The organism is Pseudomonas delhiensis, from assembly GCF_900187975.1.
In the GTDB taxonomy this organism is placed as follows: domain Bacteria; phylum Pseudomonadota; class Gammaproteobacteria; order Pseudomonadales; family Pseudomonadaceae; genus Pseudomonas; species Pseudomonas delhiensis.
Genome location: NZ_FZPC01000017.1, coordinates 1 through 56,152, shown reverse-complemented (window position 1 = coordinate 56,152; position 56,152 = coordinate 1). Strand labels below are relative to the sequence as shown.

The following is a 56,152-nucleotide window of genomic DNA, read 5'->3' as shown; positions in this document are numbered from 1 at the left end:
GATCATGGGGCGCGCCGGCTCACTGGGTGGTGCCGGTGGCGCCGCTGCCGCGCTCGCCGTCGCTACCGCCGCCACCGCCGTTGTTGGACAGGGCCACGCCAATCGCCACCGCGGCGGCGCCCAGGCCTACCACGGCGGCGGTGGAGAGGTTGCCGTGCAGCGGGGTGGACAGCGCCAGCGGCGAGTCGGCCTGCGGCAGGCTGGCCGGCAGCGCCGCGGGCGTCGGCTGGGCGGCCTGGGGCTGGATGGATTGGGGCTGGATGGATTGGGCGTCGGGGCGGTCGTCGCCCGGCTGTTCGGCGGCCACGGCCGGCAGGCAAAGGCTGGCCAGCAGGGGTAGGAGGCAGTACTTGCGCATGGTGCGGCTCCGGTGGGGGATTGGAGCGGGGCACGATGCGGCGCGCGGGTTCCTCCGCCTATTGGAGGCGGGCGCGTTGTGGGAGGGGTATTTCTTTGTGGGGCAGGGAAATTTCCGGCGCAGGCTGGCGAACTTTCCCCGGCTGCCCGGAAAGCCCCGCCGGGCGGCGGGGCAGGCCGGATCAGAAGTGGTACTTCACCAGCAGGCTGGTGGTGTTCTGGTCGGTGGTGAAGAACTGCGAGTCCTTGATGCCGTACTTGTCGGACCAGTAGTCGTATTCCACGCCCACGTACAGGTGCTTGGCCTCGTAGCCCATGGCCTTGCCCAGGTCGTACTTGATCTGCGGGTTGAAGTGCAGGTTGGCGTGGTAGTCGCTCTGGCCGCGCTCGCTGGCGCTGGCGCTCTTGTTGTTGACCACCCAGTCCATGAAGCCGTCGAAGAGGATGTCGGAGTTGCCCACCGGGATGGTGACGGCCCATGCCGGGGTGACCTGCCAGGCGCCGGAGGGCACGCGGTTGCCGTCGGGCTTGCGGTAGTAGAAGTTCAGCTGGAAGTAGTCGAAGCCGGGCAGGGCCAGGTCGAAGCCCGGGCCGATCAGGTAGGCCTCGGTGTCGCCTTCGCCGAACTCGTAGGTGGTGGCCAGCAGTACGTCCTTGATCGGGCCCAGGGACAGGTCGGCGCCGGTGATCTTGCCGAACGACAGGCGCGGGCTGAATTCGCCGTAGTAGGTGTTCTTGCCGTTCTGGCTGTCTTCCTTGCCGTTGTAGTTGATCTGGTCGACGAAGAACCAGATGTCGCCCCAGGTCCAGGCGCTCGCGCTCTCGAAGGTGAAGGTCTGCTGGATCGGCGGGTTGACCTTGAAGTTCTTGCCCCACAGGTAGGTCAGGCTCTCGTTGTGCCAGATCAGCGGGCCGTCGTTGCTGGCCGGTGCGGGGGTGAGGTCTTCGCCGCCGGCCATGGCCTGGCCGGTAGCCAGCAGCCCGCCGGCGAGCAGCAGGGATGCGAGGGTGCGAGTCATGTGGTGCTCCTAGGTTTTGAAGTGCAGCGATCTCGTTGGAATTCTGAACCTGTCCATTCGGTCAGGCCTGGCCTGCCGAGGCAAGATCGGGGCCAACGCTGGGCGTTGGCCGGGTTTTCCTTGTATGTATGGGGAAAAACCATGCTTTTTCAGGGGCCTGGCCACGCCGGGGCGGGCGCCTGGAATCGAGCAAAAACCTGACTCCTGGGACAGGTAGTGCCTTCGAACAGGGCAGCGCAGGCTGTCGAAGCGCCATTTTGGCGAGCATGGAAAGGGCTTATTGAATACAGGTTTTCTTTGAGTTGAATGGAATCAATTCAAAATGTGTATACAATTTTGCTGTGAAGAATCTACACAACCGCCCTTCGCGGCTCCCTTGCCGGGTAGCCGCGACTTTCCGGGCGCGGATGATGCCAGAGCCGCGCCGCACAAGCACCTCCGCCGGCCCGGCGGCGGCCTTCACCAGGCGGCGATCTGCCCGTCGGTGCGCGGCTCGGTGCCGCCGCAGAGCACGCCGCTGAGCGGGTCGCGCAGGATGATCTGGCCGCGGCCATAGCTGGTCAGGTCGTGGGCCACCTCCACGTGGTGGCCGCGGCGGGTGAGCACCGCCGCCAGCCTGCGCGGCGCGCCGTGCTCGATGCCGATGCGCTTGTCGCCCAGCCACTGCCAGCGCGGGGCGTCCAGCGCGGCCTGGGGGTTGAGGCGGAAGTCCACCAGGTTCATCACCATCTGCACGTGGCCCTGGGGCTGCATGTAGGCGCCCATCACGCCGAACGGCCCCAGCGGCACGCCAGCCTTGCTGAGGAAGCCGGGGATGATGGTGTGGAAGGTCTTCTTGCCCGGGGCCAGGGCGTTGACGTGGCCGGCGTCGAGGCTGAACTCGGCGCCGCGGTTCTGCAGCGCGATGCCGGTGCCGGGCACCACCACGCCGGAGCCGAAGCCGTGGTAGTTGCTCTGGATGAAGGACACCAGGTTGCCCTCGCCGTCGGCCGTGGCCAGGTACACGGTGCCGCCGGCGCGCGGCTTGCCCGGGTGCGGTTCCAGGGCGCGCTCGCCGATCAGCGCGCGGCGGCTGGCGGCGTAGTCGTCGCTGAGCAGGTCGGCCACGCTGAAGCGCATGGCGTCCGGCTGGCCGATGTAGGCGCGGCCGTCGGCGTAGGCCAGCTTCATGGCCTCCAGTTGGCGGTGCCAGGTGTCCGGGCTGTCGCGCTCGCCGAAAGTGAAGCCCTTGAGGATGTTCAGGGCCATCAGCGCCACCAGGCCCTGGCCGGCCGGGGGGATTTCCCAGACGTCGTAGCCGCGGTAGTTCAGCGAGATGGGCTCGACCCATTGCGCGCGGTAGCCGGCCAGGTCGGCCTCGCCCAGGTAGCCGCCGCTGGCGGCGGCATGGGCGGCGATGCGTCGGGCCAGGGCGCCGCGGTAGAAGCTCTCGCACTTCGTCTCGGCCAGCTCGCGCAGGGTTCGCGCCTGGCCGGGGTGGCGGAAGATTTCCCCGGCGCGCGGGGCGCGGCCGTCGACGAGGAACTCGTCGAACCAGGCCGCCAGCTCCGGGTGCGCGTCCCGCACGCCGCGGAACTTGTCCAGGCCGCCCTGCCACAGCCCGGCGATCACCGGCGAGACCGGGAAGCCTTGCTCGGCCAGCTCGATGGCCGGGGCCAGCAGTTCGGCGAAGGGCAGCCGGCCGAAGCGCGCCGACAGCTCGGCCCAGGCCGCCGGGCAGCCGGGCACCGTCACCGGCGTCCAGCCGTACAGCGGCATGCGCGTGTGGCCGGCGCCCTGCACGGTGGCGATATCCAGCGCCCGCGGGGCGAAGCCGGCGGCGTCCAGGCCGTGCAGCCGGTCCTTGACCCACACCAGGGCGAAGGCATCGCCGCCGATGCCGCAGCCGGTGGGCTCCACCACCGTCAGCGCCGCCGCCGTGGCCACCGCGGCGTCCACCGCGTTGCCGCCGCGCCTGAGGGTATCCAGCCCGACCTGCGCCGCCAGCGGCTGCGAGGTGGCCACCATGCCGCGCCGGGCATACACCAGGGAACGCTGCGAGGGGTAGGGGTACTCCTGGGCGGAGAAATTCAGCATGGCGGGCTCCGTTGACGGCTTGAGGCGGCAGGGTAGCCCTGCCAGACTCTGACGACTAGCGATACAAAGCCAAAGCATAGCGATGAACGGACAGCACCCCGACCTGCAACGCGCGATCCCGGCGCTCGACGACCTGCCACGGCCGGTCTACGCCCGCGCCGAGAGCCTGTGGGCCGGTTCCTGGACCGGCCGCCACCACCACGCCTGGGTGCAACTGTCCTACGCCATCAGCGGGGTGCTCGGCGTGCACACCGCCGAGGGCAGCTTCTTCGCCCCGCCGCAGCGCGCCATCTGGATACCCGCCCACCTGGAGCACCAGGTGGTCACCTCCGGCCGTGCGGAGATGCGCAGCCTCTACCTGGGCGCCGAGGCCTGCGCCTGGGCGCCGCCACGCTGCCGGGTGCTGGAGGTGACGCCGCTGGCCCGCGAGCTGGTCAAGGCCTTCTGCGAGCTGCCGGTGGATTATCCACAGGGCGACAGCCCCGAGCAGCGCCTGGTGAGCGTGCTACTGGACCAGCTGCGCACCCTGCCGGAAGTCGCCTTCTCCCTGCCCATGCCCCGGGAACCGCGGCTGCTGCAGCTGTGCCAGGCGCTGATCGACCAGCCCGGCGCCAGCCTCACCCTGGGCGACTGGGCGCAGCGCCTGGGCACCTCGGAGAAGACCCTGTCGCGCCTGTTCCAGCGCGAGACCGGCATGAGCTTCCGCCTCTGGCGCCAGCGCCTGCTCGGTTCCCTCGGCGTGCTGGAGGAAGGCGCCAGCGTCACCGCCGCCGCGCTGGACTGCGGCTACGACTCCACCTCGGCCTACATCGCCGCCTTCAAGGGGCTGTTCGGCTTCACCCCCGGCGAGCTGTTCAAGCAACGCTGAAACCACTCCTTGGTAGGAGCAACTGTCTTGCAGGCTGCGCCGCCTCTTTCCAACCCGTAGGGCGCATAACGCCTACGGCGTTATCCGCCGCCGCCGTCGGGCACCGGCGTTCCGGCCGGCGGCGGATAACCGCGAACGGTTATTCGCCCTACGTTCGCCACGCCATCCTGCTGACCGATCGGCGGATTTCCGCTTACTCACCCCGCCCTTCGGCATCCAACCGCCTGCCCATATTGTACGAAAACCCTGTAAGCCCTTGTGCCACGCGGCTTTGCGCCCTTGGCACGCTGCCTGCTATCGCCCTCCTCACTGCGCCGCACCTCGCGGCGCGCCGGTGCGTGGTTTCGTGGTCCACGCACCCGACGACAACAACGACAAGAGGATTACCCATGGATAGCGCAAGCGCCGTCTCCGCTTCTGCCGCGCCCCGTACGACCTCCCAGCGCATCAAGTCGATCTTCAGCGGTTCGGTGGGCAACCTGGTGGAGTGGTACGACTGGTACGTCTACGCCGCCTTCTCGCTGTACTTCGCCAAGGCCTTCTTCCCCCAGGGCGACATGACCGCCCAGCTGCTGAACACCGCCGCGATCTTCGCCGTGGGCTTCCTGATGCGCCCGATCGGCGGCTGGCTGATGGGTATCTACGCCGACCGCAAGGGCCGCAAGGCCGCGCTGCTGGCCTCGGTGCTGCTGATGTGCTTCGGCTCGCTGATCATCGCCCTGACCCCCAGCTACGAGACCATCGGCGTCGGCGCGCCCATCCTGCTGGTGCTCGCGCGCCTGCTGCAGGGCCTGTCGGTCGGCGGCGAATACGGCACCTCGGCCACCTACCTCAGCGAGATGGCCAACAAGGAACAGCGCGGCTTCTTCTCCAGCTTCCAGTACGTGACCCTGATCTCCGGCCAGCTCATCGCCCTGGCGGTGCTGATCGTGCTGCAGCAGACCCTCACCGTCGAACAGCTGGAAAGCTGGGGCTGGCGCGTGCCCTTCTTCATCGGCGCGCTGTGCGCGGTGACCGCCATGTTCCTGCGCCGCGGCATGGAAGAGACCGAGTCCTTCAGCAAAAAGAAGGAAGAGCCCAAGGAAAGCCTGATGCGCACCCTGCTGCGCCACCCCAAGGAAGTGCTTACCGTGGTCGGCCTGACCATGGGCGGCACCCTGGCCTTCTACACCTACACCACGTACATGCAGAAGTACCTGGTGAACACCGTGGGCATGAGCAAGACCGACTCGACCATGATCTCGGCCGCCACCCTGTTCCTGTTCATGCTGCTGCAGCCCATCGTCGGCGCGCTGTCGGACAAGATCGGCCGGCGCCCCATCCTGATCGCCTTCGGCGTGCTGGGCACCCTGTTCACCTACCCGATCCTCAGCACCCTGCACACCATCGACACCTGGTGGGGCGCGTTCTTCCTGATCATGGCGGCGCTGGTGATCGTCAGCGGCTACACCTCGATCAACGCCGTGGTGAAGGCCGAGCTGTTCCCCACCGAGATCCGCGCCCTGGGCGTGGGCCTGCCCTACGCGCTGACCGTGTCGATCTTCGGCGGCACCGCCGAGTACGTGGCGCTGTGGTTCAAGAGCATTGGCCTCGAGAGCGGCTTCTACTGGTACGTCACCGGCTGCATCGCCTGCTCGCTGCTGGTCTACGTGACCATGAAGGACACCCGGACGCACTCGAAGATCACCACCGACTGATAGGGCGCGTGCCCTGGCCCCGGGCAGGTTCCGGGGCGTTTTATCCACGAGGCCCGGCAGTTGCCGGGCCTTGTCGTTTGCGGCCCGGTTGCGCGGGAGCGGTTATGCTGGTTTTTTTCCAGGCGACGAGGACAAGCCCATGAGCACTGCCAATTCCGCCCTGATCGTCGGCGCCTCCCGCGGCCTCGGCCTGGGCCTGGTGAACCAGTTGCTGGCGCGCGGCTGGGAGGTCACCGCCACCGTGCGCGACGCCGCCAACGCCGGCGTGCTGGACAGCCTGCCGGTGCGCGTCGAGTCCCTGGTGCTGGACGATGCGGCCTCCCAGGACCGCCTCGCCGAAGCACTCGCCGGGCAGCGCTTCGACCTGGTGTACATCAACGCCGGCATCTACGGCCCGCCGCACCAGTCGGCCCTGGATGCCAGCCTGGCCGAGGTCGGCGAGCTGTTCATGGTCAACGCCGTGGCCCCCGTGCGCCTGGCCGAGCGCCTGCTGCCGCGGCTGGATGCGCAGCGCGGCGTGCTGGCCTTCATGACCTCCGAGCTGGGCAGCGTGGCCGGCAACGAATCCGGCGGCATGGCGTTGTACCGGGCGAGCAAGGCGGCGCTGAATTCGCTGACCCGCAGCTTCGTCGCCGGCCTGGGCGAAACCGGCCTGACCGTGCTCGACCTGCACCCCGGCTGGGTACGCACCGACATGGGCGGCGAGGCCGCGCCGCTGGACGTGGAAACCAGCGCCGCCGGGCTGGTCGACCAGGTCGAGGCCTACGCCGGGCGCGGCGGCCAGTACTACCTGGACTACCAGGGGACGACGATCGACTGGTGACGGACGCCGGCGGCGGCGTTAACATGCACCGGCGCCTGACCTGCGGGTCAGGTGCACCTGGATCAGCAGACAGGGTGAACACTGAGCTGGCTTCCCGAACAACCGGGAGCCGGCTCGCCTCGGGCGGCGGCTCCGCAACCCGGAGGATTCACCCATGTCATCCCCCCGCCTGTGGCTGCGCAACCCCCTCGCCATCTTCACCGCCAACGGCCTCGACGCCCGTGGCGGCCTGGTCGTGCAGGACGGTCGCATCCTCGAACTGATCGCCGCCGGCCAGCAGCCCTCGCAGCCCTGCGAGCAGGTGTTCGACGCCAGCCAGCACGTGCTGCTGCCGGGCCTGATCAATACCCACCACCACTTCTACCAGACCCTCACCCGCGCCTGGGCGCCGGTGGTCAACCAGCCGCTGTTCCCCTGGCTGAAGACGCTCTACCCGGTGTGGGCGCGGCTGACCCCCGACCAGTTGGCGCTGGCCACCAAGGTGGCCCTGGCCGAGCTGCTGCTGTCCGGCTGCACCACCGCCGCCGACCACCACTACCTGTTCCCCGACGGCCTGGAGCAGGCCATCGACGTGCAGGCTGGGGTGGTCACCGAGCTGGGCATGCGCGCCATGCTCACCCGCGGCTCCATGAGCCTGGGCGAGGCCGATGGCGGCTTGCCGCCGCAGCAGACGGTGCAGCGCGCCGAAGACATCCTCGACGACAGCGAGCGGCTGATCCGCGACTATCACCAGCGCGGCGACGGCGCCCAGGTGCAGATCGCCCTGGCGCCTTGCTCGCCGTTCTCGGTGACCCCGGAAATCATGCGCGCCAGCGCCGACCTGGCCGAACGCCACGACGTGCGCCTGCATACCCACCTGGCCGAGACCCTCGACGAGGAGGACTTCTGCCTGCAGCGCTTCGGCCAGCGCACCGTGGACTACCTGGACAGCGTCGGCTGGCTCGGCCCGCGCACCTGGCTGGCCCACGGCATCCACTTCAACGACGAGGAAATCGCCCGCCTGGGCCAGGCCGGCACCGGCATCTGCCACTGCCCCAGCTCGAACATGCGCCTGGCCTCGGGCATCTGCCCCACCGTGGCCCTGGAAGCGGCCGGCGCGCCGGTGGGCATCGGCGTGGACGGCTCGGCCTCCAACGACGCCTCCAACATGATCCTCGAAGCCCGCCAGGCCCTGTACATCCAGCGCCTGCGCTACGGCGCCGAAGCCATCACCCCGGAACGCGCCCTGGGCTGGGCCACCAGGGGCTCGGCGAAACTGCTGGGCCGCGGCGACATCGGCGAGCTGGCGCCGGGCAAACAGGCCGACCTTGCGCTGTTCAGGCTCGACGAGCTGCGCTTCTCCGGCAGCCACGACCCGCTCTCGGCCCTGCTGCTGTGCGGCGCGGACAAGGCCGACCGGGTGATGGTCGGCGGCAGCTGGCGGGTGGTGGACGGCGAGGTGGAGGGGCTGGACCTCAAGGGGCTGATCGCCGCGCATACGCAGGCGGCGCGCAAGCTGATCGGCTGAGTGCCGGAGGGCTTTTCGAGCGGGCCCTGCCCGCGAATCGCGCGCAGGGCGCGCTCCTACAGGTGGGGCCTGCGATGGGCATGGGGCAGCGCCGGGTGCTCTTCGTAGGAGCGAGCTTGCTCGCGAACGGGGCTTACTGGTGACTTCGGTGTGTGGCTGGGCTCTGCTCCCTCTCCCCAGCCCTCTCCCTGAAGGGAGAGGGGGCTAGTCCGTGCCGAGAGGGGATCTGGTGTCAGCCGGATACTCGGTACAAGCCGGCTAACTCCTATACATCCGCATCTGCCCAACGGTCCCCTCTCCCTTCAGGGCGGGGCGCGCAGCCGAGGGTTAGGGAGAGGACGCTCTCAAGCACACCACCGACCTAACCGTCAGACCCTCATCCATTCCACCAACCGCCCCAGCATCGCATCGCAAGCCGCCAACTGCTCCACGCTCACGAACTCATCCGGCTTGTGCCCCTGGTCCATGCTCCCCGGCCCGCAGACCACGGTGGGAATGCCGGCCTGGTCGAACAGCCCGCCCTCGGTGCCGTAGGCGACCGTGGAGAACTCGTCGGAGCCGCTCAGCCGCGCCAGCAGCTGCGCCGCCTCGCTGTGCGGGGCGGTGGCCAGCGCCGGGTAGGCCGACAGCTCGCTGAAGCGGATGTCCGCCTCCTGCTTCACCGCGCGCATCTTCGGCAGCAGCTCGGTCTCGGCGTAGTCGCGCAGTTGCTCGGCGACCTGCTGCGGGTCGTCGCTGGGCAGGGCGCGCACCTCGAAGTCGAACTGGCATTCGGCCGGGACTATGTTCAGCGCGCGGCCGCCGTTGATCACGCCGGTCTGCACGGTGGAGTAGGGCGGGTCGAAGCGCGGGTCGTGGCGCTCCGGCGCCGCCAGGCGGGTGCCGATCTCGCCCAGGCGGTTGATCAGCTTCGCCGCGTATTCGATGGCGTTCACCCCCTGCGGGGCGTAGGCCGAGTGGCAGGCCGCGCCGTGCACCTGGCAGCGCATGGCCAGCTTGCCCTTGTGGCCGAGCACCGGCTTGAGCTCGGTGGGCTCGCCGATGATGCAGGCGATGGGCTTGTGCTCGCGGCGCGCAAGGTCCGCCAGCAACGAGCGCACGCCCAGGCAGCCGACCTCCTCGTCGTAGGAGAAGGCCAGGTGCAGCGGCAGGCGCAGGGGCTGGGCGAGGAAGGCCGGCACGGCGGCCAGCACGCAGGCGATGTAGCCCTTCATGTCGGCGGTGCCGCGGCCGTACAGGCGGCCGTCCTTCTCGGTCAGCTCGAAGGGCGGGACGGTCCAGGGCTGGCCGTCCACCGGCACCACGTCGGTGTGCCCGGACAGGCACACGCCGCCGCGCTCGCGCGGGCCGAGGGTGGCGTACAGGTTGGCCTTGCCGCCGGCTTCGTCGAAGAACAGCTCGCTCTCCACGCCCAGGTCGCCCAGGTAGTCCTGGACGTACTTGATGAGCGCCAGGTTGGAATGGCGGCTGACGGTGTCGAAGGCGACCAGCCTGGCGAGGATGTCACGGCTGCTGGGCATGTTCGGCTCCTGCATTCTTTTAAACGTAGGAGCGAGCTTGCTCGCGAACCAACCCTCGCTGCGGGGCGGGTTCGCGAGCAAGCTCGCTCCTACAGGGTATGTTCACTCGTCGCCGGGCACGCCGTAGCTCGGCGCCTTGGTCGGGTCCAGCGCGCGGGTGATGTAGTCCTGCATCTGCGGCTTGTAGGCTACCCAGAGTTGCTCCAGCGCGTCGATGGGCGCCTCGTCGGCCCAGTCCACGCGCAGGTCGACCACCGGCCAGACCAGGTCGCCCACCACCTTCAGCGCCGCCGAGTGCACCGGCCCGGCTTCGCCGCCGGCGGCCATGGCCGCCTGCATCGCCGCCAGCAGGCGCTCGGCCAGGCAGCCGTCGGTCGCCTCGAAGGCCTTGGTCATGGCCTCGATCACCGCGGTGGACGACAGCAGGTTGCCCGCTGCCACGCAGTTCTCGCCGGCCACCGCGTGGTTCACGCCCAGCGCCTCGCTGCCGGTGAACAGCGCCACCTGGCCGTGCTGGTCGATGACCGTGACCTGGCGGTACTGGCCGTAGCCGTTGCTGGACAGCGCCTGGTCCAGCGCCGCGGCGGGCGCCAGGCCCGCTTCCAGGCGGTCGAGGATCTGCGGGCCGAGGGCCGGCAGGGTGACGTTCTGGGTGGCCACCGCGCCGACGCCGGCGCGTACCCAGGGGCAGCGCGCGCCGACGGCGATGCTCGAGGAGCTGATGGCGATGCCCAGCTGGCCGGTCTCGGCGCAGCGGCCGACGATGGAGAAGGTCATGGGCCGCTCCTTATTGGTTCCAGTCGTCCGGGATCACCGCGATCACGTCGATCTCCATCAGCCACTGCGGCTGGCCCAGGGCCGAGACCACCAGGCCGGTGGAGATCGGGAACACGCCCTTGAGCCACTTGCCGACCTCCTGGTAGACCGGCTCGCGGTAGCGCGGGTCGATGAGGTAGGTGGTGGTCTTGACGATGTGCGACAGGTCGCTGCCGGCCTCTTCCAGCAGCTGCTTGACGTTCTTCATCGCCTGCTCGGCCTGGGCGCGGGGGTCGCCTAGGCCCACCAGGTTGCCCTCGAAATCGGTACCGACCTGGCCGCGCACGTACACGGTGTTGCCGGCGCGCACGGCCTGGCAGAGGTCGTTGTCCAGGGACTGGTTCGGGTAGGTGTCCTTGGTGTTGAACATGCGGATGCGGGTGTGGGTAGGCATCACTTACTCCCAGGAAGCGGCTTTTTTGCCTTGCGATTCGATGGAGGCCTCGCGCTGCGAGGCATCCTGGTATTCGACGTACTTGCGTTGCGTGGCGATGTGCCCGGCGACGTGCTTGGCGTCGTGCCACACGCCCCAGATGAACGAGGAACCGCGGCGCGACAGCCACGGCAGGCCGACGAAGTACACGCCCGGCTCGCGGGACACGCCACGCTGGTGTTTGGGCTTGCCCTTCTCGTCGAAGGCGTCCACCTGCAGCCAGTCGAAGTTCACGGCGTAGCCGGTGGCCCAGATGATCGAGGTGATGCCGGCGGCGGCCAGGTCCAGTTCGAGGATCGGGTTGCGGATGCACTCGGCGTCCGGGAAGACCTTGCGGGCTTCCGGCTCTTCCGGCAGGTCCAGGCCATTGCGCTCGATGTAGGCGTCGGCGGCGTCCAGCAGGTCGAGGTAGTTCCGGTCGCCGGCCTCCAGGTTCTTCACCAGGTCGTCCTGGAAGCTCACCTTGCCGCCTTCGAAGGCCTTGGTCAGGCCGACCAGGGTGATGCCCTCGTTGGCCAGGCGGCGGAAGTCGATGGTCTCGCCGCCACGGGCGCCGCTCACGGCGATGGTCACGTGCTCGCGGCCCGGCTGCACTTCCTCGGCGTCCCACAGGCCGAGCACGCCCAGCCACCAGACGAAGTCGCGGTTGCGGTAGCTGCGCGGCGGGCGGTCATGGGCGCCCACCGAGAGGAACACGCGCTTGCCGGCGCGGTTCAGCTCGTCGGCGATCTGCACGCCGGAGGAGCCTGCGCCCACCACCAGCACGGCGCCTTCGGGCAGCTGCTGCGGGTTGAAGTAGTGGGCCGAGTGGATCTGCTGGATGCGTTCGTCCTTCGGCGCGATGGCCGGGATCACCGGGCGCTGGAACGGGCCGGTGGCGGAGACGATGCGCAGGGCCTGGAGGGTGCCCTCGGAGGTCTCCACGGTGAAGCCGGGGCGGCCCTGGTTGCGGGTCACCTTCTTCACTTCCACGCCGGTGCGGATGGGCGCGTCGAACTGCTTGGCGTAGGCGACGAAGTAGTCCGCCACCTGCTCCTTGTGCGGGAACTCGTCCGGGCCGACCGAAAACTCCATGTTCGGGAAGCGGTCGTGCCAGGCCGGGCCGTTGGCCACCAGCGAATCCCAGCGGCCGGTGCGCCAGGCTTCGGCGATGCGGCTCTTCTCCAGCACGATGTGCGGCACGCCCTGGGCGGTCAGGTGCTCGCTCATGGCCACGCCGGCCTGGCCGGCGCCCACCACGAGGGTATCGGTTTCAATGCCATCGAGCGTCTTGCCGGCGGGCTTGCCGAAGGCGGTCTGATTCAGGTCGGCCATGGGTGATTCCTCGGACTCTGATCGTTGTTGTTCTGCGGTCACGGCTGTCCACCGCGTGTTGGCCGCATTCTGTTCAGCGCCGGGGATTTGCGAAATTATGATTTTTGTAGTCGCAGGCTAGGGAAAAACTGTGGGCCCGCGAGCCATGGGCCGCGCGGGGGTGGCGGGGAGGGGGGCGGAGTACAGGTTTGGCAGAGGTGTGTGGGCGAAATTTCCTACCGGCTCTCCGCCACCGCCTCCAGGAACCGCTCCAGCACCAGGTTCGGCCGCCGCCCCTTGCGCGTCACCACCGTCAGCGGGATGTCGTAGTGGAAGCGTTCCGGGCGCAGCGCGCGCATGCGGCCCTGGGCCACCCAGTCGGCGGCGTAGTGGTCGGGCAGGTAGCCGATGTAGCTGCCGGTGAGGATCAGGAAGGCCATGCCCTCGCGGTCCGAGGCGTTGGCGCTGGCGGTCAGTTCCTGGTGGCGCTCCTGGGCCTCGGCGGGGATGCGGTAGCTGGGCGCCACCGCGGCGCAGGCGTGGATTTCCGCCACCGTGATGCCCGCGTCCTCGCGTTCGAACAGCGGGTGCTCGCGGCTGCAGAACAGCAGCGACCGCTCGTCGTACAGCGGCGAGTACTCCAGCCCCGACAGCGGGCTGATGAGCGGCACCACGCCGACGTGCAGGCGGCCGTCGAGCACGCCCAGCTCGATTTCGTTGGGCGTGGTCATGCCGATGTTGATGCGCACCCCCGGCCCGCTCGCCTTGAGCGCGCGCAGGGCGTGGGTGATGCGCATCTGCGGCAGGGTCACCAGGTTGTTGATGATGCCGATGTTCAGCTCGCCGCGCAGGTGCTGGTGCAGCTCGTTGACCTCGGCGCGGAAGCCCTCCAGCGCCGCCAGCAGCGACTGGGTGGCGCGGTACACCTCGCGGCCCTCGTCGGTCAGCGCGAAGCCGGCCCGGCCGCGCTGGCACAGGCGCATGCCCAGGCGCTTCTCCAGGTCGCCCATGTGCAGGCTGATGGCCGAGCGGCTGATGCCCAGGGTGCTTTCCGCGGCGGAAAAGCTGCCGCACTCGACTATGGTCTTGAAGATGCGCAGCAGGCGGATTTCGAAGTCGCTGACCTGGCCCAAGGACGGGCTGCGGGATTTTGCCATTTTAGTTTTACCGAACCGAAACTGAACGTGAGAAGAATAGGCTTTAACTCACGTTTAGTCAGGCCCAATCTTGAGCCATCGCAGCAGGCGTGACGCGGCCTGCGCGCCCAACAAGACAGTCGTCGAGGACGAGCTCCATGAACCAGCAAGTGAACGTAGCGCCGTCGGCCGCCGCCGACCTGAACCTGAAGGCCCACTGGATGCCCTTCAGCGCCAACCGCAACTTCCACAAGGACCCGCGCATCATCGTCGCCGCCGAAGGCAGCTACCTGGTGGACGACAAGGGCCGTCGCGTCTACGACAGCCTGTCCGGCCTGTGGACCTGCGGCGCCGGTCACTCGCGCAAGGAAATCGCCGACGCGGTGGCCAGGCAGCTGACCACCCTCGACTACTCCCCGGGCTTCCAGTACGGCCACCCGCTGTCCTTCCAGCTGGCCGAGAAGATCGCCAACCTCACCCCCGGCAACCTCAACCACGTGTTCTTCACAGGCTCGGGTTCCGAGTGCGCCGACACCTCGATCAAGATGGCCCGCGCCTACTGGCGCATCAAGGGCCAGGCACAGAAGACCAAGCTGATCGGCCGCGCCCGTGGCTACCACGGCGTGAACGTCGCCGGCACCGCCCTGGGCGGCATCGGCGGCAACCGCAAGATGTTCGGCCCGCTGATGGACGTCGACCACCTGCCGCACACCCTGCAGCCGGGCATGGCCTTCACCAGGGGCGCGGCCGAGACCGGCGGCGTCGAGCTGGCCAACGAACTGCTGAAGCTGATCGAACTGCACGACGCTTCCAACATCGCCGCCGTGATCGTCGAGCCGATGTCCGGTTCCGCCGGCGTGATCGTGCCGCCGAAGGGTTACCTGCAGCGCCTGCGCGAAATCTGCGACGCCAACAACATCCTGCTGATCTTCGACGAAGTCATCACCGCCTTCGGCCGCATGGGCAAGGCCACCGGCGCCGAATACTTCGGCGTGACCCCGGACATCATGAACGTCGCCAAGCAGGTCACCAACGGCGCCGTGCCCATGGGCGCGGTCATCGCCAGCAGCGAGATCTACGACACCTTCATGGGCCAGAACCTGCCGGAATACGCGGTGGAATTCGGCCACGGCTACACCTACTCCGCCCACCCGGTCGCCTGCGCCGCCGGCATCGCCGCGCTGGACCTGCTGCAGAAGGAAAACCTGATCCAGCAGTCCGCCGAGCTGGCGCCGCACTTCGAGAAGGCCCTGCACGGCATCAAGGGCGCGAAGAACGTCATCGACATCCGCAACTGCGGCCTGGCCGGCGCCATCCAGATCGCCGCCCGCGACGGCGACGCCATCGTGCGCCCGTTCGAGACCAGCATGAAGCTGTGGAAGGAAGGCTTCTACGTGCGCTTCGGCGGCGACACCCTGCAGTTCGGCCCGACCTTCAACGCCAAGCCCGAAGACCTCGACCGCCTGTTCGACGCGGTCGGCGAAGCCCTGAACGGGGTGGCCTAAGTGAGCGAGCGTCCCAAGGCCGTCCCGACGGTGCAGATCGACAACGACAAGGTCCTGGTCACCGAGTGGCGCTTCGCCCCCGGGGCCGAGACCGGCTGGCACCGCCACGGCATGGAGTACGTGGTGGTCCCGGTGACCGGCGGCGAGCTGCTGCTGGAAACCCCCGAGGGCGAGCGGCGCGCGCCGCTGGTCCTGGGCCAGAGCTACACCCGCCAGATCGGCACCGAGCACAACGTGATCAACCCCTGCGACCACGAAGTGGCCTTCATCGAGATCGAGCTCAAGCAGCGTTGAGCACGCGGGCCCGCGCGTAGGCAGCGCCGGGAGACTCGCCTTAGAGTGCAGTCCCCGGCGGGCTCCGCGGCCCACCCAACACACCGAACAAGCCCCCTCTCCCTTCAGGGAGAGGGCTGGGGAGAGGGGCTCTTCGAGGCCCGATATCCCACACTTTCAGCGAGAAGAGACAAGACGATGACCACCATCAAGCACCTGATCGGCGGCGAGCTGATCGCCGACACCGGCCGCACCGCCGACGTCTACAACCCGTCCACCGGTGAAGCCATCCACAAGGTCCCGCTGGCCAGCCGCGAGACCGTGCAGCAGGCCATCGACGCCGCCAAGGCCGCCTTCCCGGCCTGGCGCAACACCCCGCCGGCCAAGCGCGCCCAGGTGCTGTTCCGCTTCAAGCAACTGCTCGAAGCCAACGAAGAGCGCATCGTCAAACTGATCAGCGAAGAACACGGCAAGACCCTCGAAGACGCCGCCGGCGAGCTGAAGCGCGGCATCGAGAACGTCGAGTACGCCACCGCCGCCCCGGAAATCCTCAAGGGCGAGTACAGCCGCAACGTCGGCCCGAACATCGACGCCTGGAGCGACTTCCAGCCCATCGGCGTGGTCGCCGGCATCACCCCGTTCAACTTCCCGGCCATGGTGCCGCTGTGGATGTACCCGCTGGCCATCGCCTGCGGCAACACCTTCATCCTCAAGCCGTCCGAGCGCGACCCCAGCTCCACCCTGCTGATCGCCGAACTGTTCCAGGAAGCCGGCCTGCCCAAAGGCGTGCTGAACGTGGTGCACGGCGACAAGGGCGCGGTGGACGCGCTGATCGAGGCCCCGGAAGTCAAGGCCCTGAGCTTCGTCGGCTCGACCCCGATCGCCGAGTACATCTACAGCGAAGGCACCAAGCGCGGCAAGCGCGTGCAGGCCCTGGGCGGCGCCAAGAACCACGCCGTGCTGATGCCCGACGCCGACCTGGACAACGCCGTCAGCGCGCTGATGGGCGCCGCCTACGGCTCCTGCGGCGAGCGCTGCATGGCCATCTCGGTGGCCGTGTGCGTGGGCGACCAGATCGCCGACGCCCTGGTGCAGAAGATCGTCCCGCAGGTCAAGGGCCTGAAGATCGGCGCCGGCACCTCCTGCGGCCTGGACATGGGCCCGCTGGTCACCGGCGCGGCACGCGACAAGGTCACCGGTTACATCGACAGCGGCGTAGAGCAGGGCGCCGAGCTGGTCGTCGACGGCCGCGGCTACAAGGTCGCCGGCCATGAGAACGGCTTCTTCCTCGGCGGCACCCTGTTCGACCGCGTGACCCCGGAAATGACCATCTACAAGGAAGAAATCTTCGGCCCGGTCCTGTGCATCGTCCGCGTGAACAGCCTGGAAGAAGCCATGCAGCTGATCAACGACCACGAATACGGCAACGGCACCTGCATCTTCACCCGCGACGGCGAAGCCGCCCGCCTGTTCTGCGACGAGATCGAAGTGGGCATGGTCGGCGTCAACGTCCCGCTGCCGGTCCCGGTGGCCTACCACAGCTTCGGCGGCTGGAAGCGCTCGCTGTTCGGCGACCTCCACGCCTACGGCCCGGACGGCGTGCGCTTCTACACCAAGCGCAAGGCCATCACCCAGCGCTGGCCGCAGCGCAAGAGCCACGAGGCGGCGCAGTTCGCTTTCCCCAGCAATAGCTGAGGTGGCGTGAGGTAAGGGAAAGGCCGGTCGAGAGACCGGCCTTTTTCGTTTTGCCAGGCATGAAGCGATACCCATCAATCGGTGAATAGCCACGCCCTTGGGCTGGGACATGGCGATATTTCCGATGTACGTGTAGGAGCGAGCTTGCTCGCGAACAGCTCTAAGCCAGCGCACATAATCCTCACGCTCATGCGGATTTAATTGAACATCCGTCGTTAGGGTCTAGAATCCTCGCAATCGTGAGGATTTAGTTGTTTTTTGTGCTGGTCGGCACGAAATCCTCACAGTCATGAGGATTATTCATGAAAGTCGATATCGACTCACCTGCCACCCTCGGCCTGCTGGTACGCGCCAGCCGCAAGGCCATGAACCTGCGCCAGGACGATGCCGCCGGCAGCATCGGTGTGAGCGAGAACTTCCTCGGCAAGGTCGAGCGCGGTGCCGAACGCGTGCAGTGGGGCAAACTGTTCCAGGTCCTGCAGGAGTTTGGCCTGCAAGTCTCCATCGAGGTGCCGGAGGAGTACGCGGAGCCGACCCGGCAACAGCTGCAACGGCTTATCCACAAGGCTGAAGACGGCAAGGAGGGCTGATGGTTCGGCAACTGGATGCCTGGATCAACCAGACCCGCGTCGGCAGCCTGGAGGAGAACAACGGCGCCTGGGCGTTCGCCTATTCCCGCGAGTGGCTGGATGCGCCCGAGGCCTATCCGTTGTGTCCGGGGCTGCCGCTTCGCAGCGAGCCCCATGTGGATGGCGCAAGCCAGCGTCCGGTGCAGTGGTACTTCGACAATCTGCTGCCGGAGGAGGGCCAGCGACGCCTGTTGGCGGGAGCGGCGCGCTTGGCGGAGGCGGATGCTTTCGGCCTGCTGGGGCACTTCGGCGCCGAGTCGGCGGGTTCGCTCACCTTGCTGCCACCGGGGCAACTGCCGGCGCCCGGCGAACTACGCGCATTGCCCGATACGGAGCTATCCCGGCGCATCCAGCAGATGCCCCAGGTGCCGCTGGCCGAGCGCGCGGCCAAGCGCATGTCGCTGGCTGGGGCGCAGCACAAGGTGGCTGTCGTATTCGATGGCAGCGACTTGTTCGAACCCATCGGCAGCACTCCCTCGACGCACATCCTCAAGCCCGACCACCCGGACCCGGCATGGGCTCATTCGGTGATCAACGAGTGGTTCGTGATGACCTTGGCCGCGCGTGTCGGGCTGGAGGTGCCCACCGTGCATCGGCGCTATGTGCCGCAGCCGGTGTACCTGGTGCAGCGTTTCGACCGCCGCCAGGTCGGGGGCGGCTGGGAGCGCCTGCATTGCATCGATGCCTGCCAGTTGCTCGGCCTGGACCGTGCCTTCAAGTACAACCAGGGCAGCATCGAGCGCCTGCGCGAGATCGCCAGCGATAGCCGGCCTTCGGTGAGGGCGCGCCTGAGCCTGTTCCGCTGGCTGGTGTTCAATGTGCTGGTGGGCAACGAGGATGCGCACCTGAAGAACTTGAGCCTGCTGGTCACGCGCCGGGGTTTCAACCTTGCTCCTTTCTACGATCTGCTCTGCACGGCTGTATACGGGACTCGGGCATTCGAGCAGGAGCGTTGGCCGCAGCAGGCCGCTATGGCCTGGCCGATTCTGGGTACCGAGCGTCTACAGGAGATCGATGGGGCGCTGCTGGTGGCAGCCGGTGAGGCCATGGGCATCAAGCCGGCTACGGCGCGCGAGCATGTGGCAAGGCTCACCAGGGCAGTGCGGGAGCAGGCACAGGCGCTGCTTGCGGAGGTCGAGCAGGAGAATCTGGCGTTATCGGCCGTTCGGCCGGAATTGCGTGCCACGCTGGCTGGCGAGGTTCGACTGCTGCGGGCGTTGGTGGCCATCGTTATGGGTGAGATGGCTACGCGGCTGGGTGGTTGAAGGCGGTTCGCGAGCAAGCTCGCTCCTACGAAGAGCGGAAAGCAGCAGGGATCAGCGGAACTCGGTATCGATCTGCGTCAGGATGCCTTCGCGGAAGCGCAGTACCCGCGTGGCGCCGTTCTGTGGAGGGTAGGTCCAGACTTCGAGGGTCGGGCCGCCGGGGATGAACTTGCCGTCCGGACCGCGGCGGGGCGGGGTGGGTGGGATCACCTCGCGCTGGGCCGGCGCGCCGCATTTCTCCAGCACCGCGTCCATCTTGTCGCCTTCGCTGATCAGCTGCGTGCCGCAGCGCAGCGTCGAGGCCTGGGCGCTGGCGCACAGGGCCAGGCCGAGCAGCAGGGCGGCAAAGAGGTTGCGGGGTAGGGCGGTCATGGTTTTCCTCCTGGATGACCGGCCCAGCATACCGGTTCGCTCTATCCCGTGCCTTTGACGCGGCTCACTTGCGCACGTTGCGCGCGTACAGGTCCTTGCCGCCGCTGTTGCTGCCGCCCCGGGCCTGCAGTTCGAAGCGCTTGGGGTGGCCCTTGATCAGGTCGCTGAGTTTCTTGAAGCCGTACAGCCGCGGGTCGAAGGCCGGGCGCAGCTTGCTGATGTTCTGGCCGAGGGCACCCAGCTGCACCCAGTCTTCCTCGTCGTCGGCGATGTCGTCGAGCACCTTGGCGATGAAGTCCAGCGGCACCCGCTGGGGCTTGGGCTTGGCGGCTGGCGCCTTGGGCTCCTGGGGCTGGCCGGTTTCCGCCGGTTCCGCCGGGGTCACCGGGTCGGCGCGGAGGATCTCGGTGTAGATGAATTTGTCACAGGCGCGTACGAAGGGGTCCGGTGTCTTGCTTTCGCCGAAGCCGTAGACCATCAGGCCTTCCTCGCGCAGGCGGGCGGCCAGGCGGGTGAAGTCGCTGTCGCTGGAGACCAGGCAGAAGCCGTCGAAGCGGCGGGTGTAGAGCAGGTCCATGGCGTCGATGATCAGCGCGCTGTCGGTGGCGTTCTTGCCCTTGGTGTAGGCGAACTGCTGGATCGGCTGGATGGAGTGGTCGAGCAGCACCTGCTTCCACTTGCCCAGCTGCGGCTGGGTCCAGTCGCCGTAGATGCGCTTGACGCTGGCCACGCCGTACTTGGCGATCTCCTCGAACAGGCCCTCGACGATGGCGGCGGGGGCGTTGTCGGCGTCGATCAGTACGGCCAGGTGCGTCTGCTGGCGGTTGGGGGTGGTCTTGGTCGCCATGGGTACTCCGGTCTGAAGGCTTGCAACGACCTTAGACCGGTAGCGCGCCGGGCACCAGCGCTAGCCGTTGAGACGGCGGCTGTCGAGGGCGTCGCGGGCCTCGTAGGCGGTGTAGGTGGCCTGAGCGGCGAGCAGGCCGGCCAGGCCGAAGGCGCACGTCAGGCCGAAGCGGGCAAAGCCGGCCGGCACCGCCCTGGCGCCGCTGATGGCGTCGGCGAGCACTTCGCCGGCCACGGTGGTCGGCGCCATGCCGTGGCCGCCGAAGCCGATGGCGTGCCAGATGCCGGCTTCGTCCTGGCCGATCTGCGCCATCTGGTGGCGGCCGTAGCTCATCAGGCCGCCCCAGGAGTACTCGACCTTCACGTCTTCCAGCTGTGGATAAACCAGCGTCAGGTCGCGCCTGAGCAGGGCGGCGATGGCGGCCGGGCCGCGGTCGAGGATGGAGATGCGCCCGCCCCAGAGGATGCGGGTGTCGGCCAGCGGGCGGTAGTAGTCGAAGGCGAAGCGGGTGTCGTAGACCGCGGCCTGGCTGGCGATGGCGTCCTTCAGGCGCTCGCCCAGGGGCTCTGTGGCGATGACGTAGGTGGCGATGGGCAGCACCGCGCGCTCGATGGGGCGGTACACGCCGCGGGCGTAGCCGCCACCGCAGAACACCACCTGTTCGGCGTGCACTTCGCCGCTGGCGGTGCGCACCACGAAGCGCCCGTCGCGCTTCTCGATGCCCAGGACCGGCGAGTCTTCGTGGATGCGCACGCCCATTCCCGCCGCGGTGCGGGCCACGCCGCGCACGTATTTCAACGGGTGGAAGTGGAAGGCGTTGCGTTCCAGCAGGCCGCCGAAGTAGCGCTCGGTCTTGAGCTGTTCCCTGAGCGCGCCGGCGGAGATCGGCTCCCAGTCCACGCCGTAGGCTTCCTTCATCAGGCGCCGGGGCTTTTCCAGGCGGGCCGGGTCGTTGAACCAGTTGGCGAGGATCACGCCTTCGTCCACCAGGTCGCAGTCGATGCCGTAGCGGCGCGCGCGCTGGCGGATCAGGTCGACCGCTTCGAGGGTCAGGTGGTAGAGCCGGCGGGCTTCCTCGGCGCCGAGGGTGGCGAGCAGGTCGGCGTTGCCCAGGCTGTAGCCGCCGAAGACGAAGCCGCCGTTGCGCCCCGAGGCGCCGTGGCCGACGTAGTGCGATTCCAGCAGCGCCACGTCGGCGATGCCGCGTTCGGCCAGGCCCAGGGCGGTGTTGAGCCCGGCCAGGCCGCCGCCGAGGATGCACACGCGGGTGTCTAGGCGGCCCGTTTGCGCGGGGAAGGCCGGTTTCTCGGAGGTGGCTTCGTAGTAGGTCTGGGTGAAGCTGGGCATGGCGGACTCGTCCCTTGAGCTGTTGAACGAGTGTTTAGCCTTTGGGCCGGGGAGGGCAATTGAAAAATCTTCGGGTTGGGATTCCTTGGGGGACTGGTGCTTGGGGGTAGAGCGCCCTCTCCCCAGCCCTCGGCTGCGCGCCCCGCCCTGAAGGGAGAGGGGGCTAGTCCGTGCCGGGAGAAGTGATGGTTTCAGCCGGAAACCGACGGAGTTGCCGGCTGACTCCAGAGCATCCAAGCGCTCCGAACGGTCCCCTCTCCCTTCAGGGAGAGGGTTAGGGAGAGGGAGCGGGGTCGAACTATCGCTCCGAGGCCTATCCGAGAGAGCTCAATACTCGATCACCACATCCCCCTTCGGCACGCTGCAGCACGACAGGATGTAGCCCTCGGCCACGTCCTCGTCGGTGATGCCGCCGTTGTGTTCCATGTCCACCTCGCCGGAGCGCTTCATCACCTTGCAGGTGCCGCAGATGCCCATGCCGCAGGCCTTGGGGATGTGCAGGCCGAGCTTGGCGGCGGCGGCGTGGACGGTTTCGCCGGGGGCCACGCGGATGCTCTTGCCGGTTTCGCAGAACTCCACGTTGTGCAGGTCGGCGGCGGGAATTTCCGGGGCCTCGGCGGCTTCGGCGGCCAGTTCCTTCACGTCGGCGCGGACTTCCGGCGGGGTCGGGCCGAAGGCTTCCTCGTGGTAGCGGGACATGTCGTAGCCTTCGGCTTCGAGCAGGCGCTTGATCGCGTGCATGTAGGGCGTGGGGCCGCAGCAGAACACCTCGCGTTCGAGGAAGTCCGGCGCTATCAGCTGCAGCATGGCCTTGTTCAGGAAGCCGCGGTAGCCGGCCCAGGCCTCGCCCATCTCGTACTTCTCGCAGATCAGGTGGACCTTGAAGTTGGCGATGCGCGAGGCCATGTGGTCCAGCTCGCGGTGGTAGATGATGTCTTTCGGCGTGCGCGCGCTGTGCACGAAGACCATGTCCACCGCGCCGTTGGTGTCGAAGAACCAGCGCGCCATGGACATCACCGGGGTGATGCCGACGCCGCCGGAGAGGAACAGCGCCTTGTCGGTGGGGAAGTCGATGGCGTTGAAGTTGCCCACCGGGCCGTGCACCGGGACGACGTCGCCTTCCTTGAGGTTGTCGTGCAGCCAGTTGGAGACCTTGCCGCCGGGTACCCGCTTGATGGTGATGGAGAAGCTGTAGGGCACCGAGGGCGAGCTGGAGATGGTGTAGGAGCGCATGATCGGCTGGCCGTCGATCTCCAGCTCCAGGGTGACGAACTGCCCGGGCTTGAAGAAGAACAGGATCGGCTGGTCGGCCATGAAGCAGAAGGTGCGTACGTCCCAGGTCTCCTGGATGGCCTTGACGCAGCGCACCAGGTGGCGGCCGTTGGTCCAGGTCTGGGTGTTCACCGGATTGAGGAAGTTGCTGGTCGACATGATGTCTCTCCGCGCACGCAGGCCGTTTCCCGGCCGAATGGGGCAGCGCCGGGCGGGGGACGCTCGCCCCGGCCTTTCCGGCATGCCTGATGGGGCCGATTGTGCGCACGCGCCGTGCCCCCCATTTACCTGCCAGCGACATTTGCATGCTTATCGCGACCTGCCGCCTGGGGCGCGGGCTACCGCGTCGGAAACGGATGCGGTCGTGTCGCCCATGGATAAGGCACCCGCAGGGCCCGGACGCACACTGCCTTCCAGCCGAGACGAAGGTAATCCAGTAGAGCGTCTGACCTTCACGCCCGCCGCCGCGGGCCCCGTCCATCGGCAGGGCGGGATTGCGGAGCCACCGCAGTGCCGAAGGCCGTGAAAGCCACCTTGCGTAGCGTAGAACCGTTATCAGCCACCCAATTTCGCCACCGCCGCCTCCCGGCGGGGCATGAGGACCAACCGATGGACGTCACCACCACCCTGAGTCTGGGCGATCCGCTGGAACAGGCCCGCAAGGCCACCGCCGAAATGCTGCGTACCCGTGACCATTCCTTCTCCCTGCCGCAGCCGTTCTACAACGACGAGCGCCTGTTCAGGCTCGACATGCAGGAGATCTTCCAGAAGGAATGGCTGATCGCCGGCATGACCTGCGAGATCCCCGCCAAGGGCAACTTCCTCACCGTGCAGGTCGGCGACAACCCGGTCATCGTGCTGCGCGGCGCCGAAGGCAAGATCCACGCCTTCCACAACGTCTGCCGCCACCGCGGCTCGCGCCTGTGCGTGAGCGACAAGGGCAAGGTGGCCAAGCTAGTCTGCCCCTACCACCAGTGGACCTACGAGCTGGACGGCCGCCTGCTGTTCGCCGGCACCGAGATGGGCGCCGACTTCGACATGAAGGACTACAGCCTCAAGCCCGTGAACGTGAAGACCGCCGGCGGCTACATCTTCATCTCCCTGGCCGAGAACCCGCCGGCCATCGACGACTTCCTGCGTACGCTCGAGCACTACATGGAGCCGTACGACATGGAGAACACCAAGGTCGCCGTGCAGACCACCATCAGGGAAGCGGCCAACTGGAAGCTGGTGATCGAGAACAACCGCGAGTGCTACCACTGCAACGGCTCGCACCCGGAGCTGCTGAAGACCCTGCTGGAGTGGGACGACGTCACCGACCCGCGCGCCAGCCAGGCGTTCAAGGACCAGGTGGCGGCCTGCACCAAGGCCTGGGACGAGGAGAAGATCCCCTACGCCCACGCCAGCTTCGGCCTGCGCAACCGCATCGTGCGCATGCCGCTGCTCGACGGCACCGTGTCCATGACCATGGACGGCAAACCGGGCAGCAGGAAGTTGATGGGCCGCATCAGGAACCCCGATCTGGGCTCGATGCGCATCCTCCACCTGCCGCACTCCTGGAACCACTGCATGGGCGACCACCTGATCGTCTTCACCGTGTGGCCGATCAGCGCGCAGGAAACCGTCGTCACCACCAAGTGGCTGGTGCACAAGGACGCGGTGGAAGGCGTGGACTACGACGTGCAGCGCCTGCGCGAGGTGTGGGACGCCACCAACGACCAGGACCGCCGCCTGGCCGAGGAGAACCAGCGCGGGATCAACTCCACCGCCTACCAGCCGGGCCCGTATTCGAAGACCTACGAGTTCGGCGTGATCAACTTCCTCGACTGGTACAGCGAGCGCATGCTCAACAACCTCGGCGAAGAGTCCGCCCACGCGCGGCTGGTCGCCCACGAGTAAACCCAGGTCCACCCGGCGCCCCCTTCACTGGGGGCGCCTGCATTTCGGAGGGGAGAGCGTGGATAGCCTGCTGTTCTATGGCAGTTCGGTGGTCGTCGGCGTGCTGATGGTGTGGAACCTGGTGGCTTGTTGGCGGAATCGTTACGGCGGATAACGCCGTAGGCGTTATGCGCCCTACACCCGGCCCAACCCTGGCGTAGGGCGAATAACCGTTCGCGGTTATCCGCCGCTTCACCCAACTCATGCCTGGCTTCGCGGTCGAGCCCGGAGTGCCCGGAAACAGGTGTTCCGTGATCGAGCCCGAAGCGCGCCCGGGATCATCCCGCTCATTCCCCCAGGCTCTCTAAACCGCCGCCCTCATACCCATATACCCGTCCGCGACGCCTTCGGCGTCGCGCATGTCGCCGCCTTGACGCTTTCGGTACGACCCTGGTCGTTTTCGAGTCGGGCCGCCCCGCGACCCGGGGATATGCTGCCCCCAAAGCGCCGGCACAAGTCCCGGCGCGCCAAGCCTGACAAGCCTTGCCTGATATAGAGAGACGCCAGATGAGCCCAGCCGAACTTCACGCCGACAGCATCGTCATCGATGGCCTGATCATCGCCAAGTGGAACCGCGAACTCTTCGAGGACATGCGCAAGGGCGGGCTGACCGCCGCCAACTGCACCGTGTCCGTGTGGGAAGGCTTCCAGGCCACGGTGAACAACATAGTCGCCAGCAACAAGCTGATCCGCGAAAACAGCGACCTGGTCATCCCGGTCCGCAGCACCGCCGACATCCGCCGCGCCAAGGAGCTGGGCAAGACCGGCATCCTCTACGGCTTCCAGAACGCCCACGCGTTCGAGGACCAGATCGGCTACGTCGAGGTGTTCAAGCAGCTGGGCGTGGGCATCGTGCAGATGTGCTACAACACCCAGAACCTGGTCGGCACCGGCTGCTACGAGCGTGACGGCGGGCTCTCCGGCTTCGGCCGCGAGATCGTCGCCGAGATGAACCGCGTCGGCGTCATGTGCGACCTGTCCCACGTCGGCTCCAAGACTTCCGAGGAAGTCATCCTCGAATCCAGGAAGCCGGTCTGCTACTCCCACTGCCTGCCTTCCGGGCTGAAAGAGCACCCGCGCAACAAGTCCGACGAAGAGCTGAAGTTCATCGCCGACCACGGCGGCTTCGTCGGCGTGACCATGTTCGCGCCCTTCCTCGCCAAGGGCATCGACTCGACCATCGACGACTACGCCGAGGCCATCGAGTACGTGATGAACATCGTCGGCGAGGACGCCATCGGCATCGGCACCGACTTCACCCAGGGCCACGGCCAGGACTTCTTCGAGTGGCTGACCCACGACAAGGGTTACGCCCGCCGCCTGACCAACTTCGGCAAGATCGTCAACCCGCTGGGCATCCGCACCGTGGGCGAGTTCCCCAACCTCACCGAGACGCTGCTGGGGCGCGGCATGCCCGAGCACGTGGTGCGCAAGGTCATGGGCGAGAACTGGGTGCGCGTCCTGGCGGACGTCTGGGGCGAGTGAGCCCGGGCCGCCGACTTCCTTCGTAGGGTGGGTGGAGCGCAGCGATACCCACCATGCCGGCGCCCCGCCGGCCAAGATCATCAACCGGATTCCGAGAACCGAGCCATGGCCAAACACGCCCCCGAACTGCCCATCGAAGTCGACAGCGAAACCGGTGTCTGGACCACCGACGCCCTGCCGATGCTCTACGTGCCGCGGCACTTCTTCGTCAACAACCACATGGGCATCGAGGAGGAGCTGGGCGCCGAGCGCTATGCCGAAATCCTCTACAAGGCCGGCTACAAGTCCGCCTGGCACTGGTGCGAGAAGGAAGCCGAATGCCATGGCATCGAAGGCGTGGCGGTGTTCGAGCACTACATGAAGCGCCTGTCCCAGCGTGGCTGGGGCCTGTTCCAGATCGAGCAGATCGACCTCGACAAGGGCACCGCCCAGGTGCGCCTGAAGCACTCCGCCTTCGTGTACGTGTACGGCAAGGTCAACCGCAAGGTCGACTACATGTTCACCGGCTGGTTCGCCGGCGCCATGGACCAGATTCTCGCCGCCCGCGGCAGCAGCATCCGCACCGTGGCCGAGCAGGTCTACAGCGGCTCGGAAGAAGGCCACGACGACGGCCTGTTCATCGTCAAGCCGCTCTGACCTGGCGCTCCCCGTAGGAGCGAGCTTGCTCGCGAACAAGCGGCCCGCATGGCCGCCAGACAACAAGAACCTCTGATTCCGTGAGGATGCCGCAATGGCTTTCGAGGCAATGTTCCAGCCGATCCAGATCGGCAAGCTGACCATCCGCAACCGCGTGCTCTCCACCGCCCACGCCGAGGTCTACGCCACCGACGGCGGCATGACCACCGAGCGCTACGTGAAGTACTACGAGGAGAAGGCCAAGGGCGGCATCGGCCTGGCCATCTGCGGCGGTTCCTCGGTGGTGGCCATCGACAGCCCGCAGGAATGGTGGAGCTCGGTGAACCTGTCCACCGACCGCATCATCCCGCACTTCCAGAACCTGGCCGACGCCATGCACAAGCATGGGGCCAAGATCATGATCCAGATTACCCACATGGGCCGCCGCTCGCGCTGGGACGGCTTCAACTGGCCGACCCTGATGTCGCCCTCGGGCATCCGCGAACCGGTGCACCGCGCCACCTGCAAGACCATCGAGCCGGAAGAGATCTGGCGGGTGATCGGCAACTACGCGCAGGCTGCCCGTCGCGCCAAGGAAGGTGGCCTGGACGGCGTCGAGCTGTCCGCCGTGCACCAGCACATGATCGACCAGTTCTGGAGCCCGCGGGTCAACAAGCGCACCGACGAATGGGGCGGCACCTTCGAGGGCCGCATGAAGTTCGGCCTGGAAGTGCTCAAGGCGGTGCGCAAGGAAGTCGGCGACGACTTCTGCGTGGGCATGCGCATCTGCGGCGACGAGTTCCACCCCGACGGCCTGTCCCACGAGGACATGAAGCAGATCGCCAAGTACTACAGCGACACCGGCATGCTCGACTTCATCGGCGTGGTCGGCTCCGGCTGCGACACCCACAACACCCTGGCCAACGTCATCCCCAACATGACCTACCCGCCGGAGCCCTTCCTGCACCTGGCGGCGGGCATCAAGGAAGTGGTCGACGTGCCGGTGCTGCACGCGCAGAACATCAAGGACCCGAACCAGGCCACGCGCATCCTCGAAGGCGGCTACGTGGACATGGTCGGCATGACCCGCGCGCACATCGCCGATCCGCACCTGATCGCCAAGATCAAGATGGGCCAGGTGGACCAGATCAAGCAGTGCGTCGGCGCCAACTACTGCATCGACCGCCAGTACCAGGGCCTGGACGTGCTGTGCATCCAGAACGCCGCCACCAGCCGCGAATACATGGGCGTGCCGCACATCATCGAGAAGACCACCGGCGTGAAGCGCAAGGTGGTGGTGGTCGGCGGCGGCCCGGCCGGCATGGAGGCCGCGCGGGTGGCGGCCGAGCGCGGCCACGACGTGACCCTGTTCGAGAAGAAGGACCAGCTCGGCGGGCAGATCACCACCGCCGCCAAGGCGCCGCAGCGCGACCAGATCGCCGGCATCACCCGCTGGTACCAACTGGAGCTGGCGCGCCTGGGCATCGACCTGCGCCTGGGCACCGGTGCCGATGCCGACACCATCATGGACCTGCGCCCGGACATCGTGGTGCTGGCCAACGGCGGCCACCCGTTCCTCGAGCAGAACGAGCACTGGGGCGCCGCCGAGGGCCTGGTGGTGAGCAGCTGGGACATCCTCGACGGCAAGGTCGCCCCCGGCAAGAACGTGCTGGTCTACGACACCATCTGCGAGTTCAGCGGCATGTCGGTGGCCGACTTCCTCGCCGACAAGGGCGCGCTGGTGGAGATCGTCACCGACGACATCAAGCCCGGCGTGGCCATCGGCGGCACCACCTTCCCCACCTACTACCGCAGCATGTACCCCAAGGAAGTGATCATGACCGGCGACCTGATGCTGGAGAAGGTCTACCGCGAGGGCGACAAGCTGGTGGCCGTGCTGGAGAACGAATACACCGGCGCGAAAGAGGAGCGGGTGGTCGACCAGGTGGTCGTGGAGAACGGCGTGCGGCCGGACGAGAGCCTGTACTACGCGCTCAAGCAGGGCTCGCGCAACAAGGGCCAGATCGACGTCGAGGCGCTGTTCGCGATCAAGCCGCAACCGTGCCTTTCCGAGCCTGGCGACGGCTACCTGCTGTTCCGCATCGGCGACTGCGTGGCCCAGCGCAACACCCACGCGGCGATCTACGACGCGCTGCGGCTGTGCAAGGACTTCTAAGAGCAGCGCCAAGCTGCAAGCTGTAGGCCGCAAGCAAGAGCCGGAGCGGGATTTGGCTCTTGCTTGCAGCTTGAGGCTTGTCGCTTGCAGCTGCGGCCAAGGTGGTTATCCATGTTGAGCACACTGCTTCCTGTTCTCCTTTTCTCCGCCGTGGCACTGGCCGCATTCGGCGCCGTGAAGCGCTTCGCCATGTGGCGTCGCGGGCGGCCCGCGCCGGTCGACTGGCTCGGCGGCCTGCTGGCCATGCCGCGCCGCTACCTGGTGGATTTGCACCATGTGGTCGAGCGCGACAAGTACATGTCCAAGACCCACGTGGCCACCGCCGGCGGCTTCGTCCTGGCGGCGCTGTTGGCGATCGTCGTGCATGGCTTTGGTTTGCACAGCCGCATCCTCGGCTTCGCCCTGCTGGCGGCCACGGCGTTGATGTTCGGTGGCGCGCTGTTCGTCGCCAAGCGCCGTCTCGACCCGCCTTCGCGGCTGTCGAAAGGCCCGTGGATGCGCTTGCCGAAGAGCCTGCTGATGTTCTCGGCGAGCTTCTTCATCGCCACCCTGCCCGTGGCCGGCATCCTTCCGGAAGGTTTCGGCGGCTGGTTCCTGGCGGCCATCCTCGCCATCGGCGTGGCCTGGGGCGTGTCCGAGCTGTTCTTCGGCATGACCTGGGGCGGGCCGATGAAGCACGCCTTCGCCGGCGCCCTGCACCTGGCCTGGCACCGCCGCGCCGAGCGCTTCGGCGGCGGCCGCTCCACCGGCCTCAAGGCCCTGGACCTGAGCGACCCCATGGCCCCGCTGGGCGTGGAAAAGCCCACCGACTTCACCTGGAACCAGCTGCTGGGCTTCGACGCCTGCGTGCAGTGCGGCAAGTGCGAGGCCATGTGCCCGGCCTTCGCCGCCGGCCAGCCGCTGAACCCGAAGAAGCTGATCCAGGACATGGTCATCGGCCTGGCCGGCGGCAACGACGCCAGGTTCGCCGGTTCCCCCTATCCCGGCAAACCCCTGGGCGAACACAGCGGCGGCCCGCACCAGCCCATCGTCTCGCTGGAAGGCAAGGCCCTGGTCGACGCCGAGACGCTGTGGTCCTGCACCACCTGCCGCGCCTGCGTCGAGGAATGCCCGATGATGATCGAGCACGTCGACGCCATCGTCGACATGCGCCGCCACCTCACCCTGGAGAAGGGCGCCACCCCGAACAAGGGCGCCGAGGTGCTGGAGAACCTGATCGCCACCGACAACCCCGGCGGCTTCGCCCCCGGCGGCCGGCTGAACTGGGCGGCCGACCTGAACCTGCCGCTGATGAGCGAGCAGAAGCAGGCCGAGGTGCTGTTCTGGGTCGGCGACGGCGCCTTCGACATGCGCAACCAGCGCACCCTGCGTGCCTTCGTGAAGATCCTCAAGGCCGCCAGGGTGGACTTCGCCGTGCTCGGCCTGGAAGAACGCGACAGCGGCGACGTGGCCCGCCGCCTGGGCGACGAGGCGACCTTCCAGAGCCTGGCCAAACGCAACATCGCCACCCTGGCGCAGTACCGCTTCAAGCGCATCGTCAGCTGCGACCCGCACAGCTTCCACGTGCTGAAGAACGAATACGGCGCCCTGGGCGGCAGCTACGAAGTGCTGCACCACACCACCTTCATCGACGAACTGGTGAAGAGCGGCGCGCTGCAACTCGGCCAGAGCAAGGCCGACAGCGTCACCTACCACGACCCCTGCTACCTGGGCCGCTACAACGGCGAGTACGAAGCACCACGCAATGTGCTCAAGGCCATCGGCATCGAGGTGAAGGAGATGCAACGCTCCGGCTTCCGCTCGCGTTGCTGCGGCGGCGGCGGCGGCGCGCCCATCACCGACATCCCCGGCAAGCAGCGGATCCCGGACATGCGCATGGTCGACATCAAGGAGACCGGCGCCGAACTGGTGGCCGTGGGCTGCCCGCAGTGCACCGCGATGCTCGAAGGCGTGGTCGCCCCGCGCCCGGAGATCAAGGACATCGCCGAGCTGGTGGCGGAGGTGCTGGTCGAGAGCGCGGAGGCTCCGGCAAAAAAGCCGGCGGCGGTTAAGCGGGAAGAAGTGGTGGAGGTGCATTGATGAGAGCGGTGTTCCTCACTGTGGGGCCTGTGCTGGCTGTGAGCCCGCAGGCCCTCTCCCTAACCCTCTCCCTGAAGGGAGAGGGGACCGTCCGTGCCACGGCGAACTATGGCTCTAGCTGGTTTGCCCGCTGCACTGGACTGACCACATGCACCGTTTCTTACAGGGCAGCACGAATAGCTCCCTCTCCCTTCAGGGAGAGGGCGGGGGGAGAGGGTAGCCCGAGCCTCAATGCCAAAAGGTTCGCGAGCAAGCTCGCTCCTACGAAAAACCCAGGCTCGCTGGAGGCCCAAGCATGAGCGACATCATCCGCCGCGACCCGCGCGCCGAGTGGATCGCCCGCAACCGCCTGCACCCGCTGCACCAGGCCATGCAGGCCGCCCAGGGCGGCGAGGTGCGCTGGACGGGCCCCAATGGCCTGGTCCGCAAGAACCCCCATGCCGTCGGCTTCATCGGCCCCAGCGGCATCAGGCGCATCGACCGCTCCGGCGGCCAGCAGGGCACCGCCGGCAAGCGCTCCAGCGCGCCGGAAGTGGTGCAGCTGCCGCTGCAGCTCATCGAGCAGCCGGCCTTCTACATCGCCGTGGTGCCGGACATGGTCGGCGGCCGCCTCTCCAGCCACGACCGCGACCTGCTGGGCCTGGCCCGCAAGCTCGCCGGCGACGCCGGCGCGGTGCTGGCCGTCGTCTTCGGCGAGCACAAGGAAAGCGCCTTCGACACCGCCGGCGTCGACCGCCTGCTGCAGGTCGAAGGCGACGAATACGAAGGCTACGCCCCGGAGCAGCGGGTGCTGGCGCTGCGCGCCGTGGACGGCCAGTTCGTCCCGCGCCACTGGCTGCTGCCCGACAGCCGCAGCGGCGGCGGCGAGCTGGGCCGGCGCCTGGCCGCCAGCCTCGGCGAGCGCCCGGCCACCCGTGTCTGGCAGGCCGAGGGCGAGCACTGCATCGGCCGCGCTGGCGCCGGCCAGCAGGACCTGCAGCGGCCGCTGGCGCGGCTGATCCTGGCCGCCGCCGAGTGCGCCGAGCCGGTCAGCGAGACGCGCCACGAGGCCCGCCCGGTCGGCCTGGACGGCGGCGTGGCGCGCAACCTGCCGCGCATCGAGGACCTCGGCCCGGTGGCGGTGGACCCGGCGCAGATTCCCATGGCCGAGGCCGAGTTCATCCTTTCCGGCGGCAACGGCGTGCAGGACTGGGACCTGTTCCACCGCGCCGCCGCCGCCCTGGGCGCCACCGAGGGCGCCTCGCGGGTGGCGGTGGACGACGGCCACATGCCGCGCAACCGCCAGGTCGGCGCCACCGGCACCTGGGTCACCGCGCGGGTCTACCTGGCGGTGGGCATCTCCGGCGCCATCCAGCACCTGCAAGGCATTGGCGCCTGCGACAAGGTGGTGGCGGTGAACATGGATGCCGGCTGCGACATGATCAAGCGCGCCGACCTCTCGGTGATCGGCGATTCCACGGCGATCCTCCAGGCGCTGATCCGCCTGGCCGAGGAGTACCGGCAGGGAGGGGCGCGGGATGCGGCTTGAGAGCGGCTGCAAGCTGCAGGCGGCAGGCTTCAGGCAAGAGCGCAGCATGGTGCTGGTCCTTATCCATAGGTACGAACGATGACCGATCTGAACGTAGTCGCCCTGGTCTCCATCGGCGCCCACCCGGCCTCCGGGCGCGCCCGCCGTGCCGAGCAGGATGCCCGTGCCGTCGAACTGGGCCTGCGCCTGGCCGGCAAGCGCCTGCAGGTGCTGCACGCCGGCAACCCGCAGGAAGAGGCGCTGCGCAGCTACCTGGGCATGGGCCTGGACGAGCTGGCGGTGCTGGAACAACCAGCCGGCGCCGATGCGTTGCCGGCGCTGGTCGACTACCTCGGCGGCGCCGGCGCGCAACTGGTGCTCACCGGCAGCCAGGCCGAGACCGGCGAAGGCTCCGGCATGCTGCCGTTCCTCCTCGCCGAACGCCTGGGCTGGCCGCTGGTGGTGGGCCTGGCCGAGGTGGAAAAGGTCGAGGGTGGCAGCGCCCAGGTGCTGCAGGCCCTGCCGCGCGGCCAGCGGCGCCGGCTGAAGGTGCGCCTGCCCTTCGTCGCCAGCGTCGACAACGCCGCCCCGGTGGCGCGCCAGAGCGCCTTCGGCCCGGCGCGGCGCGGCTTCGTCGAGGCCCGCGAGGTGGAAGTGCTGGCCGACGACCTGCTCGCCGCCAGCAGCCTGCAACCGGCACGCCCGCGGCCCAAGCGGCTCAAGGTGATCAAGGCCAAGACCGGCGCCGAACGCATGAAGGCCGCCACCGCCAAGGCCTCCGGCGGCACCGGCCAGGTGCTCAAGGACCTGTCCCCGGAAGCCGGTGCCGAAGCCATCTTCAAGCTGCTGCGCGAGGAAGGCGTGATTCGCTGAAGTGACTGTAGGAGCGCGCCCTGCGCGCGAATCGCGGGCAGGGCCCGCTCCTACAGTGGTGCGATGCCAAGTCGCTGAAAGCTCACGAAATTCAACGTCTAAGCTATTGAATTGACAGCATACTTTCCGTCAGGAAAGCGTGTATTTCCCTGGCCGCACAGGCGACTTTTCTTTATCCTCCGCGACCTTTACCACGGCCTCGGAGACTCCCATGCTCGACAGCACTATCGAACAGCTCGAACAACTGGTGGCTGAGCTGCTGCAGCAGAACAAGCAACTGGCCGACGACAACGCCCAACTGCGCGACAGCCTCGGCAAGGCCGGCGAAGACAACGACGCCCTGCAACTGCAGCTGATGGAGCAGGAAGAGAAGCACAACGCCACCGCCGTGCGCCTGCAGGCCCTGGTCCGCCGCGTCAGCGACAGCCGCGCCAGCGCATGAGCAACGACGGCGTGCGCGTCCTGCGCATCCTCGGCCGCGACTACAGCGTCAAGGCGCCGGCCGGCGAGGAGCGCGCCCTGCAGGAGGCCGCCGCCCTGTTGCAGGCGGAGCTCGCCGCCGCCAAGCAGAAATTCCCCTACGTCACCAGCAACGAACTGTTGCTGCTCAGTGCCCTGAACCTCTGCGCCCGCCAGTTGGCGCCACGCGCTGAAGACAACGACGAAGAAGACAGCCGCACGGTAGAGCGCCTGGCCGCGCTCAACCGGCGCATTCGTGTGCACCTGCAGGCGCAGGACTGATTCCCCGCCCCCTGCTCCGTCACCCCAACGTAGGGCGCATAACGCCCCAGGCGTTATCCGCCGTTTGACCTCGGCCCCATGCCACTCGCCGCCGAGCACGGAGCAGCCCTCAAAGCCACACCAAGCTCAATCACGAAGTTGCCGACAAGAAAGGTGTAGCGGCGGATAACCGCGAACGGTTATTCGCCCTACGCTCGGCGGCATCCCGCAGGGCGGATATGCACGCATAAAAAAAAAAGGGACACCACAGTCCGTGGCGTCCCTATGAATGGAGAGAGGGCTGAATATCCTCTCGACCGGTGAGACGTGGCGCTGCGGGAAGTCCCGTCGCGCCGGGCATAAAAGAAGGGACGGGGGATAACCCATCCCTGAAGGGTGAGAGGCGGGTACTGCCCCTCGACCGGTGAGTCGTGCCCGGCTCGCGCCGGGCGGTGCATCAGGCGCGCAGCGGGATCAGGCGCGGGGCGATCATGTTCTCCGGGCGCAGGATGTCGGCCAGGGTGGCCTCGTCCAGCAGCTTCTCCTCGCGCACCAGTTCCAGGACGCCGCGGCCGGTTTCCAGCGCGACCTTGGCGATGCGGGTGGCGTTCTCGTAGCCGATGTACGGGTTCAGCGCGGTCACCAGGCCGATGCTGTGCTCCACCAACTGGTGGCAGCGCTCGACGTTGGCGGTGATGCCGGTGATGCAGTGCTCGCGCAGCATGTCCATGGCGCGTTGCAGCAGGCGGATCGAGTCGAAGATCTTGTAGGCGATCAGCGGCTCCATCACGTTCAGCTGCAGCTGGCCGCCTTCGGCGGCGATGGTCAGCGCCAGGTCGTTGCCCATGATCTCGAAGGCGCACATGTTCACCGCCTCCGGGATCACCGGGTTGACCTTGCCCGGCATGATCGAGCTGCCCGGCTGGCGCGGCGGCAGGTTGATCTCGTTGATGCCGGTGCGCGGGCCGCTGGAGAGCAGGCGCAGGTCGTTGCAGATCTTCGACAGCTTGACCGCGGTGCGCTTGAGCATGCCGGAGAACAGCACGAAGGCGCCCATGTCCGAGGTGGCCTCGATCAGGTCGGCGGCCGGGACCACCGGCTGGCCGCTGATGGCCGCCAGGCGCTGTACGGCCAGGTGCTGGTAGCCGGGGTCGGCGTTGATGCCGGTGCCGATGGCGGTGCCGCCGAGGTTCACTTCGGTCAGCAGTTCCGGGGCCAGGCGGCGCAGGCGGTCGAGGTCTTCGCCCAGGGTGGTGGCGAAGGCGTGGAACTCCTGGCCGAGGGTCATGGGCACCGCGTCCTGCAACTGGGTGCGGCCCATCTTCAGGACGTTGGCGAACTCCTCGCCCTTGGCGGCGAAGGCCTGGATCAGGCTGTCGAGGCTGGCCAGCAGGGTGTCGTGGCCGAGCAGCAGGCCCAGGCGGATGGCGGTCGGGTAGGCGTCGTTGGTCGACTGCGCCATGTTCACGTCGTTGTTCGGGTGCAGGTACTTGTACTCGCCCTTGGCGTGGCCCATCGCTTCCAGGGCGATGTTGGCGATCACCTCGTTGGCGTTCATGTTGGTGGAGGTACCGGCGCCACCCTGGATCATGTCCACCACGAACTGGTCGTGGAAGTCACCGCGGATCAGGCGGGCGCAGGCTTCGCTGATGGCGGCGTGCTTGTCGGCGGGCAGGTGGCCCAGCTTGTGGTTCGCATCGGCCGCGGCCTGCTTGACCATCGCCAGGGCGACGACCAGCTTCGGGTAGTGCGACAGCGGCACACCGGAGAGGCGGAAGTTGTTCACAGCGCGCAGGGTCTGGATGCCGTAGTAGGCGTCAGAAGGTACTTCGAGGGTGCCGAGGAGGTCTTTCTCGATGCGGAACGATGCAACAGGGGACATGATGAGATTTTTCTCAGGAGAACACGGCCAGCGCCGCGATGCCCACTAGACTAGGGATTTCGCCGATCATCGGCCAATGCTGTTGGAAGCTGTCTCATGCACAAACGGCATAATGTATTCTGTGACGACCTGATGACGGCGAGCGTGTGGCCATGCTATGCGCGCCCGTTCATCCACTGACCGATCGATCAAGGCCATCCCGCCGCGCCGGGAGGAGACGACGTGAACCTGGAAACCAAATGGCTGGAGGACTTCAGCACCCTGGCCACCACCCGCAGCTTCTCCCAGGCCGCGGAAAAGCGCTTCGTCACCCAGCCGGCCTTCAGCCGGCGCATCCGCAGCCTGGAGGACGCCCTCGGGCTGACCCTGGTGAACCGCCAGCGCACACCCATCGAGCTGACCGAGGCCGGCCAGCTGTTCCTGGTCACCGCGCGGGCGGTGGTCGAGCAGCTCGGCCAGGTGGTGCGCCACCTGCACCACCTGGAGGGCGGGCAGGGCGAGGTGCTGCAGTTCGCCGCCGCCCACTCCCTGGCCCTGGGCTTCTTCCCGGCGTGGATCGCCCGGCTGCGCGCCGAGGGCCTGAACATCGCCAGCCGCCTGGTGGCGACCAACGTCGGCGAGGCCGTGCACCTGCTGCGCGAGGGCGGCTGCGACCTGATGCTGGCCTTCTACGACCCGGACGCGGCGCTGCAGATGGACCCGGAAGTGTTCCCCTCGCTGCACCTGGGGCGCACCGAGATGCTCCCGGTGTGCGCGGTGAACTCCGCCGGCCTGCCGCTGTACGACCTCGACAGCGGCCAGAGCGTGCCACTGCTGGCCTACAGCGCCGGCGCCTTCCTCGGCCGCGGCGTCAACCTGCTGCTGCGCCAGCGCAACCTGCGCTACACCACGGTCTACGAGACCGCCATGGCCGACAGCCTGAAGAGCATGGCGCTGCAGGGCATGGGCGTGGCCTGGGTGCCGCGCCTGAGCATGGAGGCGGAGCTGGCCCGCGGCGAGCTGGCGGTGTGCGGCGGGCCGCACTGGGTGGTGCCGCAGGAAATCCGCCTGTACCGCTGCGCCCTGGTGCGCAAGGCGCAGATCCGCCTGCTCTGGCGCAAGCTGGAAGGCGGCCTGGGGCTGGGCGAGAGCGCCTGAGGCGGGGGCAGCCGGGGCCATGACGCTTAAAGGGAGAGGGGACCGTTGGGCAGAACGGGATGTTCTGAAGTTAGCCGGCAGCCCCGGCGTTTCCGGCTGAAACCATTTCTTCTCTCGGCACGGACAAGCCCCCTCTCCCTTCAGGGCGGGGCGCGCAGCCGAGGGCTGGGGAGAGGGAGCGGAGCCCCCTCAACACACCAGAGCCGCCGGGAAACACCGTTCGCGAGCAAGCTCGCTCAGTAGCTCGGCAGACCTACATCTCCACCACGATCCGCCCCTCGATCTGCCCGGCGCGCATCTTGTCGAAGATGCCGTTGATGTCCTCCAGCTTGCCGGCGCTCACCGTGGCCTTCACCAGGCCCTCGCCGGCGAAGTCCAGCGCCTCCTGCAGGTCCGCGCGGGTGCCGACGATGGAGCCGGTGATGTGAAGGCCCTTGAGCACCACGTCGAAGATCGGCGTGGGGAAGTCGCCCGGCGGCAGGCCGACCAGGGACACGGTGCCGCCGCGGCGGGCCATGCCGATGCCCTGGCCGAAGGCGCTGTTGGACACCGCCGTCACCAGCACGCCGTGGGCGCCGCCGATGTCGCGCTGGACCACCTCCACCGGGTTTTCCTGCTTCGCGTTGATGGTCAGGCTGGCGCCGAGCTTGCGCGCCAGCGCAAGCTTAGCGTCGTCCACGTCCACCGCCGCCACGTGCAGGCCCATGGCCCTGGCGTACTGCACCGCGACGTGGCCCAGGCCGCCGATGCCGGAGATGGCCACCCACTGGCCGGGGCGCGCGCGGGTTTCCTTCAGGCCCTTGTACACGGTGACGCCCGCGCAGAGGATCGGGGCGATCTCGGTGAAGCCGACGCCCTTGGGCAGGATGCCGACGAAGTTCGGGTCCGCCAGCACGTATTCGGCGTAGCCGCCGTTCACCGAGTAGCCGGTGTTCTGCTGGTGCGTGCAGAGGGTTTCCCAGCCGGTCAGGCAGTGCTCGCAGCAGCCGCAGGCGGTGTACAGCCAGGGCACGCCGACGCGGTCGCCTTCCTTCACCCGGGTCACCCCGGCGCCCACCGCGGCGACGTAGCCGACGCCCTCGTGGCCGGGAATGAACGGCAGGCTCGGCTTCACCGGCCAGTCGCCCTCGGCGGCGTGCAGGTCGGTGTGGCAGACGCCGGAGGCCTCGATCTTCACCAGGATCTGGCCGGGGCCGGGCAGCGGCACCTTCACTTCCTCCAGGCGCAGCGGCGCGCCGAAGGCGTGCACCACTGCGGCTTTCATGGTCTGGGGCAGGGTCGAGGACATGACGAAGCTCTCCTTGTGCAAACGAACGGGGGGCGGGCGAAAGCCTGTCTGCGCCGCGGGTTGTATCAGTCTGAACCCCTGAGCCTAGGCGATATTGAGCTGGAGCAAGGGCCGCTCGCCTCGTCCCTTGGTAGCACCCGCCCAACGGCCCGCGCACGGACTCCACGAACGGCGCGGCCTTGCGGTATACTGCGCCGCCTCCGAACCGGCCCCGCTCGTCGGTTCGTCCATGTACAAGCCACGCCCGGGACCGGAATGCGTGGCTTGTTGGTTTTTGACGCGCAGCACGCGCACCACCAAGAGGCACGACGATGAGCGTACTGGTTGGCGTGATCATGGGCTCCAAATCCGACTGGAGCACCCTCAGTCACACCGCGGACATGCTGGACAAGCTGGGCATCCCCCATGAAGTGAAGGTGGTTTCCGCCCACCGCACCCCGGACCTGCTGTTCCAGTACGCCGAAGAGGCCGAAGGCCGCGGCATCGAGGTGATCATCGCCGGTGCCGGCGGCGCCGCCCACCTGCCGGGCATGTGCGCGGCCAAGACGCACCTGCCGGTGCTCGGCGTGCCGGTGCAGTCGTCCATGCTCTCGGGCGTCGACTCGCTGCTGTCCATCGTGCAGATGCCCGGCGGCGTGCCGGTCGCCACCCTGGCCATCGGCAAGGCCGGCGCCATCAACGCCGCGCTGCTGGCGGCGAGCATCCTCGGCGGCAAGCACCCGCAGTACCACGACGCGCTCAAGCGCTTCCGCACCGAGCAGACCACCTCGGTGCTGGACAACCCCGACCCCCGCGAGGCCTGAGCAGAACCATGAAGATCGGTGTCATCGGTGGCGGCCAGCTGGGCCGCATGCTGTCCCTGGCGGGCACCCCGCTGGGCATGGATTTCGCCTTCCTCGACCCGGCGCCGGACGCCTGCGCCCAGGCCCTGGGCGAGCACATCCGCGCGGACTACAGCGACCAGGACCACCTGCGCCAGCTGGCCGACGAAGTGGACCTGGTGACCTTCGAGTTCGAGAGCGTGCCGGCCGAGACCGTGGCCTTCCTCTCGCAGTTCGTGCCGGTCTACCCCTCGGCCTCCGCGCTGCGCATCGCCCGTGACCGCTGGTTCGAGAAGTCGATGTTCAAGGAACTGGGCATCCCCACCCCGGCCTTCGCCGACATCCAGTCCCAGGCCGACCTCGACGCCGCCGCGGCCAGCATCGGCCTGCCGGCGGTGCTCAAGACACGCACCCTGGGCTACGACGGCAAGGGCCAGAAGGTCCTGCGCAAGGCCGAGGACGTCGCCGGCGCCTTCGCCGAGCTGGGCAGCGTGCCCTGCATCCTCGAAGGCTTCGTGCCCTTCACCGGCGAGGTGTCGCTGGTGGCGGTGCGCGCCCGCGACGGCGAGACGCGCTTCTACCCGCTGGTGCACAACACCCACGAGAACGGCATCCTGCGCCTGTCCGTGGCCAGCAGCGCTCACCCGCTGCAGGCCCTGGCCGAGGACTACGTCGGCCGCGTGCTGGACAAGCTGGACTACGTCGGCGTGCTGGCCTTCGAGTTCTTCGAGGTGGACGGTGGCCTGAAGGCCAACGAGATCGCCCCGCGCGTGCACAACTCCGGGCACTGGACCATCGAAGGTTCCGAGTGCAGCCAGTTCGAGAACCACCTGCGGGCCGTCGCCGGCCTGCCGCTGGGCTCCACCGCCAAGGTGGGCGAGAGCGCCATGCTCAACTTCATCGGCGAAGTGCCGCCGGTGGACCAGGTGCTGGCCATCGCCGACTGCCACCTGCACCACTACGGCAAGGCCTTCAAGGCCGGGCGCAAGGTCGGCCACGCCACCCTGCGCAGCAAGGACCTGGCCACCCTGAAGGCGCGCATCGGCGAAGTCGAAGCCCTTATCGGCAAGGGCTGACAACCCCGGTCGCCCGTCCCTCATGGCGGGCGGCCGCGCGGAACGCCAGGCTTTCCTACACTGTCAGACAAAGGGCGCGCCGGTTGGCGCGTCCATCCACAGGAGGGAAAACCATGGGTTTAATCGGAACCATCGTCATCGGCCTGATCGTCGGCCTCATCGCCCGTTTCCTGAAACCAGGGGACGACAGCATGGGCTGGATCATGACCATCCTGATCGGCATCGGCGGCTCGCTGCTGGCCACCTACGGCGGCCAGGCCGTGGGCATCTACCAGGCCGGGCAGGCCGCCGGCTTCATCGGCGCGGTGGTCGGCGCGGTGATCCTGCTGGTGATCTACGGCATCGTGAAGAAGAACTGACCAACCCCGTCGTACGCCGGGTAGCGCCTCGCGCTGGTCATTTGCCCGGCGATCCCCAAGAATGTGCGCCGATTCCCGCTCGCCCGGCCAGGGCGGGCGGCGAAGGTCTTCGCCGTCTTCCCGTTGCGTGGGCGCCCGCTGCCGGCGCCCGAGAGCCCATCCATGCGCCGTACCCTGCTCGCCTGCAGCCTCGCGCTGCTCACCGGCCTGGCCCATGCCGCCGACATCCCGGAAACCGACTGGCTGCAACTGATGCCGCCCAGCGACCGCAAGGCGCTGGAGGAAATGCCCGAGATCGACCACAACAGCCCGGAGGCCGCCGGCACCTTCACCCAGAAGCAAGGTGGCCTGAAGCAGAAGGGCAAGCTGCCGCCGGTGATGTTCTCGACCAGGACGGTCGCCGCGCTGGACGGCAAGCAGATCCGCCTGGGCGGCTACCCGGTGCCGCTGGAGAACGACGCCAGGGGCCGCGTCACCGAGTTCTTCCTGGTGCCCTACCCGGGCGCCTGCATCCACGTGCCGCCGCCGCCGCCGAACCAGATCGTGCTGGTGCGCTACCCCAAGGGCATGAAGATCGACGACATCTACAGCCCGCTGTGGGTGACCGGCAAGCTGAAGGTGGAGAAGGTCAGCAACGAGATGGCCGACGCCGCCTACGCCATGGACGAGGCCAAGGTGCGGGCGGTGCAGGATAGCGACCTGTAGCGTGCCTTGCTCTTCGTAGGAGAGAGCTTGCTCGCGAACCCGGTTCCTGGTGGCTTCGGTGCTTGGCCTGAAGAGCGCCCTCTCCCTAACCCTCGGCTGCGCGCCCCGCCCTGAAGGGAGAGGGGACCGTTGGGCAGGGCTGGGTGTTTTGGAGTCAGCCGGCAGCACTTGAAGGTTTCCGGTTGAAACCATGCCTTCTCTCGGCACGGACAAGCCCCCTCTCCCTTCAGGGAGAGGGCTGGGGAGAGGGAACGGAGTCAACCCAACACACCAGAGCCGCCGGGAAACACCGTTCGCGAGCAAGCTCGCTCCTACGAAAAGACGAGCCGGCGGATAACGCCTGGGGCGTTATGCGCCCTACGGGGTCTCCAGCGCCTCGCTCCAGATTTCCACCGCCATCGTCTCGCTACGCCCCGGCGCCACGCTCAGCACGTCGTCCCAGACCCGCGCCGTCTCGATGCACAGCATGCGCTGCCAGGCGTCGTCGGCGAACTGCGAGAGGCGCTGGGCCTTGTCGATCCAGGGGTTCCACAGCACCGCCGAGCGCGAGTGGCTGGCCTGGATGTGGATGCCGCGGTTCCACTGTGGGTCGCGGATCACCAGGGGGCGGTCGACGTCCAGGTAGATGCGGTCGGTCTCGCCCTGGATGCGCACCACGCCGTCCTGGCGGCGCTCCTCCCAGTTCTCCAGCGTCTCGATGTAGCGGCAGCCCTGCAGGCCGTCGACGCTGACCTGGCGCGCGTCGCTGACGGCGAAGTAGGTGTGCAGCGCCTGGCTCAGGGCCAGCGGCTTGTCGCCGAGGTTGCGGGTGGTCAGTTCCAGGGCCAGGCGCTCGCCGAAGCGCATCACCAGGCTCAGTTCGGCGCCATGGGCCCAGCCCGGCAGGCCCTGGCGGGCGTCGAGCTTCCAGTGCACGGCCAGCGCGCCCTGTTCGTCGGCGATGTCGTCCAGTTGCCAGTCGATGCCGCGCACCAGGCCGTGGGCCGGCGGCTTGTCGCCCTCGTACTCGGTGCGCACCTGCACCGGGTTGCGCGCCAGGTCGCCGAACCAGGGCCAGCACACCGGCACGCCGCCGCGCAGGGACTGGCCGCGCTTGTACCCGGCCTGCTCGCTGAGCCACACCAGCGGCGGCTGTTCGTGGGGCTGGTAGCTGAGCAGCTGGGCGCCCTGCTGGGCGATCAGCGCCTCGCCGAACTCGGTGTGGATGCGCCAGCAGGGCAGCTCGTCGATGGTCGTCTGTTCGACGCGGGGGGTGATGTAGGGGCTGCTCATGGGGGGCCTCCGGCACTGCAAGGGGAAAGGATTCAGTATCACCGATCCCCTGGCGGCCGGGCAGTTCCCCGAAACGGCTTTTTTCAGCCCTGGCGCAGGCTTTCCAGGCTGCGCCGCTGGCGCCCCTGCGCGTCGAAGTTGGCCGCATCCAGCCAGGCCTCGAAGGCCGCCTGGCGCAGCGGCCATTCGCTGTCGAGGATGGAGAACCAGGCGCTGTCGCGGTTGCGGTCCTTGACCACCATGTGCTGGCGGAAGGTGCCCTCGTAGGTGAAGCCCAGGCGTTCGGCGGCGCGCATGGAACGCGCGTTGCGCGAGTTGCACTTCCACTCCAGGCGCCGGTAGCCCAGCTCGAAGGCGCGCCGGGCCAGCAGGTAGACCGCCTCGGTGGAGGCCGGGCTGCGTTGCATGACGCGGCCGAAGGCGATGTGGCCGATCTCGATCACCCCGTCCTTCGGGGTGATGCGCAGGAAGCTCAGCAGGCCGGTGACGCGGCCGCTGCTGCGCTCGCGCACGGCATAGAACTGCGGATCGGCGCTGGCGGCGTTGCCGGCGATCCAGGCATCGAAGGCGGCGCGCTCGGGGAAGGGGCCGTAGGGCAGGTAGTCCCACAGCACGGGGTCGGATTCCGGGCCCTGCAGGGCTTGCCACAGGTCGTCGCCGTGGCGCGCGGCGTCCAGCGGCTCCAGGGCCAGGTAGCGGCCTTCCAGGGTTTCCCGGGCCGGGGCGGGCACCGGCTGCCAGTGCAGGGCGGGTTGGGTGTCGGTCATGGCGGTGCTCCGGTCAGAGGATCTTGCGGTACTGGACGAAGCCGGAGCGGTCGGCGATCCGGTCGTACAGGTGCATGGCGTCGGTGTTGGTCTCGTGGGTCAGCCAGTGCACCCGCGAGGCGCCGGCGGCGCGCGCCATGGCGTAGACGTGCTCGATCAGCTCGCGGCCGACGCCGCCGCCGCGCAGGCCTTCGTGGACGTAGAGGTCCTGCAGGTAGACGTAGTCGCCCTGGGTCCAGCAGGAGCGGTGGAAGATGTAGTGGACCATGCCGACGGCCTCGCCGTCGCGCCAGGCCAGCGCCGCGTGCATGGGCTCGGCGGGGTCGAGGAAGCGCTGCCAGGTGACGGCGCTGGTGGCGTCGTCGATCACGGTCTTGTAGAAGCGCTGGTAACCCTGCCAGAGCGGCAGCCAGGCGGCATGGTCGTCGGCGCTGACGAGGCGGATTTCGAGCGGTGCGGTCATGGGGTGGCCTTTGTCCTTGGGGTCTGGTTCCAGACTAGAGCGGGAATTGGTTCCGCTAAAGAGCCATTCATGCTCCAATTCAAGGAGCCATTTCCGGAGCCCGCCATGAACGCCCCGCTGCCTTTCGACCCGTCCGGCATCCGCCTGGACCCTGCCAGGGGGCTGGGCCAGCAGCTGTTCCAGGCGCTGCGCGAACGCATCCTCGACGGCCGCCTCGGCGCGCGCTCGCGGCTGCCGGCCAGCCGCGACCTGGCCGCCGCCCTGGGGGTGTCGCGCAACACCGTGGTGCGCGCCTACGAGCAGCTCTACGCCGAGGGCTACATCGAGGGCCGCACCGGCGACGGCACCTACGTCGCCGAACGCGTGCAGCCGCGCAGCGCGCCCGCCCCGCAACCGGGCAAGGTGCCCGAGGTGGCGGCGCTGGAGCGCCTGCAGCGGCACCACCTGCCCAGGCCGCCGAGCGGTGCGCCCAGGGCCTTCCGCGTCGGCGTGCCGGCCTTCGACCTGTTCCCTTTCGAGACCTGGGCGCGCCTGCAGGCGCGCTTCTGGCGCGACCCGCCGGCGGACTGCCTGGGCTACGGCGACGCCGCCGGCGAATGGCGCCTGCGCGAGCTGATCGCCGCCTACCTGCGTAGCGCGCGTGGCCTGCACTGCGAGGCGGGGCAGGTGATAGTCACCAGCGGCGCGCAGCAGGCCATCGCCCTGTGCGCCCAGGTGCTGCTCGCCGCGGGCGACCACGTGGCCATCGAGAACCCCGGCTACCGCGCCGCCGGCCATGCCTTCGCCACCGCCGGCGCGCACCTGCACGGGGTGGCGGTGGACGCCGAGGGCCTGCGCACCGAGCAGCTGCGCGAGCTGCCGGACTGCCGGCTGGTCTACCTCACCCCCTCGCACCAGTACCCCACCGGCGTCACCCTGTCGCTGGCGCGGCGCCTGGCCCTGCTGGAATGGGCCGAGCGCAGCGGCGGCTGGATAGTCGAGGACGACTACGACGGCGAGTACCGCTACGCCGGCACCCCGCTGATGCCGCTGGCGGCGCTCGACCGCCAGCAGCGCGTGCTCTACGTCGGCACCTTCTGCAAGATCGCCTTCCCCGCCCTGCGCCTGGGCTACCTGGTGGTGCCGCCGGCCCTGGCCGAGGCCTTCGCCCGCCGCCGAGCCCTCGACGTGCGGCATTCGGAGGTCGGCACCCAGCGGGTGATGGCCGACTTCATCGCCGAAGGCCACTTCCAGCGCCACGTGCGGCGCATGCGCCGGGCCGCCCGGGCCCGGCGCGACGCCCTGCTGCGCGGCTGGCCCGAGGTGCCCGGCTGCGCGCCCATGCCGCCGGTGGAGGCGGGGCTGCACCTGTGCGTGCGGGTGGAAAGCCGCGAGCGCGAGCGCTGGCTGGTGGAGCGCGCGCTGCAGGCCGGGGTGGAGGTCAACGCGCTGAGCGACTACTGGCTGCCCGAATCGACGGAGCCCGAAGACGAGCGCGCCGGCCTGGTCATGGGCTTCGCCGCCGTGCCCGAGGCGCGTATCGCCGAGGCCCTGAAGGCCTTGCGCAAGGCCTGGCGCTGAGGCGCGATCGGCTATCCCCGGTTGGCGCTGCGGGACGCGGCGCCTAGAATGCCGGCCTTCGGAAACCACCTTCGAGGAACGGACATGAGCCTCGCCATCCCGGCCACGCCCGAGCGCAAGTTCGGCGCGCCCCTCGCCGCCGCCGGCCTGCTGCTGCTCGGCGCGCTTTTTCTCGCCCAGGCAGTGAGCGGCCGCCAGGCCCTGCTGTTCCTGGTCGGCGGCGCCCTGGGCCTGACTCTCTACCATGCCGCCTTCGGCTTCACCTCGGCCTGGCGCGTGTTCATCCGCGAGCAGCGCGGCGCTGGCCTGCGCGCGCAGATGGTGATGCTGGCGCTGGCGGTGCTGCTGTTCTTCCCGGCGCTGTCGGCCGGCACGCTGTTCGGCGCGCCGGTGAAGGGGCTGGTGTCGCCGGCCGGCACCTCGGTGGTGTTCGGCGCCTTCATCTTCGGCATCGGCATGCAGCTGGGCGGCGGCTGTGCCTCCGGCACCCTGTTCACCGTCGGCGGCGGCAACGCGCGCATGCTGGCGACCCTGCTGTTCTTCATCGTCGGCTCGGTGCTGGCCACCCAGCACATCGGCTGGTGGTTCGCCCTGCCGTCGCTGCCGCCGACCTCCATCGTCCAGTCCCTCGGGCTGTTCCCGGCGCTGGCCGTGAGCCTGGCGCTGTTCGCCGGCATCGCCGCCCTCAGCGTGGTGCTGGAGCGCCGCCGCCATGGCGTACTGGAGATGATCGGCAGTGATGGCCAGCACGGCGTCGGCCGCCTCTGGCGCGGCCCCTGGCCGCTGGTCTGGGGCGCGGTGGCGCTGGCGCTGCTGAACTTCGCCACCCTGGCCCTGGCCGGGCGCCCCTGGGGCGTCACCTCGGCCTTCGCCCTGTGGGGCGCCAAGGCCTTCGAGGGCCTGGGCATCGCGGTGCACGACTGGGCCTTCTGGCAGGCCGAGGCCAACGCCAGGGCGCTGGCCGCACCGGTGTGGCAGGACGTCACCAGCGTCATGGACTTCGGCATCATCCTCGGCGCGCTGCTGGCCGCCGGCCTGGCCGGGCGCTTCGCCCCCAGCCTGAAGATCCCGGCGCGCTCGCTGCTGGCCGCGGTGATCGGCGGCCTGCTGCTGGGCTACGGCGCGCGCCTGGCCTATGGCTGCAACATCGGCGCCTACTTCAGCGGTATCGCCTCGGGCAGCCTGCACGGCTGGCTGTGGCTGGTCGCGGCCTTCTTCGGCAACGCCCTGGGCGTGCGCCTGCGCCCGCTGTTCTTCCCCGCCGAGCGCGAGGCCCCGCGCCTGACCGGCTGCTGAGTCAGGGGGCCGGGCGCGGCGGCGTCTCGCGCTCGGCCCAGTAGGTCTGCTTGTGCCCGCGGCCCTGGTACTCCAGGGCCAGGGCCTCGGCCTCGTCGCGGCTCAGGCCGCGGCGCACGAGGAAGCGGTTGCCGTTGTCGTCCAGCCGCCACAGGCACCAGTCGCGCGCTTCAGGCATCGAAGGTCGAGGTCTTGCGCAGGCGCAGCGCGAGCAGGATCAGCAGCACGCCGAAGAACAGCGCATAGGCGCCGATCACCCAGACCACCGCCACCGCGCCGGCGCCGGGGTTGGCGATCATCAGCACGCCGAACAGCACCGACAGCGCCCCCGACAGGCCCAGCCACCATTCGTTGGCCAGGCTCCTGCGCAGGCGGAAGGCGGCGACGATCTGCAGCACGCCGGTGGCCAGCGCCCAGCCGGCGATCAGCATCAGCAGGCCCAGCGCCGTCAGCGCCGGCCAGAAGAAGGCCACCAGCCCGGCCAGCACGCCCAGGGCGCCGACCAGCCATAGCGGCCAGATCGGCCGTTGCGACTCGCGCATGCTGGCCGCGGCGATCAGGGTGAAGACGCCATCGACGAAGGCGTAGGCGCCCCAGACGATGACCAGCACGGTGAGGGCGATGCCCGGCCAGGCGATGGCGAGGACGCCGAACAGCACGGCGGCGATGCCGCGCAGGGCGATCCATTTCCAGTGCCGGCCCAGGGCTTGCCACAGGGGATGATCGTTCATGGGGTTCTCCAGCGGGGTTCGCCAGAAACCATAGTCCCACGAGCAGGCCCGTGCTCGAGCCGGGGCAATGCGAGCCGAAATCTTCCGGCAACTATGTAGGTGCGGACTCCGCTGTCCCACCTGTAGGAGCGCGCCCTGCGCGCGATTCGCGGGCAGGGCCCGCTCCTACGAGGGAAGGCCAGGCGCGGGGTTGGGCAAAAGAAAGCCCGGCGCGGGGCCGGGCGAAAGGGCCTGCCGGGGCAGGCGGGCGGCGTCGGGCGGGACGCCACCGGGGAGCTTTGGATCAGCCGGCCGCCAGCTCGCCGCCGGCTTCCGGCCGCGGGCCGTGCAGCCGCTCGTAGTCGGCGCGCATGGCCTTGTGCAGGCCGAGCATGAACAGGATCAGCACCGCCGAGAAGGGCAGGCCGGCCAGCACCACCACCGTCTGCATGGCGGTGAAGTTGCCGGCGAACAGCAGGCCGATGGTCACCAGGGTGACGATCACCGACCAGAGGATGCGCAGCCAGTTCGGCGCGTCCTCGTCCAGGTCGCCGCCCTCGCGGGACAGGTTGGCCAGCATCACCGAGCCGGAGTCCGCCGGGGTGAGGAAGAGCACGAAGCCGACGAAGATCGACACGCCGATCACCACCTTGGCGAAGGGGTAGTGCTCCAGCAGCAGGTAGATCGACATCGACGGCTGCTCCAGGGCGGCCTTGCCGAGGTCGGCGGCGCCGTGGTTCATCACCAGGTCCAGGGCGCTGTTGCCGAACACCGAGAGCCAGGCCAGGGTGAAGCCCAGGGGGATCAGCAGCACGCCGCAGACCAGCTCGCGCACGGTGCGCCCGCGGGAGATGCGCGCCACGAACATGCCCACGAAGGGCGCCCAGGAAATCCACCAGGCCCAGTAGAATAGCGTCCACAGGCCCAGCCATTCCTCGCTCCTGGCGGCGCTGCCGCCGGTGTAGACGTAGAGGTCGAAGGTCTTGAGGATCAGGCCGTTGAGGTAGTCGCCGAGGTTCTGCACGAAGCCGTTGAGCAGTTCCAGGGTGGAGCCGCAGACCAGCACGAACACCAGCAGCGAGCTGAACAGCACGATGTTCAGGTTGGACAGCCGGCGGATGCCCTTCTCGATGCCCGAGACCGCCGCCAGGGTGGCCACCAGGCTCATCACCAGCAGCACGATCAGCAGCGTGGTCTTCGAATGTTCCATGCCGGCCAGGTATTCCAGGCCGGAGGACACCTGCAGCGCGCCGATGCCCAGGTTGGTGACCAGGCCCAGCAGGGTGACGAAGATGCCGAAGATATCCACCGCGTGGCCGGCGCCGCCCTTCACCCAGCGCTCGCCGAGGATCGGCAGCAGCGCCGAGCGCAACGCCAGCGGCTGGCGGTGGCGGTAGGCGAAGTAGCCCACGGCCAGGCCGACCAGGGCGTAGATCGCCCAGCCGTGCAGGCCCCAGTGCAGGAAGGTCAGCTGCAGCGCCTGGCGCGCCGCCTGCGGGCTGCCGGCGACGCCTTCGGGCGGGTGGTAGAGGTGGTCGATGGGCTCGGAGGCGGCGAAGTACAGCAGCGAGATGCCGATCCCCGAGGAGAACAGCATGCCGGCCCAGGCGCCGTAGCTGAAGTCGGGCTTCTCATGGTCGGCGCCGAGCTTCAGCGTGCCATAGCGCGAGAAAGCGACCCAGGCGACGAAGAACAGGTAGGCCCCGATGGCCAGCATGTAGTACCAGCCGAAGCTGTGCGACAGCCAGGCCTGGGTACGGGCCAGGGCGGCGCCGGCGCTGTCCGGGAAGAAGATCAGGATGGCGGTCAGAACCAGGATCAGGGCGGTGGAGCCGAAGAACACGATCGGGTTCAGACGGGCCTGCTCGTTTGTTTTTCTTGGCGAAGCAGAACTCATTTTTCAGGGGGACCCCATGGCAGTGAACGCATGGCGGCCGGCACTAGTGCGCGAGGCACGGCGACGGGCCGCGAACCACAGACACAGCATTGCCGCCGCGACACTTCCGGCCGGGATTCTGCGATCCTTGGCCATTGGAGAGCGGCGCGGTGATGAACGGCTCGGGCCCGCTTGCACGCAAGGGCTCGGGAGGGTTCACGGAGCGCAGCTTATTCTTAGTTGATTGAACGTTCAATAAAAACAAAATAGACTGGCCCACATTGACGCCGGACGGCACAGCCACGTCCCGCGTGAGGAGAGAAACCAATGCCCAAGGTCGGTATGCAGCCGATTCGCCGTTCGCAACTGATCCACGCCACCCTCGAGGCCGTGGACCAGGTCGGCATGAGCGACGCCAGCATCGCCCTGATCGCCCGCCTGGCGGGGGTCTCCAACGGCATCATCAGCCACTACTTCCAGGACAAGAACGGCCTCCTGGAGGCGACGATGCGGCATCTGATGTCGGCTTTGAGCAAGGCCGTGCGCGAGCGCCGCGCTAGCCTGCGAACCGACGATCCGCGCGCCCACCTGCGGGCGATCGTCGCCGGCAACTTCGACAACAGCCAGGTCAACGGCCCGGCCATGAAGACCTGGCTGGCGTTCTGGGCCAGCAGCATGCACCAGCCGTCCCTGCGCCGGCTGCAGCGGATCAACGACCACAGGCTGTATTCCAACCTGTGCTGGCAGTTCCGCCGCGAGCTGCCGCAGGGCCAGGCGCGCAGCGCCGCCCGTGGCCTGGCCGCGCTGATCGATGGCCTGTGGCTGCGCGGCGCGCTTTCGGGCGACGCCTTCGACACCGAGCAGGCGCTGGCTATCGCCTACGACTATCTCGACCAACAACTGGCCAAGCGCACCGGATAGCGGGCGCGGCCTTACGTGCTGAAACCATAAGAGAGGACAACCGACCCATGGCTCGATTCGACGTTCAGAAGCTCTACATTGGCGGCCGCTACGTGGAGGCCACCAGTGGCGCCACCTTCGAGACCGTCAACCCGGCCAACGGGGAGGTCCTCGCCCTGGTGCAGCGGGCTTCGAAGGAAGACGTCGAGCGCGCCGTCGCCAGCGCCGTCGAAGGCCAGAAGGTCTGGGCGGCGATGACCGCCATGCAGCGCTCGCGCATCCTGCGCCGCGCCGTGGACATCCTCCGCCAGCGCAACGACGAGCTGGCCGAACTGGAAACCCTGGACACCGGCAAGTCGCTGGCCGAGACGCGTTACGTCGATATCGTCACCGGCGCCGACGTGCTCGAGTACTACGCCGGCCTGGTGCCGGCCATCGAGGGCGAGCAGATCCCGCTGCGCGAGACCAGCTTCGTCTACACCCGCCGCGAGCCGCTGGGCGTGGTCGCCGGCATCGGCGCCTGGAACTACCCGATCCAGATCGCCCTGTGGAAATCCGCCCCGGCCCTGGCCGCGGGCAACGCGATGATCTTCAAGCCCAGCGAAGTCACCCCGCTGAGCGTGCTCAAGCTCGCCGAGATCTACACCGAGGCCGGCCTGCCCGATGGCGTGTTCAACGTCCTCACCGGCAGCGGCCGCGAGGTCGGCCAGTGGCTGACCGAGCACCCGCTGATCGAGAAGGTCTCCTTCACCGGCGGCACCTCCACCGGCAAGAAGGTCATGGCCAGCGCCTCCAGCTCCTCGCTCAAGGAAGTCACCATGGAGCTGGGCGGCAAGTCGCCGCTGATCATCTTCGACGACGCCAACCTCGACCGCGCCGCCGACATCGCCGTCATGGCCAACTTCTTCAGCTCCGGCCAGGTCTGCACCAACGGCACCCGCGTGTTCGTCCCGCGCGGCCTGCAGGCGCGCTTCGAGGAGAAGCTGCTGGAGCGCGTCAAGCGCATCCGCCTGGGCAGCCCGCAGGATGCGAACACCAACTTCGGCCCGCTGGTGAGCTTCGCGCACATGGAGAGCGTGCTCGGCTACATCCAGGCCGGCAAGGACCAGAAGGCCCGCCTGCTGTGCGGCGGCGAGCGCGTCACCGAGGGCGAGTTCGGCAAGGGCGCCTACGTCGCGCCCACCGTGTTCACCGACTGCCGTGACGACATGACCATCGTCCGCGAGGAAATCTTCGGCCCGGTGATGAGCATCCTCGTCTACGACAGCGAGGAAGAAGTCATCCGCCGCGCCAACGACACCGAGTACGGCCTGGCCGCCGGCGTCGTCACCCAGGACCTGGCCCGCGCCCACCGGGTGATCCACCGCCTGGAGGCGGGCATCTGCTGGATCAACACCTGGGGCGAGTCGCCGGCGGAAATGCCGGTGGGCGGCTACAAGCAATCCGGCGTCGGTCGCGAGAACGGCCTGACCACCCTGGCTCATTACACTCGCATCAAGTCCGTGCAGGTGGAGCTGGGCGGCTACGCCTCGGTGTTCTGACCACCGCGATCGAGCCCTGAGCGGCCGGTCGCCGGAGCGACCGGCCATTCCGACCTTCAGACACCGGCGCGCCCAGCGTCGCGGGCGGTGTCGTGCCCAGAAAAAGAGGTAGGCCTGCATGACCCAGGAATATGACTACATCATCATCGGCGCCGGTTCCGCCGGTAACGTCCTCGCCACCCGCCTGACCGAGGACCCGGACGTCAGCGTGCTGCTGCTCGAGGCCGGCGGCCCGGACTACCGCGCCGACTTCCGCACCCAGATGCCCGCCGCGCTGGCCTACCCGCTGCAGGGCCGCCGCTACAACTGGGCCTACCTCACCGACCCCGAGCCGCACATGAACAACCGCCGCATGGAATGCGGGCGCGGCAAGGGCCTGGGCGGCTCCTCGCTGATCAACGGCATGTGCTACATCCGCGGCAACGCCATGGACTTCGACGGCTGGGCGAAAGAGAAGGGCCTGGAGGACTGGGCCTACCTCGACTGCCTGCCGTACTTCCGCAAGGCCGAGACCCGCGACATCGGCCCCAACGACTACCACGGCGGCGACGGCCCGGTCAGCGTGACCACGCCCAAGGCCGGCAACAACCCGCTGTTCCACGCCATGGTCGAGGCCGGCGTGCAGGCCGGCTACCCGCGTACCGAGGACCTCAACGGCTACCAGCAGGAAGGCTTCGGCCCCATGGACCGCACCGTGACGCCCCAGGGCCGTCGCGCCAGCACCGCGCGCGGCTACCTGGACCAGGCCCGCGAGCGCACCAACCTGAGCATCGTCACCCACGCCCTGACCGACCGTATCCTGTTCAGCGGCAAGCGCGCCATCGGCGCCAGCTACCTGCACGGCAACGACAATGCGCCGAAGGAAGCGCGCGCCCGCCGCGAAGTGCTGGTGTGCTCCGGGGCCATCGCCTCGCCGCAGCTGCTGCAGCGTTCCGGCGTCGGCCCGGCCGCGGTGCTGCGCGACCTGGGCATCGAGGTGGTGCACGACCTGCCGGGCGTCGGCCAGAACCTCCAGGACCACCTGGAGATGTACCTGCAGTACGCCTGCAAGCAGCCGGTGTCGCTGTACCCGGCGCTGCAGTGGTGGAACCAGCCGCAGATCGGCGCGCAGTGGATGTTCCTCGGCACCGGCCTGGGCGCCAGCAACCAGTTCGAGGCCGGCGGCTTCATCCGCACCCGCGACGAGTTCGAGTGGCCGAACATCCAGTACCATTTCCTGCCGGTGGCCATCAATTACAACGGCAGCAACGCGGTGAATGAACACGGCTTCCAGGCCCACGTCGGCTCCATGCGCTCGCCCAGCCGCGGGCGTATCCAGCTGACCTCGCGCGACCCGCGCAAGCACCCGAGCATCCTCTTCAACTACATGTCCACCGAGCAGGACTGGCAGGAGTTCCGCGACGCCATCCGCATCACCCGCGAGATCATGGCGCAGCCGGCGCTGGACGCCTACCGCGGCCGCGAACTGAGCCCGGGGCTGGACAAGAAGAGCGACGCCGAGCTGGATGCCTTCGTCCGCGAGCACGCCGAAACCGCCTTCCACCCCTCCTGCTCGTGCAAGATGGGCGAGGACGACATGGCGGTGGTCGACGGCCAGGGCCGCGTGCACGGCATGGAAGGGCTGCGCGTGGTGGATGCGTCGATCATGCCGCTGATCATCACCGGCAACCTCAACGCCACCACCATCATGATCGCCGAGAAGATCGCCGACCGTATCCGCGGCCGCCAGCCGCTGCCGCGCAGCACCGCGGACTACTACAAGGCCAACGGCGCGCCGGTAAGGGGCAAGCCGATGCGGGCGTGAGCTCCAAGCAGGAATAGGGAAGGGCGCCACGAGTTGGCGCTTTTTTCTTCATATGGGTGGGAGCGATAAGGAAGTAACCGGCTGAATCCGGCCTCTGGTCTGGCACGGACTGGCCCCCTCTCCCTTCAGGGAGAGGGCTGGGGAGAGGGAAAAGCGATATCAGGGAGCGCAGGACTCGTCACCACTCCGAGCTGCTTCCAGCCAAAGAGGACTGTCCCTCACCCCCGCCGCGGCGGCACCGGCCTAGTCCGCCCGCTGCCATCGATGGCCACGAACACGAACACCGCCTCGGTGACCTTGCGCCACTCGCTGGACAGCGGATCGTCGCTCCACACCTCCACCAGCATGCGGATCGAGCTGCGCCCGACCTCCAGCGTCTGGGTATAGAAGGACAGCTGCGCGCCCACCGCCACCGGCACCAGGAAGGCCATGCGGTCGATCGCCACCGTGGCCACGCGGCCGGCGGCGATGCGGCTGGCCATGGCGGTGCCGGCCAGGTCCATCTGCGACACCAGCCAGCCGCCGAAGATATCGCCGAAACCGTTGGTCTCGCGCGGCAGCGCGGTTATCTGCAGTGCCAGGTCGCCCTGCGGGATGGGGTCTTCTTGTTCAAGCTCGATCATAGGTAAGGGCCTCTTGCCCCCGACGGTCTCGATTCAAGGTACGAAAGGAAAAGCTCTCCCAAGAGCCCTGCTCGTGTTGCTTCCTGCAGAAACTTGGGACAACTTTCTGATCGGCCCCGCGCATATGGCTTGGGCATTATATAGAGGCCGGCCTGCGGCAGCGACCGCAGAATTCCCCATAACAATGTTGCGCTGACGAGTATCCATTTGCCATGGTTCGCCGTTCGCGATCCCGTGTCAGCGCCGCCAACCTGCCGAGAAACCCTGCATGCCTTCTGCGAATACCCCAGCCGCCCGTCCGCTCACCCGCAGCGACTACAAGACCCTCTCCCTCTCCGCCCTGGGTGGCGCCCTGGAGTTCTACGACTTCATCATCTTCGTGTTCTTCGCCACCGTGGTGGGCAAGCTGTTCTTCCCCGCCGACATGCCCGAATGGTTGCGCCAGCTGCAGACCTTCGGCCTGTTCGCCGCCGGCTACCTGGCGCGGCCGCTGGGCGGCATCGTCATGGCGCACTTCGGCGACCTGCTCGGGCGCAAGAAAATGTTCACCCTGAGCATCTTCATGATGTCGGTGCCCACGTTGCTCATGGGCGTGCTGCCCACCTACGAGCAGATCGGCATCTGGGCGCCGCTGGCGCTGTTGCTGCTGCGCGTGGTGCAGGGCGCGGCCATCGGCGGCGAGGTCCCCGGGGCCTGGGTGTTCGTTTCCGAACACGTGCCTTCGCGCAACGTCGGCTTCGCCTGCGGCACCCTCACCGCGGGGCTGACCGCGGGCATCCTCATCGGCTCGCTGATGGCCACGGTGATCAACAGCTTCTACAGCGCCGAGGAAGTGCTGGCCTACGCCTGGCGCATCCCCTTCCTGCTCGGCGGCATCTTCGGCCTGTTCTCCGTCTACCTGCGCCGCTGGCTGCACGAGACCCCGGTGTTCGCCGAACTGCAGCAGCGCAAGCAACTGGCCGACGAGGTGCCCCTGGGCGTGGTGGTGCGTGAGCACCGTCCGGCGGTGGCCATCTCCATGCTGCTCACCTGGCTGCTGTCGGCGGCCATCGTCGTGGTCATCCTCATGACGCCCTCGGTACTGCAGAGCGTCTACGGCGTGCCGGCGGCCACCGCGCTCAAGGCCAACAGCCTGGCGATCATCTTCCTCACCGGCGGCTGCATCCTCGCCGGGCGCATCGTCGACCGCGTCGGCGGGGGCCGTACCTTCATCGGCGGCAGCCTGCTGCTGGGCGTGACCTCGTGGATCTTCTACAGCAGCCTGAAGACCCATCCGGACTGGCTCTTCCCTCTATATGCACTGACCGGCCTGTGCGTCGGCATCGTCGGCGCCGTGCCCTACGTCATGGTCAAGGCGTTCCCGGCGGTGGTGCGCTTCAGCGGCCTGTCCTTCTCCTACAACCTGTCCTACGCGATCTTCGGTGGCCTGACGCCGATGGTGGTGGCGCTGCTGATGAAGGAAGACCCCATGGGCCCCGCCTACTATGTGGCTGCGCTGTGCCTGGTGGGCTTCCTCACCGGCTGCTTCCTGCTGCGCCAGGAACGCCTGGCCAGTGGGGCTTCGCTGGTCGCCAATTGATCGATCGGACAGGTTTTTCAGAAAAGTTTCAAAAAGTCGTTGACGGGCCTTTTTAAGTCCCTATAATGCGCACCACTCCCAGCGACGAAGCGATGAAAGAGCTTGAAAATCAAGCACTTAAGCGGGTTCGAAGGTGGGGGTGGTGGTCAGGCGGGTGATTCACTTGCCGCCTTTCGGTTCGATAGCTGCTCCGGCAGCGGGCCGAAAAGGACGATCGCCGGGGTGCTTGACAGCGAATTTGAACGCTGTAGAATGCGCCTCCCGCTGACGAGAAGCTTCGGCCGATCGAAAGCGCAAGCGGTTGAGTAGGAACGAAAAATTCTGAAAATAACGCTTGACGGAATAAGAGG

At 68.1% G+C, this 56,152-nt stretch carries 50 protein-coding genes and 1 pseudogene; 29 read left to right on the top strand and 22 right to left on the bottom strand.

The window, feature by feature from the left end; all coding sequences use genetic code 11:
- Nucleotides 1-19: 19 nt before the first annotated feature.
- From CHC02_RS16330 to CHC02_RS16320, 3 genes are all read right to left on the bottom strand, one after another.
- Complete coding sequence (locus CHC02_RS16330; protein ID WP_089392514.1) at nt 20-358, bottom strand: hypothetical protein; 339 nt, start codon at nt 356-358, stop codon at nt 20-22.
- Between the two features lie 181 nt (nt 359-539).
- Nucleotides 540-1,376 (bottom strand): outer membrane protein OmpK, encoded by an 837-nt coding sequence (locus CHC02_RS16325; RefSeq protein WP_043270226.1) that lies wholly within the window; start codon nt 1,374-1,376, stop codon nt 540-542.
- A gap of 459 nt (nt 1,377-1,835) precedes the next feature.
- On the bottom strand, nt 1,836-3,452 hold the full coding sequence (locus CHC02_RS16320; protein ID WP_089392513.1) for a gamma-glutamyltransferase family protein: 1,617 nt from the start codon (nt 3,450-3,452) through the stop codon (nt 1,836-1,838).
- A 76-nt stretch (nt 3,453-3,528) separates the two neighbouring features.
- On the opposite strand from CHC02_RS16320, the gene CHC02_RS16315 reads away from it, so the two are divergent.
- From CHC02_RS16315 to CHC02_RS16300, 4 genes are all read left to right on the top strand, one after another.
- Nucleotides 3,529-4,320 carry an AraC family transcriptional regulator gene (locus CHC02_RS16315; protein WP_089392512.1) on the top strand — a complete coding sequence of 264 codons (792 nt, stop codon included), beginning with the start codon at nt 3,529-3,531 and terminating at the stop codon, nt 4,318-4,320.
- A 389-nt stretch (nt 4,321-4,709) separates the two neighbouring features.
- Nucleotides 4,710-6,017 carry an MFS transporter gene (locus tag CHC02_RS16310; RefSeq protein ID WP_089392511.1) on the top strand — a complete coding sequence of 436 codons (1,308 nt, stop codon included), beginning with the start codon at nt 4,710-4,712 and terminating at the stop codon, nt 6,015-6,017.
- A gap of 139 nt (nt 6,018-6,156) precedes the next feature.
- Entirely contained in the window at nt 6,157-6,840 is a 684-nt protein-coding gene (locus tag CHC02_RS16305) for an SDR family oxidoreductase (RefSeq protein WP_089392510.1), read from the top strand.
- 154 nt (nt 6,841-6,994) lie between these two features.
- A complete protein-coding gene (locus tag CHC02_RS16300; protein WP_089392509.1) occupies nt 6,995-8,347 on the top strand; it encodes an 8-oxoguanine deaminase in 1,353 nt (450 codons plus the stop codon).
- A 368-nt stretch (nt 8,348-8,715) separates the two neighbouring features.
- Here the strand turns inward: CHC02_RS16300 and argE are convergent, their stop codons facing one another.
- The 5 genes from argE to CHC02_RS16275 all read right to left on the bottom strand — a co-directional run bounded on the left by argE (nt 8,716) and on the right by CHC02_RS16275 (nt 13,566).
- Nucleotides 8,716-9,867, bottom strand: a complete 1,152-nt coding sequence (gene argE / locus CHC02_RS16295; protein ID WP_089392508.1) for an acetylornithine deacetylase — start codon at nt 9,865-9,867, stop codon at nt 8,716-8,718.
- A 102-nt stretch (nt 9,868-9,969) separates the two neighbouring features.
- Nucleotides 9,970-10,644, bottom strand: coding sequence for a DUF1028 domain-containing protein (locus CHC02_RS16290; RefSeq protein WP_089392507.1), 675 nt, complete (start codon nt 10,642-10,644; stop codon nt 9,970-9,972).
- Between the two features lie 10 nt (nt 10,645-10,654).
- Nucleotides 10,655-11,077 carry a RidA family protein gene (locus CHC02_RS16285; protein ID WP_089392506.1) on the bottom strand — a complete coding sequence of 141 codons (423 nt, stop codon included), beginning with the start codon at nt 11,075-11,077 and terminating at the stop codon, nt 10,655-10,657.
- Nucleotides 11,078-11,080: 3 nt separating this feature from the next.
- A complete protein-coding gene (locus CHC02_RS16280; protein ID WP_089392505.1) occupies nt 11,081-12,430 on the bottom strand; it encodes a flavin-containing monooxygenase in 1,350 nt (449 codons plus the stop codon).
- A 215-nt stretch (nt 12,431-12,645) separates the two neighbouring features.
- The gene (locus tag CHC02_RS16275; protein ID WP_089392504.1) at nt 12,646-13,566 is read right to left on the bottom strand and encodes a LysR family transcriptional regulator; all 921 of its coding nucleotides are present in this window, start codon (nt 13,564-13,566) and stop codon (nt 12,646-12,648) included.
- A 137-nt stretch (nt 13,567-13,703) separates the two neighbouring features.
- Here CHC02_RS16275 and aptA point away from each other — a divergent pair, with 137 nt between their 5' ends.
- The 5 genes from aptA to CHC02_RS16250 all read left to right on the top strand — a co-directional run bounded on the left by aptA (nt 13,704) and on the right by CHC02_RS16250 (nt 18,912).
- The gene (gene aptA / locus CHC02_RS16270; protein ID WP_089392503.1) at nt 13,704-15,050 is read left to right on the top strand and encodes an omega-aminotransferase AptA; all 1,347 of its coding nucleotides are present in this window, start codon (nt 13,704-13,706) and stop codon (nt 15,048-15,050) included.
- Nucleotides 15,051-15,344 (top strand): cupin domain-containing protein, encoded by a 294-nt coding sequence (locus CHC02_RS16265; protein WP_089392502.1) that lies wholly within the window; start codon nt 15,051-15,053, stop codon nt 15,342-15,344.
- 177 nt (nt 15,345-15,521) lie between these two features.
- A complete protein-coding gene (locus tag CHC02_RS16260) occupies nt 15,522-17,018 on the top strand; it encodes a CoA-acylating methylmalonate-semialdehyde dehydrogenase (protein ID WP_089392501.1) in 1,497 nt (498 codons plus the stop codon).
- A gap of 302 nt (nt 17,019-17,320) precedes the next feature.
- The gene (locus CHC02_RS16255; RefSeq protein WP_089392500.1) at nt 17,321-17,608 is read left to right on the top strand and encodes a helix-turn-helix domain-containing protein; all 288 of its coding nucleotides are present in this window, start codon (nt 17,321-17,323) and stop codon (nt 17,606-17,608) included.
- The gene (locus CHC02_RS16250) at nt 17,608-18,912 is read left to right on the top strand and encodes a HipA domain-containing protein (protein ID WP_089392499.1); all 1,305 of its coding nucleotides are present in this window, start codon (nt 17,608-17,610) and stop codon (nt 18,910-18,912) included. The genes CHC02_RS16255 and CHC02_RS16250 overlap by 1 nt, the downstream gene beginning before the upstream one ends.
- A 51-nt stretch (nt 18,913-18,963) precedes the next feature.
- On the opposite strand, the gene CHC02_RS16245 is transcribed toward CHC02_RS16250, so the two are convergent.
- The 4 genes from CHC02_RS16245 to gbcB all read right to left on the bottom strand — a co-directional run bounded on the left by CHC02_RS16245 (nt 18,964) and on the right by gbcB (nt 22,909).
- Nucleotides 18,964-19,284 carry a DUF2845 domain-containing protein gene (locus CHC02_RS16245; protein WP_089392498.1) on the bottom strand — a complete coding sequence of 107 codons (321 nt, stop codon included), beginning with the start codon at nt 19,282-19,284 and terminating at the stop codon, nt 18,964-18,966.
- A 64-nt stretch (nt 19,285-19,348) separates the two neighbouring features.
- Nucleotides 19,349-20,131, bottom strand: coding sequence for an NYN domain-containing protein (locus CHC02_RS16240; protein ID WP_089392497.1), 783 nt, complete (start codon nt 20,129-20,131; stop codon nt 19,349-19,351).
- A 60-nt stretch (nt 20,132-20,191) separates the two neighbouring features.
- A complete protein-coding gene (locus CHC02_RS16235; protein ID WP_089392496.1) occupies nt 20,192-21,478 on the bottom strand; it encodes an NAD(P)/FAD-dependent oxidoreductase in 1,287 nt (428 codons plus the stop codon).
- Nucleotides 21,479-21,805: 327 nt separating this feature from the next.
- Nucleotides 21,806-22,909 (bottom strand): glycine-betaine demethylase subunit GbcB, encoded by a 1,104-nt coding sequence (gbcB, locus tag CHC02_RS16230; protein ID WP_089392495.1) that lies wholly within the window; start codon nt 22,907-22,909, stop codon nt 21,806-21,808.
- Nucleotides 22,910-23,359: 450 nt separating this feature from the next.
- Here gbcB and gbcA point away from each other — a divergent pair, with 450 nt between their 5' ends.
- From gbcA to zapA, 9 genes are all read left to right on the top strand, one after another.
- The gene (gbcA, locus tag CHC02_RS16225; RefSeq protein WP_089392494.1) at nt 23,360-24,649 is read left to right on the top strand and encodes a glycine-betaine demethylase subunit GbcA; all 1,290 of its coding nucleotides are present in this window, start codon (nt 23,360-23,362) and stop codon (nt 24,647-24,649) included.
- 546 nt (nt 24,650-25,195) lie between these two features.
- Nucleotides 25,196-26,173: a dipeptidase gene (locus tag CHC02_RS16220; RefSeq protein ID WP_089392493.1), complete on the top strand. Its 978-nt coding sequence runs from the start codon at nt 25,196-25,198 to the stop codon at nt 26,171-26,173.
- A gap of 105 nt (nt 26,174-26,278) precedes the next feature.
- On the top strand, nt 26,279-26,809 hold the full coding sequence (locus CHC02_RS16215; protein ID WP_089392492.1) for a DUF5943 domain-containing protein: 531 nt from the start codon (nt 26,279-26,281) through the stop codon (nt 26,807-26,809).
- A 94-nt stretch (nt 26,810-26,903) separates the two neighbouring features.
- Nucleotides 26,904-28,964: a dimethylglycine demethylation protein DgcA gene (gene dgcA, locus CHC02_RS16210; RefSeq protein WP_089392491.1), complete on the top strand. Its 2,061-nt coding sequence runs from the start codon at nt 26,904-26,906 to the stop codon at nt 28,962-28,964.
- A 111-nt stretch (nt 28,965-29,075) separates the two neighbouring features.
- The gene (gene dgcB, locus CHC02_RS16205; RefSeq protein ID WP_089392490.1) at nt 29,076-31,043 is read left to right on the top strand and encodes a dimethylglycine demethylation protein DgcB; all 1,968 of its coding nucleotides are present in this window, start codon (nt 29,076-29,078) and stop codon (nt 31,041-31,043) included.
- A gap of 295 nt (nt 31,044-31,338) precedes the next feature.
- Nucleotides 31,339-32,571 (top strand): electron transfer flavoprotein subunit alpha, encoded by a 1,233-nt coding sequence (gene etfA / locus CHC02_RS16200; RefSeq protein ID WP_089392489.1) that lies wholly within the window; start codon nt 31,339-31,341, stop codon nt 32,569-32,571.
- 78 nt (nt 32,572-32,649) lie between these two features.
- Nucleotides 32,650-33,423: an electron transfer flavoprotein subunit beta gene (gene etfB / locus CHC02_RS16195; RefSeq protein ID WP_089392488.1), complete on the top strand. Its 774-nt coding sequence runs from the start codon at nt 32,650-32,652 to the stop codon at nt 33,421-33,423.
- 211 nt (nt 33,424-33,634) lie between these two features.
- Nucleotides 33,635-33,865, top strand: coding sequence for a hypothetical protein (locus CHC02_RS16190; protein WP_089392487.1), 231 nt, complete (start codon nt 33,635-33,637; stop codon nt 33,863-33,865).
- A complete protein-coding gene (gene zapA, locus CHC02_RS16185; RefSeq protein ID WP_089392486.1) occupies nt 33,862-34,164 on the top strand; it encodes a cell division protein ZapA in 303 nt (100 codons plus the stop codon). Before CHC02_RS16190 ends, zapA begins: the two co-directional genes overlap by 4 nt.
- A 436-nt stretch (nt 34,165-34,600) precedes the next feature.
- On the opposite strand, the gene aspA is transcribed toward zapA, so the two are convergent.
- Entirely contained in the window at nt 34,601-36,025 is a 1,425-nt protein-coding gene (gene aspA, locus CHC02_RS16180; protein ID WP_089392485.1) for an aspartate ammonia-lyase, read from the bottom strand.
- 222 nt (nt 36,026-36,247) lie between these two features.
- On the opposite strand from aspA, the gene CHC02_RS16175 reads away from it, so the two are divergent.
- On the top strand, nt 36,248-37,162 hold the full coding sequence (locus tag CHC02_RS16175; protein WP_064584908.1) for a LysR substrate-binding domain-containing protein: 915 nt from the start codon (nt 36,248-36,250) through the stop codon (nt 37,160-37,162).
- 253 nt (nt 37,163-37,415) lie between these two features.
- Here the strand turns inward: CHC02_RS16175 and adhP are convergent, their stop codons facing one another.
- Complete coding sequence (adhP, locus tag CHC02_RS16170; RefSeq protein WP_089392484.1) at nt 37,416-38,450, bottom strand: alcohol dehydrogenase AdhP; 1,035 nt, start codon at nt 38,448-38,450, stop codon at nt 37,416-37,418.
- 311 nt (nt 38,451-38,761) lie between these two features.
- Here adhP and purE point away from each other — a divergent pair, with 311 nt between their 5' ends.
- The 4 genes from purE to CHC02_RS16145 all read left to right on the top strand — a co-directional run bounded on the left by purE (nt 38,762) and on the right by CHC02_RS16145 (nt 41,411).
- Nucleotides 38,762-39,253 carry a 5-(carboxyamino)imidazole ribonucleotide mutase gene (gene purE, locus CHC02_RS16160; protein ID WP_009614245.1) on the top strand — a complete coding sequence of 164 codons (492 nt, stop codon included), beginning with the start codon at nt 38,762-38,764 and terminating at the stop codon, nt 39,251-39,253.
- An 8-nt stretch (nt 39,254-39,261) separates the two neighbouring features.
- Entirely contained in the window at nt 39,262-40,347 is a 1,086-nt protein-coding gene (locus CHC02_RS16155; protein WP_089392483.1) for a 5-(carboxyamino)imidazole ribonucleotide synthase, read from the top strand.
- Nucleotides 40,348-40,460: 113 nt separating this feature from the next.
- Nucleotides 40,461-40,706: a GlsB/YeaQ/YmgE family stress response membrane protein gene (locus tag CHC02_RS16150; RefSeq protein ID WP_089392482.1), complete on the top strand. Its 246-nt coding sequence runs from the start codon at nt 40,461-40,463 to the stop codon at nt 40,704-40,706.
- A 162-nt stretch (nt 40,707-40,868) separates the two neighbouring features.
- Nucleotides 40,869-41,411: a DUF3299 domain-containing protein gene (locus tag CHC02_RS16145; RefSeq protein ID WP_089392481.1), complete on the top strand. Its 543-nt coding sequence runs from the start codon at nt 40,869-40,871 to the stop codon at nt 41,409-41,411.
- Between the two features lie 357 nt (nt 41,412-41,768).
- Here CHC02_RS16145 and CHC02_RS16140 read toward each other — a convergent pair whose 3' ends face one another.
- From CHC02_RS16140 to CHC02_RS16130, 3 genes are all read right to left on the bottom strand, one after another.
- On the bottom strand, nt 41,769-42,683 hold the full coding sequence (locus CHC02_RS16140; protein WP_089392480.1) for a D-hexose-6-phosphate mutarotase: 915 nt from the start codon (nt 42,681-42,683) through the stop codon (nt 41,769-41,771).
- A gap of 83 nt (nt 42,684-42,766) precedes the next feature.
- Complete coding sequence (locus tag CHC02_RS16135; RefSeq protein ID WP_089392479.1) at nt 42,767-43,450, bottom strand: GNAT family N-acetyltransferase; 684 nt, start codon at nt 43,448-43,450, stop codon at nt 42,767-42,769.
- Between the two features lie 13 nt (nt 43,451-43,463).
- The gene (locus tag CHC02_RS16130) at nt 43,464-43,913 is read right to left on the bottom strand and encodes a GNAT family N-acetyltransferase (protein ID WP_089392478.1); all 450 of its coding nucleotides are present in this window, start codon (nt 43,911-43,913) and stop codon (nt 43,464-43,466) included.
- A gap of 105 nt (nt 43,914-44,018) precedes the next feature.
- Between CHC02_RS16130 and pdxR the strand changes: the two genes are divergently transcribed.
- Together pdxR and CHC02_RS16120 are read left to right on the top strand one after the other, a co-directional pair.
- Nucleotides 44,019-45,473, top strand: coding sequence for a MocR-like pyridoxine biosynthesis transcription factor PdxR (pdxR, locus tag CHC02_RS16125; RefSeq protein WP_089392594.1), 1,455 nt, complete (start codon nt 44,019-44,021; stop codon nt 45,471-45,473).
- Between the two features lie 84 nt (nt 45,474-45,557).
- Complete coding sequence (locus CHC02_RS16120; protein WP_089392477.1) at nt 45,558-46,769, top strand: YeeE/YedE family protein; 1,212 nt, start codon at nt 45,558-45,560, stop codon at nt 46,767-46,769.
- Nucleotide 46,770: 1 nt separating this feature from the next.
- Here CHC02_RS16120 and CHC02_RS30230 read toward each other — a convergent pair whose 3' ends face one another.
- The 3 genes from CHC02_RS30230 to CHC02_RS16110 all read right to left on the bottom strand — a co-directional run bounded on the left by CHC02_RS30230 (nt 46,771) and on the right by CHC02_RS16110 (nt 49,322).
- Nucleotides 46,771-46,947, bottom strand: a complete 177-nt coding sequence (locus CHC02_RS30230) for a hypothetical protein (protein WP_167364854.1) — start codon at nt 46,945-46,947, stop codon at nt 46,771-46,773.
- Entirely contained in the window at nt 46,940-47,500 is a 561-nt protein-coding gene (locus CHC02_RS16115; protein WP_089392476.1) for an HdeD family acid-resistance protein, read from the bottom strand. Before CHC02_RS16115 ends, CHC02_RS30230 begins: the two co-directional genes overlap by 8 nt.
- A gap of 283 nt (nt 47,501-47,783) precedes the next feature.
- The gene (locus CHC02_RS16110; protein WP_089392475.1) at nt 47,784-49,322 is read right to left on the bottom strand and encodes a BCCT family transporter; all 1,539 of its coding nucleotides are present in this window, start codon (nt 49,320-49,322) and stop codon (nt 47,784-47,786) included.
- A gap of 360 nt (nt 49,323-49,682) precedes the next feature.
- Between CHC02_RS16110 and betI the strand changes: the two genes are divergently transcribed.
- The 3 genes from betI to betA all read left to right on the top strand — a co-directional run bounded on the left by betI (nt 49,683) and on the right by betA (nt 53,600).
- A complete protein-coding gene (betI, locus tag CHC02_RS16105; RefSeq protein ID WP_089392474.1) occupies nt 49,683-50,276 on the top strand; it encodes a transcriptional regulator BetI in 594 nt (197 codons plus the stop codon).
- Between the two features lie 47 nt (nt 50,277-50,323).
- A complete protein-coding gene (gene betB / locus CHC02_RS16100) occupies nt 50,324-51,796 on the top strand; it encodes a betaine-aldehyde dehydrogenase (RefSeq protein WP_089392473.1) in 1,473 nt (490 codons plus the stop codon).
- A gap of 118 nt (nt 51,797-51,914) precedes the next feature.
- Nucleotides 51,915-53,600, top strand: a complete 1,686-nt coding sequence (gene betA / locus CHC02_RS16095; RefSeq protein WP_089392472.1) for a choline dehydrogenase — start codon at nt 51,915-51,917, stop codon at nt 53,598-53,600.
- A gap of 218 nt (nt 53,601-53,818) precedes the next feature.
- Here betA and CHC02_RS16090 read toward each other — a convergent pair whose 3' ends face one another.
- Complete coding sequence (locus CHC02_RS16090; RefSeq protein ID WP_089392471.1) at nt 53,819-54,223, bottom strand: acyl-CoA thioesterase; 405 nt, start codon at nt 54,221-54,223, stop codon at nt 53,819-53,821.
- 268 nt (nt 54,224-54,491) lie between these two features.
- Here CHC02_RS16090 and CHC02_RS16085 point away from each other — a divergent pair, with 268 nt between their 5' ends.
- Entirely contained in the window at nt 54,492-55,802 is a 1,311-nt protein-coding gene (locus tag CHC02_RS16085) for an MFS transporter (protein ID WP_089392470.1), read from the top strand.
- A gap of 159 nt (nt 55,803-55,961) precedes the next feature.
- Here the strand turns inward: CHC02_RS16085 and CHC02_RS30405 are convergent.
- Nucleotides 55,962-56,152: pseudogene (locus CHC02_RS30405) on the bottom strand (hypothetical protein); the annotation flags it as partial.

Bases quoted from the DNA above. Each gene is read 5' to 3' on its own strand.
- etfA (WP_089392489.1), top strand. From the start codon at position 31,339: ATGAGCGACATCATCCGCCGCGACCCGCGCGCCGAGTGGATCGCCCGC.
- CHC02_RS16300 (WP_089392509.1), top strand. From the start codon at position 6,995: ATGTCATCCCCCCGCCTGTGGCTGCGCAACCCCCTCGCCATCTTCACC.
- gbcB (WP_089392495.1), bottom strand. From the start codon at position 22,909: ATGTCGACCAGCAACTTCCTCAATCCGGTGAACACCCAGACCTGGACC.
- CHC02_RS16330 (WP_089392514.1), bottom strand. From the start codon at position 358: ATGCGCAAGTACTGCCTCCTACCCCTGCTGGCCAGCCTTTGCCTGCCG.
- purE (WP_009614245.1), top strand. From the start codon at position 38,762: ATGAGCGTACTGGTTGGCGTGATCATGGGCTCCAAATCCGACTGGAGC.
- CHC02_RS16145 (WP_089392481.1), top strand. From the start codon at position 40,869: ATGCGCCGTACCCTGCTCGCCTGCAGCCTCGCGCTGCTCACCGGCCTG.
- dgcA (WP_089392491.1), top strand. From the start codon at position 26,904: ATGGCTTTCGAGGCAATGTTCCAGCCGATCCAGATCGGCAAGCTGACC.
- CHC02_RS16135 (WP_089392479.1), bottom strand. From the start codon at position 43,450: ATGACCGACACCCAACCCGCCCTGCACTGGCAGCCGGTGCCCGCCCCG.
- CHC02_RS16240 (WP_089392497.1), bottom strand. From the start codon at position 20,131: ATGGCGACCAAGACCACCCCCAACCGCCAGCAGACGCACCTGGCCGTA.
- CHC02_RS16190 (WP_089392487.1), top strand. From the start codon at position 33,635: ATGCTCGACAGCACTATCGAACAGCTCGAACAACTGGTGGCTGAGCTG.
- CHC02_RS16275 (WP_089392504.1), bottom strand. From the start codon at position 13,566: ATGGCAAAATCCCGCAGCCCGTCCTTGGGCCAGGTCAGCGACTTCGAA.
- CHC02_RS16260 (WP_089392501.1), top strand. From the start codon at position 15,522: ATGACCACCATCAAGCACCTGATCGGCGGCGAGCTGATCGCCGACACC.
- CHC02_RS16085 (WP_089392470.1), top strand. From the start codon at position 54,492: ATGCCTTCTGCGAATACCCCAGCCGCCCGTCCGCTCACCCGCAGCGAC.
- pdxR (WP_089392594.1), top strand. From the start codon at position 44,019: ATGAACGCCCCGCTGCCTTTCGACCCGTCCGGCATCCGCCTGGACCCT.
- CHC02_RS16120 (WP_089392477.1), top strand. From the start codon at position 45,558: ATGAGCCTCGCCATCCCGGCCACGCCCGAGCGCAAGTTCGGCGCGCCC.
- CHC02_RS16130 (WP_089392478.1), bottom strand. From the start codon at position 43,913: ATGACCGCACCGCTCGAAATCCGCCTCGTCAGCGCCGACGACCATGCC.
- CHC02_RS16255 (WP_089392500.1), top strand. From the start codon at position 17,321: ATGAAAGTCGATATCGACTCACCTGCCACCCTCGGCCTGCTGGTACGC.
- adhP (WP_089392484.1), bottom strand. From the start codon at position 38,450: ATGTCCTCGACCCTGCCCCAGACCATGAAAGCCGCAGTGGTGCACGCC.
- etfB (WP_089392488.1), top strand. From the start codon at position 32,650: ATGACCGATCTGAACGTAGTCGCCCTGGTCTCCATCGGCGCCCACCCG.
- aspA (WP_089392485.1), bottom strand. From the start codon at position 36,025: ATGTCCCCTGTTGCATCGTTCCGCATCGAGAAAGACCTCCTCGGCACC.
- betA (WP_089392472.1), top strand. From the start codon at position 51,915: ATGACCCAGGAATATGACTACATCATCATCGGCGCCGGTTCCGCCGGT.
- aptA (WP_089392503.1), top strand. From the start codon at position 13,704: ATGAACCAGCAAGTGAACGTAGCGCCGTCGGCCGCCGCCGACCTGAAC.
- CHC02_RS16290 (WP_089392507.1), bottom strand. From the start codon at position 10,644: ATGACCTTCTCCATCGTCGGCCGCTGCGCCGAGACCGGCCAGCTGGGC.
- CHC02_RS16280 (WP_089392505.1), bottom strand. From the start codon at position 12,430: ATGGCCGACCTGAATCAGACCGCCTTCGGCAAGCCCGCCGGCAAGACG.
- zapA (WP_089392486.1), top strand. From the start codon at position 33,862: ATGAGCAACGACGGCGTGCGCGTCCTGCGCATCCTCGGCCGCGACTAC.
- CHC02_RS16320 (WP_089392513.1), bottom strand. From the start codon at position 3,452: ATGCTGAATTTCTCCGCCCAGGAGTACCCCTACCCCTCGCAGCGTTCC.
- CHC02_RS16325 (WP_043270226.1), bottom strand. From the start codon at position 1,376: ATGACTCGCACCCTCGCATCCCTGCTGCTCGCCGGCGGGCTGCTGGCT.
- CHC02_RS16235 (WP_089392496.1), bottom strand. From the start codon at position 21,478: ATGCCCAGCTTCACCCAGACCTACTACGAAGCCACCTCCGAGAAACCG.
- CHC02_RS30230 (WP_167364854.1), bottom strand. From the start codon at position 46,947: ATGCCTGAAGCGCGCGACTGGTGCCTGTGGCGGCTGGACGACAACGGC.
- gbcA (WP_089392494.1), top strand. From the start codon at position 23,360: ATGGACGTCACCACCACCCTGAGTCTGGGCGATCCGCTGGAACAGGCC.
- argE (WP_089392508.1), bottom strand. From the start codon at position 9,867: ATGCCCAGCAGCCGTGACATCCTCGCCAGGCTGGTCGCCTTCGACACC.
- betB (WP_089392473.1), top strand. From the start codon at position 50,324: ATGGCTCGATTCGACGTTCAGAAGCTCTACATTGGCGGCCGCTACGTG.
- CHC02_RS16215 (WP_089392492.1), top strand. From the start codon at position 26,279: ATGGCCAAACACGCCCCCGAACTGCCCATCGAAGTCGACAGCGAAACC.
- CHC02_RS16140 (WP_089392480.1), bottom strand. From the start codon at position 42,683: ATGAGCAGCCCCTACATCACCCCCCGCGTCGAACAGACGACCATCGAC.
- CHC02_RS16150 (WP_089392482.1), top strand. From the start codon at position 40,461: ATGGGTTTAATCGGAACCATCGTCATCGGCCTGATCGTCGGCCTCATC.
- CHC02_RS16115 (WP_089392476.1), bottom strand. From the start codon at position 47,500: ATGAACGATCATCCCCTGTGGCAAGCCCTGGGCCGGCACTGGAAATGG.
- betI (WP_089392474.1), top strand. From the start codon at position 49,683: ATGCCCAAGGTCGGTATGCAGCCGATTCGCCGTTCGCAACTGATCCAC.
- dgcB (WP_089392490.1), top strand. From the start codon at position 29,076: ATGTTGAGCACACTGCTTCCTGTTCTCCTTTTCTCCGCCGTGGCACTG.
- CHC02_RS16090 (WP_089392471.1), bottom strand. From the start codon at position 54,223: ATGATCGAGCTTGAACAAGAAGACCCCATCCCGCAGGGCGACCTGGCA.
- CHC02_RS16285 (WP_089392506.1), bottom strand. From the start codon at position 11,077: ATGCCTACCCACACCCGCATCCGCATGTTCAACACCAAGGACACCTAC.
- CHC02_RS16220 (WP_089392493.1), top strand. From the start codon at position 25,196: ATGAGCCCAGCCGAACTTCACGCCGACAGCATCGTCATCGATGGCCTG.
- CHC02_RS16250 (WP_089392499.1), top strand. From the start codon at position 17,608: ATGGTTCGGCAACTGGATGCCTGGATCAACCAGACCCGCGTCGGCAGC.
- CHC02_RS16305 (WP_089392510.1), top strand. From the start codon at position 6,157: ATGAGCACTGCCAATTCCGCCCTGATCGTCGGCGCCTCCCGCGGCCTC.
- CHC02_RS16310 (WP_089392511.1), top strand. From the start codon at position 4,710: ATGGATAGCGCAAGCGCCGTCTCCGCTTCTGCCGCGCCCCGTACGACC.
- CHC02_RS16245 (WP_089392498.1), bottom strand. From the start codon at position 19,284: ATGACCGCCCTACCCCGCAACCTCTTTGCCGCCCTGCTGCTCGGCCTG.
- CHC02_RS16155 (WP_089392483.1), top strand. From the start codon at position 39,262: ATGAAGATCGGTGTCATCGGTGGCGGCCAGCTGGGCCGCATGCTGTCC.